Annotated in this window: 47 protein-coding genes (1 of these 47 running past the window's edge); 33 read left to right on the top strand and 14 right to left on the bottom strand. The window is 41.9% G+C overall.

The genetic code is table 11. From position 1 onward, the window contains the following. On the top strand, nucleotides 1-19 hold the 3' end of the coding sequence (locus tag AB4135_RS21240) for a mechanosensitive ion channel family protein (protein WP_371995420.1). The gene continues 1,592 nt to the left of window position 1, outside the view; 19 of the gene's 1,611 nt are visible here — the last part of the coding sequence; its start codon lies beyond the left edge, outside the window; its stop codon occupies nucleotides 17-19. Between the two features lie 55 nt (nucleotides 20-74). On the opposite strand, the gene AB4135_RS21235 is transcribed toward AB4135_RS21240, so the two are convergent. Both AB4135_RS21235 and AB4135_RS21230 read right to left on the bottom strand, forming a co-directional pair. Further along, nucleotides 75-743, bottom strand: a complete 669-nt coding sequence (locus AB4135_RS21235) for a ChrR family anti-sigma-E factor (protein WP_371995419.1) — start codon at nucleotides 741-743, stop codon at nucleotides 75-77. Then, nucleotides 736-1,380 (bottom strand): sigma-70 family RNA polymerase sigma factor, encoded by a 645-nt coding sequence (locus AB4135_RS21230; protein WP_371995418.1) that lies wholly within the window; start codon nucleotides 1,378-1,380, stop codon nucleotides 736-738. Before AB4135_RS21230 ends, AB4135_RS21235 begins: the two co-directional genes overlap by 8 nt. Before the next feature lie 583 nt (nucleotides 1,381-1,963). Here AB4135_RS21230 and AB4135_RS21225 point away from each other — a divergent pair. Further along, nucleotides 1,964-2,929 (top strand): chemotaxis protein CheV, encoded by a 966-nt coding sequence (locus tag AB4135_RS21225; protein WP_371995417.1) that lies wholly within the window; start codon nucleotides 1,964-1,966, stop codon nucleotides 2,927-2,929. On the opposite strand, the gene AB4135_RS21220 is transcribed toward AB4135_RS21225, so the two are convergent. Both AB4135_RS21220 and AB4135_RS21215 read right to left on the bottom strand, forming a co-directional pair. Then, on the bottom strand, nucleotides 2,926-3,570 hold the full coding sequence (locus AB4135_RS21220; protein WP_371995416.1) for a hypothetical protein: 645 nt from the start codon (nucleotides 3,568-3,570) through the stop codon (nucleotides 2,926-2,928). The two genes, AB4135_RS21225 and AB4135_RS21220, sit on opposite strands and share 4 nt — an antisense overlap. A gap of 95 nt (nucleotides 3,571-3,665) precedes the next feature. After that, complete coding sequence (locus AB4135_RS21215) at nucleotides 3,666-4,025, bottom strand: DUF2750 domain-containing protein (RefSeq protein WP_020912933.1); 360 nt, start codon at nucleotides 4,023-4,025, stop codon at nucleotides 3,666-3,668. Between the two features lie 382 nt (nucleotides 4,026-4,407). Here AB4135_RS21215 and AB4135_RS21210 point away from each other — a divergent pair, with 382 nt between their 5' ends. The 4 genes from AB4135_RS21210 to AB4135_RS21195 all read left to right on the top strand — a co-directional run bounded on the left by AB4135_RS21210 (nucleotide 4,408) and on the right by AB4135_RS21195 (nucleotide 7,426). Continuing rightward, the gene (locus AB4135_RS21210; protein WP_371995415.1) at nucleotides 4,408-5,598 is read left to right on the top strand and encodes a lytic murein transglycosylase; all 1,191 of its coding nucleotides are present in this window, start codon (nucleotides 4,408-4,410) and stop codon (nucleotides 5,596-5,598) included. A gap of 121 nt (nucleotides 5,599-5,719) precedes the next feature. Next, nucleotides 5,720-6,583 carry a WYL domain-containing protein gene (locus AB4135_RS21205; protein ID WP_371995414.1) on the top strand — a complete coding sequence of 288 codons (864 nt, stop codon included), beginning with the start codon at nucleotides 5,720-5,722 and terminating at the stop codon, nucleotides 6,581-6,583. Nucleotides 6,584-6,654: 71 nt separating this feature from the next. Then, nucleotides 6,655-7,137 (top strand): peptidylprolyl isomerase, encoded by a 483-nt coding sequence (locus AB4135_RS21200; RefSeq protein ID WP_371995413.1) that lies wholly within the window; start codon nucleotides 6,655-6,657, stop codon nucleotides 7,135-7,137. A gap of 70 nt (nucleotides 7,138-7,207) precedes the next feature. Next, nucleotides 7,208-7,426 carry a DUF3389 family protein gene (locus AB4135_RS21195; protein WP_371995412.1) on the top strand — a complete coding sequence of 73 codons (219 nt, stop codon included), beginning with the start codon at nucleotides 7,208-7,210 and terminating at the stop codon, nucleotides 7,424-7,426. Nucleotide 7,427: 1 nt separating this feature from the next. Here AB4135_RS21195 and AB4135_RS21190 read toward each other — a convergent pair whose 3' ends face one another. Further along, a complete protein-coding gene (locus AB4135_RS21190) occupies nucleotides 7,428-8,441 on the bottom strand; it encodes a glutathione S-transferase family protein (protein WP_371995411.1) in 1,014 nt (337 codons plus the stop codon). Between the two features lie 436 nt (nucleotides 8,442-8,877). Here AB4135_RS21190 and AB4135_RS21185 point away from each other — a divergent pair, with 436 nt between their 5' ends. The 3 genes from AB4135_RS21185 (at nucleotide 8,878) to AB4135_RS21175 (ending at nucleotide 12,380) form a co-directional block, all read left to right on the top strand. Then, nucleotides 8,878-9,549: an alpha/beta hydrolase gene (locus tag AB4135_RS21185; RefSeq protein WP_371995410.1), complete on the top strand. Its 672-nt coding sequence runs from the start codon at nucleotides 8,878-8,880 to the stop codon at nucleotides 9,547-9,549. A 381-nt stretch (nucleotides 9,550-9,930) separates the two neighbouring features. Continuing rightward, entirely contained in the window at nucleotides 9,931-11,640 is a 1,710-nt protein-coding gene (gene ushA, locus AB4135_RS21180) for a bifunctional UDP-sugar hydrolase/5'-nucleotidase UshA (RefSeq protein ID WP_371995409.1), read from the top strand. 299 nt (nucleotides 11,641-11,939) lie between these two features. Next, nucleotides 11,940-12,380, top strand: a complete 441-nt coding sequence (locus AB4135_RS21175) for an Hsp20 family protein (protein ID WP_371995408.1) — start codon at nucleotides 11,940-11,942, stop codon at nucleotides 12,378-12,380. 83 nt (nucleotides 12,381-12,463) lie between these two features. Here the strand turns inward: AB4135_RS21175 and ilvN are convergent, their stop codons facing one another. The 3 genes from ilvN to AB4135_RS21160 form a co-directional block, all read right to left on the bottom strand. Then, nucleotides 12,464-12,958 (bottom strand): acetolactate synthase small subunit, encoded by a 495-nt coding sequence (gene ilvN / locus AB4135_RS21170; RefSeq protein WP_371995407.1) that lies wholly within the window; start codon nucleotides 12,956-12,958, stop codon nucleotides 12,464-12,466. Next, entirely contained in the window at nucleotides 12,958-14,679 is a 1,722-nt protein-coding gene (locus tag AB4135_RS21165; RefSeq protein WP_371995406.1) for an acetolactate synthase 3 large subunit, read from the bottom strand. Before AB4135_RS21165 ends, ilvN begins: the two co-directional genes overlap by 1 nt. Before the next feature lie 360 nt (nucleotides 14,680-15,039). Beyond that, on the bottom strand, nucleotides 15,040-16,251 hold the full coding sequence (locus tag AB4135_RS21160) for a multidrug effflux MFS transporter (RefSeq protein WP_371995405.1): 1,212 nt from the start codon (nucleotides 16,249-16,251) through the stop codon (nucleotides 15,040-15,042). Between the two features lie 652 nt (nucleotides 16,252-16,903). On the opposite strand from AB4135_RS21160, the gene AB4135_RS21155 reads away from it, so the two are divergent. Then, a complete protein-coding gene (locus AB4135_RS21155) occupies nucleotides 16,904-18,778 on the top strand; it encodes a choice-of-anchor I family protein (RefSeq protein ID WP_371995404.1) in 1,875 nt (624 codons plus the stop codon). Between the two features lie 159 nt (nucleotides 18,779-18,937). On the opposite strand, the gene AB4135_RS21150 is transcribed toward AB4135_RS21155, so the two are convergent. After that, on the bottom strand, nucleotides 18,938-19,279 hold the full coding sequence (locus tag AB4135_RS21150; protein ID WP_371995403.1) for a hypothetical protein: 342 nt from the start codon (nucleotides 19,277-19,279) through the stop codon (nucleotides 18,938-18,940). Between the two features lie 293 nt (nucleotides 19,280-19,572). Here AB4135_RS21150 and AB4135_RS21145 point away from each other — a divergent pair, with 293 nt between their 5' ends. Further along, the gene (locus AB4135_RS21145; RefSeq protein WP_371995402.1) at nucleotides 19,573-20,325 is read left to right on the top strand and encodes a Nif3-like dinuclear metal center hexameric protein; all 753 of its coding nucleotides are present in this window, start codon (nucleotides 19,573-19,575) and stop codon (nucleotides 20,323-20,325) included. A gap of 88 nt (nucleotides 20,326-20,413) precedes the next feature. Here the strand turns inward: AB4135_RS21145 and metG are convergent, their stop codons facing one another. Next, the gene (metG, locus tag AB4135_RS21140; protein ID WP_371995401.1) at nucleotides 20,414-22,456 is read right to left on the bottom strand and encodes a methionine--tRNA ligase; all 2,043 of its coding nucleotides are present in this window, start codon (nucleotides 22,454-22,456) and stop codon (nucleotides 20,414-20,416) included. Between the two features lie 160 nt (nucleotides 22,457-22,616). On the opposite strand from metG, the gene apbC reads away from it, so the two are divergent. The 8 genes from apbC (at nucleotide 22,617) to AB4135_RS21100 (ending at nucleotide 29,060) form a co-directional block, all read left to right on the top strand. Beyond that, nucleotides 22,617-23,732, top strand: coding sequence for an iron-sulfur cluster carrier protein ApbC (gene apbC, locus AB4135_RS21135; RefSeq protein WP_371995400.1), 1,116 nt, complete (start codon nucleotides 22,617-22,619; stop codon nucleotides 23,730-23,732). Nucleotides 23,733-23,741: 9 nt separating this feature from the next. After that, nucleotides 23,742-24,380 carry a uridine kinase gene (gene udk, locus AB4135_RS21130; RefSeq protein WP_371995399.1) on the top strand — a complete coding sequence of 213 codons (639 nt, stop codon included), beginning with the start codon at nucleotides 23,742-23,744 and terminating at the stop codon, nucleotides 24,378-24,380. 131 nt (nucleotides 24,381-24,511) lie between these two features. After that, nucleotides 24,512-25,330, top strand: coding sequence for an aminodeoxychorismate lyase (gene pabC, locus AB4135_RS21125; RefSeq protein ID WP_371995398.1), 819 nt, complete (start codon nucleotides 24,512-24,514; stop codon nucleotides 25,328-25,330). Beyond that, nucleotides 25,327-26,337 carry an endolytic transglycosylase MltG gene (gene mltG, locus AB4135_RS21120; RefSeq protein WP_371995397.1) on the top strand — a complete coding sequence of 337 codons (1,011 nt, stop codon included), beginning with the start codon at nucleotides 25,327-25,329 and terminating at the stop codon, nucleotides 26,335-26,337. Before pabC ends, mltG begins: the two co-directional genes overlap by 4 nt. Further along, entirely contained in the window at nucleotides 26,334-26,978 is a 645-nt protein-coding gene (tmk, locus tag AB4135_RS21115) for a dTMP kinase (RefSeq protein ID WP_371995396.1), read from the top strand. Before mltG ends, tmk begins: the two co-directional genes overlap by 4 nt. Before the next feature lies 1 nt (nucleotide 26,979). Next, nucleotides 26,980-27,897: a DNA polymerase III subunit delta' gene (holB, locus tag AB4135_RS21110; protein ID WP_371995395.1), complete on the top strand. Its 918-nt coding sequence runs from the start codon at nucleotides 26,980-26,982 to the stop codon at nucleotides 27,895-27,897. 6 nt (nucleotides 27,898-27,903) lie between these two features. Continuing rightward, nucleotides 27,904-28,230, top strand: coding sequence for a PilZ domain-containing protein (locus AB4135_RS21105; protein WP_371995394.1), 327 nt, complete (start codon nucleotides 27,904-27,906; stop codon nucleotides 28,228-28,230). A gap of 41 nt (nucleotides 28,231-28,271) precedes the next feature. Then, a complete protein-coding gene (locus AB4135_RS21100; RefSeq protein ID WP_371995393.1) occupies nucleotides 28,272-29,060 on the top strand; it encodes a TatD family hydrolase in 789 nt (262 codons plus the stop codon). A 681-nt stretch (nucleotides 29,061-29,741) separates the two neighbouring features. Here the strand turns inward: AB4135_RS21100 and rsmF are convergent. Next, nucleotides 29,742-31,166 (bottom strand): 16S rRNA (cytosine(1407)-C(5))-methyltransferase RsmF, encoded by a 1,425-nt coding sequence (gene rsmF / locus AB4135_RS21095; RefSeq protein WP_371995392.1) that lies wholly within the window; start codon nucleotides 31,164-31,166, stop codon nucleotides 29,742-29,744. Between the two features lie 112 nt (nucleotides 31,167-31,278). On the opposite strand from rsmF, the gene AB4135_RS21090 reads away from it, so the two are divergent. After that, nucleotides 31,279-32,505 carry a nucleoside recognition domain-containing protein gene (locus tag AB4135_RS21090; protein ID WP_371995391.1) on the top strand — a complete coding sequence of 409 codons (1,227 nt, stop codon included), beginning with the start codon at nucleotides 31,279-31,281 and terminating at the stop codon, nucleotides 32,503-32,505. A gap of 209 nt (nucleotides 32,506-32,714) precedes the next feature. On the opposite strand, the gene AB4135_RS21085 is transcribed toward AB4135_RS21090, so the two are convergent. The 3 genes from AB4135_RS21085 to AB4135_RS21075 are packed head-to-tail and all read right to left on the bottom strand — an operon-like array spanning nucleotide 32,715 to nucleotide 36,580. Next, nucleotides 32,715-35,342, bottom strand: a complete 2,628-nt coding sequence (locus tag AB4135_RS21085) for an MlaD family protein (RefSeq protein ID WP_371995390.1) — start codon at nucleotides 35,340-35,342, stop codon at nucleotides 32,715-32,717. Next, nucleotides 35,320-35,964 (bottom strand): paraquat-inducible protein A, encoded by a 645-nt coding sequence (locus tag AB4135_RS21080; protein WP_371995389.1) that lies wholly within the window; start codon nucleotides 35,962-35,964, stop codon nucleotides 35,320-35,322. The genes AB4135_RS21085 and AB4135_RS21080 overlap by 23 nt, the downstream gene beginning before the upstream one ends. Further along, complete coding sequence (locus AB4135_RS21075) at nucleotides 35,954-36,580, bottom strand: paraquat-inducible protein A (RefSeq protein WP_371995388.1); 627 nt, start codon at nucleotides 36,578-36,580, stop codon at nucleotides 35,954-35,956. Before AB4135_RS21075 ends, AB4135_RS21080 begins: the two co-directional genes overlap by 11 nt. 196 nt (nucleotides 36,581-36,776) lie before the next feature. Here AB4135_RS21075 and AB4135_RS21070 point away from each other — a divergent pair, with 196 nt between their 5' ends. The 13 genes from AB4135_RS21070 (at nucleotide 36,777) to AB4135_RS21010 (ending at nucleotide 57,596) form a co-directional block, all read left to right on the top strand. Next, the gene (locus tag AB4135_RS21070; protein WP_371995387.1) at nucleotides 36,777-37,058 is read left to right on the top strand and encodes a YebG family protein; all 282 of its coding nucleotides are present in this window, start codon (nucleotides 36,777-36,779) and stop codon (nucleotides 37,056-37,058) included. A gap of 94 nt (nucleotides 37,059-37,152) precedes the next feature. Continuing rightward, nucleotides 37,153-37,611 carry a GAF domain-containing protein gene (locus tag AB4135_RS21065; RefSeq protein WP_371995386.1) on the top strand — a complete coding sequence of 153 codons (459 nt, stop codon included), beginning with the start codon at nucleotides 37,153-37,155 and terminating at the stop codon, nucleotides 37,609-37,611. A 286-nt stretch (nucleotides 37,612-37,897) separates the two neighbouring features. Continuing rightward, on the top strand, nucleotides 37,898-38,536 hold the full coding sequence (gene proQ, locus AB4135_RS21060; protein WP_371995385.1) for an RNA chaperone ProQ: 639 nt from the start codon (nucleotides 37,898-37,900) through the stop codon (nucleotides 38,534-38,536). A 33-nt stretch (nucleotides 38,537-38,569) separates the two neighbouring features. Beyond that, nucleotides 38,570-40,615: a carboxy terminal-processing peptidase gene (prc, locus tag AB4135_RS21055; RefSeq protein WP_371995384.1), complete on the top strand. Its 2,046-nt coding sequence runs from the start codon at nucleotides 38,570-38,572 to the stop codon at nucleotides 40,613-40,615. A 75-nt stretch (nucleotides 40,616-40,690) separates the two neighbouring features. Beyond that, the gene (gene pepN / locus AB4135_RS21050; protein WP_371995383.1) at nucleotides 40,691-43,252 is read left to right on the top strand and encodes an aminopeptidase N; all 2,562 of its coding nucleotides are present in this window, start codon (nucleotides 40,691-40,693) and stop codon (nucleotides 43,250-43,252) included. Between the two features lie 86 nt (nucleotides 43,253-43,338). After that, nucleotides 43,339-43,569 carry a DUF2835 domain-containing protein gene (locus AB4135_RS21045; RefSeq protein WP_371995382.1) on the top strand — a complete coding sequence of 77 codons (231 nt, stop codon included), beginning with the start codon at nucleotides 43,339-43,341 and terminating at the stop codon, nucleotides 43,567-43,569. A gap of 318 nt (nucleotides 43,570-43,887) precedes the next feature. Further along, on the top strand, nucleotides 43,888-45,936 hold the full coding sequence (locus AB4135_RS21040; RefSeq protein WP_371995381.1) for a DUF1302 domain-containing protein: 2,049 nt from the start codon (nucleotides 43,888-43,890) through the stop codon (nucleotides 45,934-45,936). Between the two features lie 18 nt (nucleotides 45,937-45,954). Continuing rightward, entirely contained in the window at nucleotides 45,955-47,319 is a 1,365-nt protein-coding gene (locus AB4135_RS21035) for a DUF1329 domain-containing protein (RefSeq protein WP_248974619.1), read from the top strand. A 50-nt stretch (nucleotides 47,320-47,369) separates the two neighbouring features. Further along, on the top strand, nucleotides 47,370-48,386 hold the full coding sequence (locus AB4135_RS21030; protein ID WP_371995380.1) for a WD40/YVTN/BNR-like repeat-containing protein: 1,017 nt from the start codon (nucleotides 47,370-47,372) through the stop codon (nucleotides 48,384-48,386). Nucleotides 48,387-48,399: 13 nt separating this feature from the next. After that, nucleotides 48,400-50,703 carry an RND family transporter gene (locus AB4135_RS21025; RefSeq protein ID WP_371995379.1) on the top strand — a complete coding sequence of 768 codons (2,304 nt, stop codon included), beginning with the start codon at nucleotides 48,400-48,402 and terminating at the stop codon, nucleotides 50,701-50,703. Nucleotides 50,704-50,964: 261 nt separating this feature from the next. Further along, nucleotides 50,965-55,809, top strand: coding sequence for an NAD-glutamate dehydrogenase (locus AB4135_RS21020; protein WP_371995378.1), 4,845 nt, complete (start codon nucleotides 50,965-50,967; stop codon nucleotides 55,807-55,809). Between the two features lie 59 nt (nucleotides 55,810-55,868). Continuing rightward, nucleotides 55,869-56,888 (top strand): quinone-dependent dihydroorotate dehydrogenase, encoded by a 1,020-nt coding sequence (gene pyrD, locus AB4135_RS21015; protein ID WP_371995377.1) that lies wholly within the window; start codon nucleotides 55,869-55,871, stop codon nucleotides 56,886-56,888. Nucleotides 56,889-57,062: 174 nt separating this feature from the next. Next, nucleotides 57,063-57,596 carry a cell division protein ZapC gene (locus AB4135_RS21010; protein WP_371995376.1) on the top strand — a complete coding sequence of 178 codons (534 nt, stop codon included), beginning with the start codon at nucleotides 57,063-57,065 and terminating at the stop codon, nucleotides 57,594-57,596. Nucleotides 57,597-57,671 lie beyond the last annotated feature (75 nt).

Below are 57,671 nucleotides of genomic sequence, written 5' to 3'. Positions count from 1 at the left end.
TCCTATTGCACCAGAATAAAGCAAATGAGTAATAAAAAGGCCGCAATTAGCGGCCTTTTTTTATTTTAAGCTGACTAATAAATTAGCTCGCCAATTGGATTCAAAAGCTTGCTAATTCCTTTGGTGAAATGCAATGGTGCATCAACCACTGTATAGCAAAGACAACCCTCTTTAGTTTTTGGTGAATGCTGGTGCTCGCCATCAAGTACAATAAAATCACCAGGGCCGTAGCGGTTAAATTCATCTTCAAAATGGCCTTCAAGCAGTAGCGTTATCTCTGTACCTTGATGAGTATGTTCAGGTATTTCCCCGCCAGCATCAATATGAAGTAAGCTTGCTCTAGAGGGGCCTTTTTCTGTATCGAGTCGCATTCGACTAATCTTTCCTATGCCACTCCATGTTTGATCTGCTTGCTGTCTAAAGGCTGTAGGTAAACTGAATTCATGACCTTTAACTGAAACAATAGCGTGTTGCGGAAGTCGCTGCTTAGCGGTTGATGTCGGGGTAAGCTGCATTATAGAAGCCAGCATATCGTCTAAATCAATACTGGTTTCAAAATCTTCTGCTGAACTATCGGTTTTAGCCAAAGCAGTATCTGCTTGATACTGAGTCATCTCAGCAAGCACTTTTTGGCACTGAGGGCATATTTCGCAGTGTGCAGATACAGCCGTTGCCATAGCAAGGTTGAGGTTACCCTTAGCATGTTCTAATAACATGTCGTTATTTGGATGGTAATTAATCATGATGTTTCTCCAAAATACTTCTAAGTTTGACCAAGCCTAATCTTAACCTTGATTTTACTGTACCTAATGGCACATTTAATTTACTCGCAAGCTCCTGTTGACTTAACTCTTGTAGGTAAATGCCTCTTACTACCTGCTGTTGTAAGGGAGGAAGCTCCTCAACATGTTGCATGAGTTTGTTGGTGAGTATGTGATCTTCTGGTTCGTTTTCTTCTACAGTTTCAAAGATAGGCCAGATGTCATCACTAACCGTGTCCTCTTTGTTATGTTGGACTTTTCGCAACATATCAAAACAGCGGTTACGCATTATGGTAAACACCCAGGTTGTCACGGCTCCTTTATCGGCATCAAAAAGATGTGCTTTGGTCCAAACTGCCGTCATGGTCTCTTGCACAAGATCCATGGCTAACCCTTGGGTAGACAATCTTTGATTGCCAAATGCTAATATTTTGGGTGCAAAAAAACTAAATAATTCGCCGTAGTCTCGTTTACAACGTGTATGCGCCACGTTAACGAGCTTCTCTTTAAGTTGCTGCGCCTGCAGCTCTGAGTTTGATTCTTCCATATAAGGCTTTTTGAAAGGAACATACCCTTTAGCATAACGACTTTGGAAACTTTGTGATTGAATATTTTGCATTTTTTTCACTCTGCCTATCAATATCGCCAAAATATTGTTTTATTGACTAGTGGATACCAGTACGCAGGTTGGTTTGAAATGGATCACAACTATTCGTTCTATCTGAATATGCCTCTTTCAAAGGCATTGTGCCTGTTGAATTCTAGACGTACTAACCTAGAGATGGTTGCTCTCTTTTACGAGAGTACGATTGCGAATTGGCCTAGTATAAAGTCCTCTATGATGGGCTACTTTAAATATAAGAGCATAGACTTTGCTCTGTGATATTGATTTTACCAAAGGGAATGTACATTCTTGGCAATCAATACCTTACTTACATTGATGTAGGTGTTAAGTTTCAGCTTGGAGCAATGAACCTACTATTAAATCCCATTAAACTTCAAAGCCCTGAACACAGTATCTTCAGCCAGCACAGGAACCATGTTAAATTCACGGCACGGGGTTATGTTATTGAGATCAATGTTTTTGGCGAAACATTGTAATGTTGAATAAAATCCGTGCATTAAAGTCATTTTTGACCTAGTTATCTCATACTGTATATCGTTATAATCACTGCTCTAATCGTATTTTAGGTGGAAACAGCATGGCGCAAATGCTTGCAAGTGTAGATCAACGTACAAAACTGGTTGGTGAGAATCGACTAGAATTGCTGTTGTTCAGAATTAGTGTGACGCAGCTTTTTGCCATTAATGTTTTCAAAGTTAAGGAAGTGGTTAGAGTGCCGCCCTTAACCGCAATGCCCGGTAGTCATCCGAGTATTATTGGGGTTGCGAATCTTCGCGGATTAGCCATACCGGTGATTGATCTTCGTAAAGCCATCGGCTTTCGCCCCTCGGCAGTGTATGAGCAAAGTAACCTCATTATTACGGAATACAATCGTTCAGTTCAGGGTTTTTTGGTTGATAAAGTCGAGCACATAGTTAATTTAACCTGGAGTGATATTTTACCGCCACCTAAAACAGTTGGTCGTAATAATTATTTAACTGCGATAACCCGTATCGAGTATCAAGATAAACAAGAGCTCGTTTCCATTATCGACGTAGAAAAGGTGCTGGCAGAAATTATTCAATACGACATTAAGCTATCCGATGGAGTATTAGATGAACAATTGTTGCCATTAATGCAAGGTAGAAAGGTGCTTATCGCAGATGACTCTGCCACTGCTAGGCGTCAAGTAAGAGAAACCCTTGAACAACTTGGACTGGAAGTCATAGAGGTGTCCGATGGGTTAATGGCACTCAATCAGTTACAACAATGGTGCGACAGCGGTATAAATGTTTCGGAACATATTATTATGCTGATCACAGATGCTGAAATGCCAGAAATGGATGGTTATAAGCTGACTCATGAGATCCGTAAAGACAAGCGCATGAGTGATCTTTACATCACTTTAAACACTTCCCTAAGTGGTAGTTTTAACAATGCGATGGTTGAAAAGGTAGGTTGTGACCGGTTTATTTCGAAGTTTCAGCCGGATCTACTGGTTGAAGTTGTGCAAGATAAATTGCGCCAGTCAGAGGCTCTGCTGGCGCAGTCATTGAACTGCTAATCCTGATGTTCTAGTTTTAAATCATTGATAACCTGCCGCTTAAGCTCGGAAGTGGCAGCGATATTAATTTGTGCAACACGAATAGCAAACCCAAAGCGTTGTTTACCAACAATACTAATAATATCTTCTAAAAAGCGTTTATCGAGCACAAATTGCTTAGCGTAGAATTTGATAGCTTGGGTGACAGAGCTATAGTTAACACCGTCAAAACTAAAGTCTGTATTGTAACCAAAGTCGTCAATAGTGACCCCATTAAGGCTTAACGGCCAAGCAGGGTAGTTGACTCTATCTCTGGCAATCTCATACATCATCCAAGCACTTTTCTTAAATCCACCAAAAACTTTATCCTCAAATTCTGATTCTTCAAGTTCTTGCTGAGTCCAATTAACCCCAATGGCGAGATGTTTTTCGTAAATACGCATCAGCTCATCTTTAACTGCCATTTTACAGTCCCAGATAGACGTTAACTTGTGCTGTTTTGCAATTTTGAAACACTCTTTACAGGCTGGAACCATCAATGATGGATGAGGAGTGTAATGCTCTTTAGTGTAACTTAGCTGCATGGAGCTTGGCTCACCACAAAACCAGCATTGATGCCTGCAATCAAAGGGGATATCGATTAACGGGGCTTGTTCAAACAATTTGTTCACCTACTCAATACGACATTTTAAAAAAAAGCGCTCAATCTTGACGATTAGCGCTTACTGTTGAGCTACTCTGGATGTTGTTGTGAAGTCTACTCTTCTTCAACGTTTACCAGTGACGTTGCCAGTACAATAGGGTCTACTTCAAGACACTCTTGCTCTGCTACCCAGTCAAGACCAACCAGTACACCATCATCATTTAAATCACCAACCCAGTACTCTAAAAACTCTTCTAGAGTAATTGCGACGGCGCTGTAAGCCTGCCATTCGTCGGTACAATGGCTTTTTGCTTGTGCTTCTTCAGACCATAAAGGCATCACATCTGTGGCTTCGAACTCAGATGAGTCACAAACAACCCAACCTTCACCTGTTTCATCTTGCAGGCCCCAAACGACTTGGTGCTGCTTTACATTGTTGATAAAGCTTTCTAAAGCTGGAGTCATTTCAGTCATGATTAATCTCTTTTGGTAAATGAAAGATATCGATTATCTCTATTGGCAGTAGTCTGCAACTGTGCTTAACATTTGGCAAGTCATTTAACTGCTTTCGATTGTTTAACCGTGTATTTGATGACTAAGCAGTATGTGCTTAGCAGGTAAATTGAGCAGTCAAACGAAACTCGCTAATTTACTGCTATAACAGTCTCAATTTAGTCTATATTAGTCGACAGTGATGGCATTTTATCCGCTAATCGGTCCAAGGTTTTCTTGCATCGGTTTAATGAATTATAAATCATCTATAAAGTCGTTTTTTTAAGGTAAGATTAATCTTTTAACTTCACAGTAATATGTGTACTCATTACGTTAGCGTCATTCATTTTTTGGGAGTCTTCTATTGTTTAAATTAATCCCCCTGGCAGCAACGCTTATTTTTAGCAGCTCTTCCGTATTAGCTTCAGTCGCTTCCCCTGACTGGGCAACCTGCGTAGCAAACCTTCAACAAACAGCAAAAACACAGGGGTTATCACAAAGCACTATTGATAACACCTTGGCAAATGTAAAATTTGTGCCGAGGGTTATAGAGCTTGATAACCAACAACCAGAATTTAGTTCATCCTTTGAAAATTATTTTACCAAACGAGTGACCGATTGGCGTGTACAGCAAGGACGAAAGCTATATAAAGAGCATAAGGAGCTACTGCAACGTTTAGCCAAAGAGTACGGTGTTCCACCACAATATTTGTTGGCTTTTTGGGGACTAGAAACAAACTTTGGTTCTTACAAAGGAAAAATGTCAGTACTTAACTCGTTAGCTACTTTGGCATGTGATCCGCGTCGGAGCAAATATTTCACTACCGAATTGATGCAAGCCTTAAAGTTAAAAGAACAGTATGGTTTCGATGAAAAGCAGATGGTGGGTTCATGGGCGGGTGCTATGGGCCATACTCAGTTTATGCCGACGGCTTACGCTAAATATGCTGTAGATGGTGATGGTGATGGCAAAGCGGATCTATGGAATAGTACTGAAGATGCACTTTCATCAGCGGCGCATTTCTTACACAATTTAGGTTGGAAACGGGACGAGCGTTGGGGAAGAGAAGTTAGTCTGCCAAACGGTTTTTCATATGCTTATTTAGGCCGAGCGCAAGCTCAACCCTTAACTAAATGGGCGGAGCTGGGTTTAACACAAACCAATGGCAGTCCTTTAAGTACACCAGACATGCAAGCTTCTCTCTATTTGCCTTCAGGCCATACAGGACCCGCTTTTCTTGGATATGACAATTTCGATGTCATTATGAAGTGGAATCGCTCTACGTTTTATGCAATAGCAGTAGGGCATCTTGCAGATAGAATTAATGGTGCAGCAGGCCTTAATGTTAAGCCACCTAAAATGCCAAACTTGAGCCGTGCAAAGGTAAAGGCACTGCAAAGTCAGCTTAATGTGCTGGGTTTCGATGTTGGCAAACCTGATGGTATTTTGGGGTCAAAATCATTAAAAGGACTGCAAGCATTCCAAAAAGACAATGGTTTGGTGGCGGATGGCTATCCAAGCGAAGCGACCTTTAAAGCACTCGGTGTTGAATAAACACTTTCAATAAAGGATTTACGATTCAAAAAAAGATGCAATCAAAACGATTGCATCTTTTTTGTCGATATATTAGATTGAATTTCTTCAATAAAGTTATCGACTGGAATGGCATATTACTATGGACAACCTCTCGCACGCTCAAAGGCAGCGCCTCGCTTTTATCGATTTTAGTTTGCAGTATTTTGGTCAAGTTTCACGTCAGGATCTGATCAATAAATTCGCGACAGGCCTTGCTGCGGCCACTCGAGACTTTCAGAGCTATAAAGCATTAGCACCGACAAACATGCGCTTGGTACATCAAACCAAGTGCTACCATCGTCTAGCAGAGTTTAAAGCGCTATTTGCCCATGAACCAGAAGCTATATTGCATGGTCTTGCCAAAGGTTTTGGCGATGGCTTATCACATCCGATTAAGCCTAGTGCAGTGTGTATTGATGCGATACAGCTTATTCATCCAGACACAAACATCATTGCGGCATTAATGCGGGCGATTCAAGCCAAGCAAGCACTAGCGATAGAGTACGTGTCGGTGTCATCGGGCAATAAACCCAGAGAGATTGTCCCCCATGCGCTGGTCAATAATGGCCAGCGTTGGCATGTTCGAGCTTTTGATAGGGCTAACCAACTGTTTACAGACTTTGTGGTGACTCGTATTAAAAGTGCCGTGCTTTCAGATGCTAGTGTTAAATACCTAGAGACCTGTGAGCATGATAAATATTGGCAACAAGAAATTGAGCTTGAACTGATTCCTCATCCCTCATTGGCTCACCCTGAAGCGATAGAGCTTGATTATCAAATGGAAAATCAACGCTTAATGCTGACATGCCGAGCATCGTTAGCGGGCTACTTACTGCGCCAATGGAGTGTAGATTGCTCTGCTAAGCATAAGATCACATCTGGGGTGTGCCAACTTGCCTTGGCCAACCATCAGGTATTGAACGAAATTGAGCATTTAGCCATTGTGCCAGGAGCACAATCCTAATAAGAGATAACACTAGTGGCTTTGAATGACTTTTGTTAAGCTCACGCAACAAATTTGAGTTAAGGGTTACCATGAGTATTAAAGATGATTCTGTAGTGCAATTTAACTACACATTACGTGATGAACAGGGCGAAGTTTTAGAGAGCAACGAAGGTCTTGATCCTATTGCGTACCTCCATGGCCACGACAATATGATGCCGGGTGTTGAGAATGCATTGCTTGGTAAAGAGGTTGGTGCTAAGTTTTCTGTCACATTGCCTGCTAGCGAAACTTACGGCGAGCGTAACGAAGACGCTGAGCAGCGTGTATCTGTTAAACACCTGCAAGGTGCTAAAGTATGGAAGGCCGGTATGCGCGCTTTGATCAACACAGATCAAGGCCAACGCCAAGTCACCATTATTAAAATGGGTAAGTTTATGGCAACTGTGGATGTTAACCACCCATTAGCAGGTCGTGAATTAACATTTGATTTAGAAGTTGCAGACGTACGTGTTGCAACCTCTGAAGAGATTGCACATGGGCATGCACATGGTAAGGGCGGCCATCAGCACTAAGCTGAATTGTCGTAGAAAAGCCCAACTGCGTTGGGCTTTTTTAATATAGCGCTAAAAACGGAGACCATAGGTGATCATTGAGTTTAGTAATGGAAAAATTGTGCTCTCGCCATTTGAAGTACAAGTAAGACTAAATAATCACTGCCATCTGTATGCCATGGTAGAAGATATCAAATTTCATCAAGATGCATTAATGATGATTGCTGACGCGGGTGCGGTGCGTTGGAATCTTAAGCTCGACAATGATGAACAGTTGCAGCAGATCAAAGCCGAGCTTGGGGTAAGTTAACTCATTGCGATTTGATTTGCGCTCGACTATGGGGTTGATTGAAATCAATATCTGGGCCATTAGGGACTATCCGAGTTGGGTTTATCATCTCATGGCTAAAATAGTAATGCTGCTTAATGTGTTCAAAGTTTACCGTTTGCGACACTCCATCCATTTGATAAATATCTTTCGCGTAGCCAAAGAGGTGAGGGTAATCGGCTATCCGTTTTTTATTGGTTTTAAAATGGCCAACATAAACGGCATCGAATCGAATTAAAGTGGTAAACAAGCGAATATCAGCTTCTGTAAATTTATCTCCAGTCAGAAAACGTTGGCTCGAGAGTCGTTCTTCTAACGTGTCTAAAGCGGTAAAAAGCTGTTTAAATGCCTCATTATATGCAGCTTGAGTCGTGGCAAACCCCGCCTTATAAACGCCATTATTGACGCTGTCATAGATCCAGCTATTCAGCTCATCGATTTCTGCACGCAGTGCTTGAGGGTAAAAATCTCGGTTGTTATTGACTAGGTGATTAAAAGCGCTATTAAGCATGCGTATAATTTCAGCTGACTCATTACTAACGATTGTATTGGTTTTCGTATCCCAAAGCACGGGTACCGTGACTCTGCCGTTATAATTCGCATCAGCTTTCTGATAGATCTGATAAAGAAAGTCAGCAGCGTTTAATTCATCAACATCGGCGCCTTCAATATGGTGAGCGATTGGGTTTTGTTTGCGACCAGAAAACTCCCAGCCATTCGTTAACATGTGTGGTTCGACAATAGTCACACCTATGATCTCTTGTAGACCTTTGAGTTGCAGATAGATCAGAGTTCGGTGGGCCCAAGGGCAGGCAAGTGATACATATAAATGGTAACGATATTTTTCGGCTTTAAAGCCGCGAAATCCGCTTTTAAACGGCATACCGTCATGGGTTACCCAATCTCTAAAACTTGATTCTGACCGAGTAAATTTACCGCCAGTCTCCTCAGTTGAGTACCACTTATCGACCCATTGTCCGTTTTGAAGTAAACCCATGCTATTCGCCTGTATGCTGTTATATCAATTAGCTCAGCTTAGTTGCAGCACTGGCAGTATAAAAGCTCATTTTGTTGCTTATACCTTCCTATTTAATAACTGTACCCGTTCTACCTGAATATGCGGGATTCAGTGGGAATTTAATCGGCTTTAATCACGGCATTGATTGCCACGAATGGTCATTCCCTTAGTAAAATCAATAACACTGAGTAAAGTCCATTAAAGCCCATCGAAGAAGGCTTTGTGCCAGCCCACTTCGTTGTTGCACTCACTAAAAAGGGAATAACCATTTCTACGTTAATGCGCCTAGAATTGAACTGGCACATAGTCTCTGAAACGAGCATTTTCAAGTAGAGCGGGTATCTATAGGATGTTTGCAGGGAGACTGATATCATGCAGCAATTGAGTTTGGACTAAATGAAACAAAAGGAAAGTCATGCTAGATAAGCCGTTAGAGAGAATTATTGTTGAGCCGTCAGTTCCTGCTACATCTTGTGTTATTTGGCTACATGGATTGGGCGATTCTGGAGCGGGCTTTGCCCCCGTCGTGCCGGCGTTAGGCTTACCTGTTGATCACAGTGTTCGTTTTGTCTTTCCTCACGCACCAGAGCAAGCGGTTACGATCAATAGTGGCTATATCATGCGTTCTTGGTATGACATAAAGAGCATGGATCTGCACGACCGTGCAGATATGAAAGGAGTGCTGGAAAGCGAAAGCTTAATTAATGCGCTGGTAGATGAACAAATAGCTTTAGGCATTGAGGCAAACCGTATTGTCTTGGCTGGGTTTAGCCAAGGTGGAGTAATGAGTCTGTTTTGTGGCTTAAGGCTTAAGCAAAAGCTTGCGGGGATCATGGCATTATCTTGCTACCTGCCGACAGCAGACAAAATGCCTGTTGACCTTGCTAGTGAGAATAGTACTACACCTATTTTGCAACAACACGGTACTCAAGATGAAGTTGTGCCGCTTAATGCCGGAATAATGGCATTCGAACTATTGAAAAGCGAAGGTTATGCGACTCAGTGGCAAACCTATGATATGGGTCATAATGTGCTACCAGAGCAGCTACGCGATATCTCTAAATGGTTGCAAATGGTACTGAATTAAAATTAGTGAAAACTAATAGCTGCTTTTTTGTTCGTTCTGGCGTTACTGAAAAAGGTGACGCCTGTTCTTAATTAGAAACAATCGATTTTATATTCCTTATCACTATAACGTAATGAAACTATTTGTTTTAGTTTCTAGTCTTAGTAACAATCCATTTGTCCGCTATTCATATTAAATCCGCTAGCTACCCCCTTGTTCTGTTAATGATACAACCTTTGAAACAAAACGCTTTAAAAATAGCGGTTTAGATCATCTTATGTAATGAATGTGACACAAATAAAGCATAATCTTTGCTAAGATGATTCGCGGCGAAAATAGGGTTATTTCTGCCATATATAAAAATGTTGCAAAAACATAAAAATAATCAAGGGGTTGATTGTAATGAAAAAGACTTTAATTAAAGGACTAATCGCGACAGCTGTTGTTACAGCGTTAACAGCTTGTGGTAGCGATAATGATGACAATAAAGAAGTAGTATTGCCAGCAACATGTGCTGAAGCCGGCGAAGCTTGTACAAAGTTCACCGTATTACATACCAATGATAACCATGGCCGCTTCTGGGAAAACAAATATGGCGAATATGGTATGGCGGCACGTAAAACGCTAATCGACCAAATTCGTGCTGAAGTTGAAGCTGCTGGTGGTGAAACATTGCTACTTTCTGGCGGTGATATTAATACCGGCGTACCAGAATCAGATTTACAAGATGCTCGACCTGACTTTGTTGGTATGAACCTGATTGGTTACGATGCAATGGCTGTTGGTAACCATGAATTTGATAATCCGCTTTCTGTCGTTGATATGCAACGTGCACTTGCAGACTTTCCTATGCTTGCCGCAAACATCTATGACAAGGCTTCTGGTAAGCGCTACTTTGACGCTTATAAAGTGTTTGATGTAAATGGTGTTCGTGTTGCTGTTATTGGTTTAACAACTGAAGATACTGCGAAAATTGGTAACCCAGAGTTTATTGGCGACTTAGAATTCACCGATCCAAAAGAAGAGATCAAAAAGGTTATTCAGGAAATTAAAGACGCAGATACTGCTGACTTGATATTTGCGACAACTCATATGGGTCATTACGCTGACGGTGCCAATGGCAACAATGCACCAGGTGATGTTGCACTTGCTCGCGCTGTGACTGCAGGCGATCTTCAAGCCGTTATTGGTGGACATTCTCAGAATCCAGTTTGTATGGAAGGTGATGAATACGCAGAATTTAATCCAGGTGACGCGTGTAAGCCAGATGTTCAAAATGGTACTTACATCATGCAAGCTCATGAATGGGGTAAATATGTTGGTCGTGCAGATTTCGAATACTTTAACGACGAATTACACTTAGCAAGTTATGCACTTGTTCCTGTTAACTTAAAAGTTAAAAATGAAGCTGGTGAGCGTGTTTTAGTTGCTGATGCAATTACTCCTGATGCCACGGTACTTGAAGTGTTAAAACAGTACCAAGATAAAGGGCAAGAAGAGCTATTAGAAGTTATCGGTTCAACTGATGGTAAGTTGGAAGGCGACCGTGATGTCGTTCGTACTCAACAGACTAATCTTGGTCGTCTGATAGCAGAAGCCCAACGCTCAAAAGTTGATGCTGATTTTGCTGTTATGAACTCAGGTGGCGTACGTGACTCTATCCAAGAAGGTGAAATCACCTACAAAGATGTACTGACAGTACAACCTTTTGGCAACTCTATTACCTTGAGTACTATGACTGGAGCCGAGATCACTGAATATTTAAATACAGTGGCGACAGTAGATATTGGTGAAACTGGCTCGGGTGCTTACCCTCAGCTTGCTGGTATCAAGATGGATGTTGATTGTGAAGCTAAAACAGTTTCAATCAATGACATCAACGGTAAAGGCTACGCTGCAGATGCAACATACACTTTCACTGTTCCAAGCTTTAATGCTGCAGGTGGTGACGGTTACCCTGTTTTGACTCCGGTAATGACAGGTTATGTTGACGCTGAAGTCATGTATACCTTCATCAAAGATACTGGTGACATTAACGTTGCTGATTTTGCTCCCGTTATTGGCGATGTTCAGTTCTTGAACAGTAACAGCACAATGGCGTGTAAGCTATAAGAGATTAATTTAATAAGACAAAAGCAGCCTTTAGGCTGCTTTTTTTATGCTAGTTGCACAGTGAATGTTAAAAATCGTAGATAGTAGAAATTTTAAAATAATTGTTAAGTGTCCCTTGAAAAGCAAAATATAGGCTACATATATTAATTATGGAACGCTCGATGAGGTTCTTAGCTAGCATGATAACGATGCCTTCGGGGTCGAGAACGTTAGTGAAACTAGCCCGGTGCGACATCCATTCACGCAATGAATGAGTCGGCCAATAAAATTTAATATATTGCTTAATACAAGGATATACCATGAGAAATTACGACCTAACACCACTTTACCGTAGCGCTATTGGATTTGACCGTTTGGCACAACTTGCTGAACATGCCGCGTCAAACAAAGGCAATTCAGGTTACCCACCATACAATATCGAACTGCTCAATGAACACCGCTATCGCATTACCATGGCCGTTGCCGGATTTACCATGGATGAACTCGATATAACCAGTGAAGGCGACAAGTTACTGGTAAAAGGCACCAAAGCAGAGCAGAACGAAGAGCGTAAGTATCTATATCAAGGTATCGCAGAGCGCGGATTTGAGCGTACATTCCAGCTTGCTGATTATGTGACTGTTATTGGCGCAGATCTTGAAAATGGCTTACTTAATATTGATCTTAAGAGAGAGATCCCAGAGGCATTAAAGCCTAGAAAGATTAAGATAGGTAGCTCTAGAATATTGGATGCTAAATGATTAGTCACTTTAGCTAATTATTGAAACGCTGAATATAAAAAGGGAGTCTAATGACTCCCTTTTTAGTGGATGAGTGTTACATGCTAAGCACGCATCGACTTCTCGCCGCGAGCTAGACCTACAACGCCCGAACGTGAGATCTCAACCACCTTGGTAACATCTGTCAGTGCTGCAATACACGCATCAAGCTTCTCACTAGTACCAATCAGTTGCACTGTGTACAGGCTTTGCGTGACATCTACGATTTGGCCTCGGAAAATATCAGTAAGGCGTTTAACTTCTTCTCTGTATTCTCCTTTAGCTTTAACTTTTATCAGCGCTACTTCTCTTTCTATATGCGCTGACTCGGTAATATTTGACACTTTCAACACGTCAATTAGCTTATGTAGCTGTTTCTCAATCTGTTCCAGAACCGCTTCATCTGCATTAACCGCTATGGTCAAACGTGATAGCGTTTTATCTTCCGTTGGTGCTACTGTTAGGGTTTCAATGTTATAGCCACGCTGAGAAAATAGCCCTACCACACGAGAAAGTGCACCCGGTTGGTTTTCAAGTAATACACATATAATCCGACGCATTAGCTTTTCTCCGTTTTACTCAGCCACATTTCATTCATCGCACCACCACGAATTAGCATTGGGTATACGTGTTCAGTTTCATCAACATGAATGTCGACAAATACTAGCTTGTCCTTCATCGCAAATGCTTTCTCTAGGCCTGACTCTAGCTCAGCAGGATCGCTGATGGTCATTCCTACGTGGCCATATGCTTCTGAAATTTTGGCGAAATCCGGTACTGAATCCATATAAGATTGTGAGTGACGACCAGCATAAATCATATCCTGCCACTGTTTTACCATGCCTAAAAAGTGATTATTCAAGTTAATGATTTTGACCGGAATATCATACTGCAGCGCGGTAGATAGCTCTTGAATATTCATTTGTATCGAACCATCGCCAGTTACACAGATAACAGTTTCATCAGGTTTAGCAAGTTTTACACCCATAGCGGCAGGTAAACCAAAGCCCATGGTGCCAAGACCGCCAGAGTTTATCCAACGACGTGGCTTATTAAACGGATAATATAGCGCGGCAAACATCTGGTGCTGACCAACATCTGAAGCGACATATGCATCACCATTTGTCAGTTTATGCATCACTTCAATCACTTGTTGTGGCTTAATTTTCTCTTTAGATGTTTGGTAATCTAAACTCTTACGGCCACACCATTGTGCGATATCGCTCCACCAATGGTCATTGGCTGCAGGATCGCTAATGCCATAATCATTGGCTTCAATCTGCGCTAGCATTTCATCCAATACTTTATCGGCTGAGCCAACAATTGGGATATCGACTTTTATCGTTTTTGAAATAGAAGAGGGGTCAATATCAATATGCAAGATGGTAGCGTTAGGGCAATACTTTTCAACGTTATTGGTCGTTCTATCATCAAAACGAACCCCAATACCAAAAATAAGATCGCTATTATGCATGGTCATGTTGGCTTCATAGCAGCCGTGCATCCCTAACATACCCACACTGTTTTGATGAGTACCGGGAAATGCACCGAGTCCCATCAAGGTACTTACAACCGGGATCCCTAGCTTTTCTGATAATGCTAAAATTTGGCTATCACAGCCTGAGATTACAGCGCCTCCACCAACATAAAGAACCGGTTTTTTAGCCGCTAATAGTGCTTTCAGTCCGCGACGGACCTGACCTTTGTGTCCTGTGGTAGTCGGGTTATATGAGCGCATTGAGATATCTTCTGGATATTGATATTCATGTAAAATCTCTGGGTTCATACAATCTTTCGGTACATCGACAACGACTGGACCTGGACGGCCGCTAGCAGCGATAAAAAATGCTTTCTTGATAATAGCGGGGATGTCACGAGGATCAGTGACTAGAAAACTATGCTTAACAACGGGTCTTGAAATACCGATCATGTCACACTCTTGGAATGCGTCATTGCCAATCAGGTTACTGTGCACTTGTCCTGAAATCACAACTAATGGAATAGAATCCATATAGGCTGTTGCTATACCAGTTATGGTATTGGTAGCGCCAGGGCCTGAAGTGACAAGTACAACGCCGACATCGCCAGTCGCACGTGCGTAGCCGTCTGCCATGTGTACAGCAGCTTGTTCGTGTCTTACAAGGATATGTTCGATGTTGGATTTTTGGTGCAGAGCGTCATAAATATCTAAAACTGATCCACCTGGATAGCCAAAAATATGTTTAACGCCTTCGTCGATAAGAGAACGGACAACCATACTGGCGCCTGATAGCTTCTCCATAATATTTCCTTTCTAAGTTACCGCTACGGTATGCAGTATCTAGCTACAGCGACGGTAATCGCTCTAATAATTAAGCTTGGACGGTGATCCTTGCCTCGTTTTGCTGTGTTTCTCAAAGATAAACATTTACCACAGACTATCTGTGCAGCACTGGCTTTTAAAGCCAAGTTCATCATATAAAATACCCATATGATTTCAAGCATAGAATGCGATTAAATCGTTCTAAATGAAGAATTTTCAATATCGTTTACAGAAAAGCAGGCAGAAAAGTAAAATAACTTGAGCGTGAAACAATAAAAAGTTGTACATGGAAGGATAAAAAGACTCAGTGGCTTAATCCAAGCTGAGTCTCAATGTCATTTACACACTTGCTTCGCGCTTACTCAGAAGTTGGCATAAACCAACCAGAATAACAGCAGCAAGCATTAAGGCTGAAAATGGTACCGCAGTGCCAGTATAAAACAGCGCTAGTAGCGGTCCAGCTAAAGCACCAAAACCGAACCTGAGAGTGCCGATTACTGCTGTAGCTGTGCCGGTTTCTTGTTGGAATTTCATCAATACAATAGCGTCTGCATTGACTGACATTACCCCTAAACATGCCATAAGTGGCAACAACATGATGACGGTAAACAGATAGTTAAGATCTAGCATATTAACCAACTGCAAGCCGCTTGCTGCGAAAATGCCCATAATGGTTGAGGCTCGCAGCATTCTTTTTGAACCGTAACGTCCAACTATCTTGCTGTTGATGACATTGGCAAGCATCAATGCGCCAACATTGGTGCTAAAAAGAATGGCAAACAGTGACTTATCTAAAGCAAAAACTTCCATATAGACGAATGGCGACGCCGTTAAGTAGCAGAAGAAGGCAAATGACGTTAGTACACCACAGGCAATATTAAGCTTAACGCCGGGCTTAGTGAACACCGTGGCATAAGCACCAAAAAAAGATTTGCTACTGCGGCTCGTTGAGTCTGAGTCACTTGGCATTTTTAGTTTGAGAGATACTAATATCAATAATCCACAAGCATAGAAGGCCAGTATGAAGAAGATCAGGTGCCATTCCCCTAGCTCTAGTATTAGGCTACCAATGCTTGGAGCGATTAGCGGTGCTAACATCATAATCAAACTCACATAAGACATGCCTTTGGCTGTATTATTACCGTATACCTCTTTGATATAGCCAGGAACCACAACGGTTGCTGCTGCGCCAATGAAAGCTTGAAAGAACCTGAGTGTGAGAAAAGCTTCTATTGATTGCACAAATGCCAGGGCAAAACTGGTTAGCATAAAGCCAGTAAGCCCTATCACCACCATTCTTCGACGGCCGTATCGATCCGCAAGCGGGCCAAAACATAGCATGCCTAAAGCATAGCCAGCCAGATATAAACTTAGGGATTGCTGAACTAAAGTAATTCCGGTATCGAAACTGTTGGCGAGTGTTGCCATAGCAGGCAGATACATATCGATAGCGAGAGGCGTAATTGCGACAATCGCTGCGAGCATAGGGATAAGCAGTGCTAAGTTTGGTATAACAATGTGGCCAGTATGCTGTTCGGGCGTATTTTTCAAGTCTACCTCTTGATGTCGCAGTTGTTAAAGTAACTAAAACCGGAACATATTTATGCGTAAGTCGATTAGATTGGACTGTATTATTGAAAAGAAATTTTGGGTTTAACTGACTGAGCCTAGTACAGTTAAAACTCAACGTTGTGTACTAAACTGAATATGCGCGTATTTTATCGTTTTAATAGTCGTTAACCAATCAAAATTGTCTGTTAATCATTCTAAAACATCATTGTATTTGTAAGCATCTATTTAGAAAGCGATTGTAGCTGAACGCTATTAATACTCTCTAGGCGCTGTTGAACTTTCGAGTTTAGTTTTTACTCGAATTCAATGCTGGCTGTAGCAATGATGCTTAGCGAGCTAATCGAAAGCGTGTATCCTTGTGATTAAAGCATTGAAATGAATAGGTAGGGCCGCGCCTCTTGATTATTTGTACTGCGGTATAGGTTACTTGTTGATAATGACTAAACCGCATCACCTCTGCCTTGTTAATTAGCCAATAAACTGCGGCAAAAACAACCTTCAAAGATCGGCGGCCCCTCGTCATTAAACTGTTTTGTTTCTGTCATCTCAGCGACTTTTTAAAACCTTAGGTTAAGCACTTTTATTGTCAAGCCTTTAGCGAAAGGCGCACTCAGGATCAAAAGGGAAGTCGATGAATAAAGGGAACAAAGCACTATCTTTGTTAATTTCCGCACTGCTTATGTCAGCGTGTGCAGATGATGGCACTGATGGATTAGCAGGCGAGAATGGTCGAAATACACTGGTGGATATCACATCACTAGATATCGGTAGTGAGCAATGTGCTATGGGAGGTAAGTTATTGCAAACAGGTTTAGACCTAAATGCTAATGGCGAACTTGATAGCAGTGAGATTGATGATGAACAGTCGCAAGTTATTTGTAACGGAAAAACGACTCAATTAAGCGCACAGCTAGTCGGACGTTATCAAAGCGGTATATACGGGCTAAGTGCGGCTGAAATTGTAGACTTTCACACTGGTTCAAAACAGATTTTTGTGATTAACGCTAAAAGTGGCAGAGTGGACGTGTTAAATGCATCCGACATTTCGCTTGATGATGCTGTCACTGGTAGTGGTGCAATAGCGTTAGATAACATAGTAAAAACTACTGATATCGATATAGTTACTGACGTTAATCTTACAGGTTTAGGTGGTGTTAATAGTCTAAGTATTTATCAAGACTTGTTAGCTGTAGCGATAGAGCGGGCAGATACTCTGGGTAATAGCAAACAAGGCAATGGCGTGGTTGCTTTTTATCGAATCAATAATGCTGGCGAAGCGCTGTATCTTCATGCTGTAGAAGTTGGTGCGCTGCCAGATAATCTAACTTTCAATAACGATGGTTCGCTCTTGGTTGTTGCAAATGAGGGGGAACCTAACGGGGATTATACAGTCGATCCAGAAGGTAGCTTGTCGTTGATAACAATCACAGACAGTGTACCTGCAACCTCCTCAACTAATATAGGCTTTGCTGACTTTAATCTTGATGGAATTCGGGCTAATGAACTTGATCCTAAGATTAAAATTAATGGGCCCAATGCATCAGTTGCTCAAGATCTGGAACCTGAGTACATCGCAATAAGCGAAGATAATTTAAAAGCGTACGTATCATTACAAGAGAACAATGCCATTGCTGTGTTAGATCTTAATAGCAAGGAGATTACAGCAATTTTACCTCTTGGCCTTAAGGACTACGGTTTATATGAAAATCGAATTGATGCGAGTGATAAAGACGGCAAAATTCACTTTAGTGCCTATGCTGAGGTTTACGGTATGTATCAACCTGACACCATTAGTAGTTATCAGTGGCAGAGTAATAATTTTATCGTTACTGCAAATGAAGGTGATGCAAGAGACTATGATGGCTTTTCTGAAGAAGCGAGAGCACAAGACTTACTCTTGGATGCCGCACACCCACAGCTACTTGCAGCAAAGGATAAATCTCAACTCGGTCGATTAAAGGTAACAACGAGTTTGGGTGATATTGATAATGATGGCGATGTTGATCAAATAGTGAGTTACGGGGCCCGTTCTTTCTCTATTTGGGACGAAAACGGTAACCAAGTGTTTGATAGTGGCTCTGACTTTTCACGGATAACCGCTGCGGTGCTGGGTTCAAACTTCAACAACAATAACGACGAGAATAAAGGTGATAGCCGCAGTGATGATAAAGCGGGCGAGCCGGAAGCGCTAGCTATTGGCAAGATAGCTGAACAATATTATGCTTTTATAGGATTAGAGCGCACTGGTGGGGTAATGATTTACAATATTACGAATCCCTTTGCCGTAAGCTTTGTCGACTATATTATTAATCGTGATTTTGATACCGATTTTGAAATTAATACCGATAGTGGCGACGTCGAAGGGGATGCCAGCCTGGCTGGAGATCTAGGTCCTGAAGGGATGAAGTTCATCAGTGCTGAAAATAGCCCAACGTCCGAACCGTTGTTGGTTATCGGAAATGAAGTTAGCGGCACGACAAGTGTATACGCACTAGGTTTTAACTAGGGCTATCGCTATCGTTTGCCTTAATTCGATAATAAAAAACTCCGTTACTTCATCAGTAACGGAGTTTTAGTTTCGATATGTGTGCTTGTATGAGAGCTTTGGTTAGCACTTCTACAAACTAAGCAAAAACGAGAAGCGTTGATTGCTTAAACGAATATCTTAGAAGCCGCGAGGTAGTTGACCTTTACCGGCTAATTTTTCACGCCAAAGTTCTTTTGGTGTTTTGCCACCATTGTTTGACGCAGGCTTAGCAGCCTTTTTAGCTGGAGCTTTTTTAGCGGCAGGTTTCGCTGCTACTTTTTTCTCGGCTTTAGCTGTAACAGGGGCGCTATCGCCACCGATTTCAGCTAGCATCGCTTCTAAATCGCTGAAGCGTAATGATTTACCGCCATCGATTTTGTACCAGCTACCTTTCTGTTCAATTTTAACAGCTTGGCCTTCTTGCTTTGCAAGTGCAGCCTCAAGTGTGCTGATAACCTCTTCTTTGGTCAGTTTTGACATAGTAATAACCTGTTTGTTTTTGTGTGTTACATGAAGGTTTGGCATGATTTTATCGTTTAATGCACCAAAAAGTCCAATTTTCACCACAAATGGCTTCATTTATATGATGATTTAGACATTTCATAGCGATTAAGTGAGTCAAAGTAGGTGCTATTTGGGCGAGGTTGGTTGTGTTATTAAAGTCATTTTCGATTTTTGCAGTTGAATAAGGGTTGATTTGAACTTGTGTTGGCTTGTTTGAATAGAAAAAGCGACAATATAGACATAGAAATGATTTATTTTTGGGTAAGCAGATGACACGAACAGAATTAAGCCAGTATTTGGCACAGTATCTTCAAGTAGCAAATTTTAAGGATTACGCTCCGAATGGGTTACAAATTGAAGGTAAACAAGAGATAAAAACCATCGTAACGGGTGTTACTGCTTGCCAAGCGTTAATTGATGAAGCGATTAGACTCGATGCGGATGCTATTTTGGTTCACCATGGCTTTTTTTGGAAAAATGAACCTGAAATTATAGTTGGCATGAAGCAGAAGCGGATTAAAGCTTTACTGACTAATGATATCAATCTATTTGGTTATCACTTGCCGTTAGATGCACATCCTGAAGTGGGCAATAATGCGCAACTGGGCAAAGTGCTCGGAATTGATAATGCGAGAGTGATTGAAGGGCATGCGCAGGGATTGGTGTGGCGTGGTGAACTAAGTGTTCCTGTTCAAGCAAAAGAGTTAGCTCACGCAATATCACACACTTTATCACGTGAATGTTTACACCTTGGGGATGAATCTAGCCTAGTTGAAACGATTGCTTGGTGTACAGGAGGCGCACAAGATTATATCGATTTGGCCGCGTCGCTTGGCATTGATGCATTCATCAGTGGTGAAGCTTCTGAACGTACCTACCACTGCGCTGTAGAGCAAGGTATTCAGTATTATGGGGCAGGGCACCATGCGACTGAACTCTATGGTATCCAAGCTTTAGGTAAGCATTTAGCCACTAAGTTTGGATTAATCCATCAGTTTGTTGATATCACTAATCCTGTTTAGTGGTTGTTAATAAACACATTCCAGCACGAGACAACAGATAGAAAAAAGCCGCTCATTTTAGAGCGGCTTTTTAATGAGATAGTGACAGCTACATCACTCGCATGCCAGGTTTGGCACCTGCATGTGGCTCTAGGATCCAGATATCTTTACCGCCAGGACCTGCGGCTAATACCATACCTTCTGATTCACCGAACTTCATCTTACGTGGTGCTAAGTTTGCCACCATCACGGTATGCTTACCAATCAAATCCTCTGGTGCATAAGCAGATTTTATGCCTGCGAAAACTTGTTTAGTTTCGCCGCCTAAATCTAGCTCTAAACGCAGTAGCTTGTTGGCCTTCTCGATATGTTCAGCTTTGGCAATAAGCGCAATTCGTAGATCAACTTTGGCAAAATCATCAAAGCTTATCTCGGCGGCTAACGGCTCTTTTTCGAGTTCCGTTTGCTGAACCTCAACTTTTGGTGTTTCTGCTGCGGCAACTTGAAGGTTTTCAGTTGAAGCTTCAATAATTGCCTCTATGCTCTTCATCTCAATACGTTGCATAAGTGCTTTAAATTTAGCAATTTCATGACCAGCTAAATCGGCATTGATGTTGTCCCAAGTCAGTTCCATTTTTAGGAATGTTTCAACATCTGCAGCAAGCTTAGGCAATACCGGCTTTAGGTAAGTGACTAAGATACGGAACAAGTTAAGCGCATTACTACACACTTGATGGGCTTCTTCTTGTTTAGCCTCGTCTTTAATTAGCTGCCAAGGTGCTGCATCAGCAACATAAGCGTTAGCTACATCGGCAAGTGCCATGATTTCACGCATCGCTTTACCGTATTCACGTGTCTCGTATAGGTTAGCAATCGTCTCCTGCTTGGCGACAAAGCTGTCAGTCAAGCTGCTATCGGCGATTTTAGCCAACTTGCCATCAAAACGCTTGCTGATGAAGCCGGCAGTACGTGAAGCAAGGTTAACTAATTTACCGACAAGATCTGAGTTAACTCGTTGAGCAAAATCTTCTAAGTTAAGATCTAGGTCATCAATTCTACTGCTTAGCTTAGCCGCGTAGTAATAACGTAAGTATTCTGGATCTAAGTTATCAAGGTAAGTCCGCGCTTTAATAAACGTTCCTTTAGACTTTGACATCTTTGCGCCGTTTACAGTGACGTAACCATGGGCATAGACACTGGTAGGCTTACGAAGACCAGCACCTTCGAGCATCGCAGGCCAGAATAAGCTGTGGAAGTAAACAATGTCCTTACCGATGAAGTGATATACTTCAGCAGTTGAGTCCTTACTCCAAAAATCATCGAAGTTTAAGTCATCGCGCTTATCACATAGGTTCTTAAATGAGCCCATGTAACCAATGGGTGCATCTAACCACACATAGAAGAATTTACCTGGAGCATCCGGGATCTCGAAACCGAAGTAAGGAGCATCGCGAGATATATCCCACTGTTGCAAGCCTTGCTCAAACCATTCGCTAAGCTTGTTGGCCATCTCTTGCTGTAAAGAACCGGAGTTGATCCACTCTTTTAACATACCTTCAAAAGCGGGTAGGTCGAAAAAGAAGTGCTCGGTATCTTTCATCACTGGAGTTGCGCCAGAAACTGCAGAATATGGGTTTAACAGGTCTGTAGTACTGTAAGTTGCACCACAGTTGTCGCAGTTATCGCCGTATTGATCTTCACTCTTACATTTCGGGCAAGTGCCTTTGACGAAACGGTCAGGTAGGAACATCGATTTTTCAGGATCGAACAACTGTGAAATAGTTTTGGTTTTTATATAACCTGAATCACGCAACTTGACGTAGATTTCACTGGCGAGCTCACGGTTTTCTTCGCTGTGAGTACTATGGAAATTGTCAAATTGAATGTTGAAATCAGCAAAATCTTTTTCATGCTCTTTTTGTACTTGAGCAATCATCTCTTCTGGCGCAATGCCCATCTGCTGGGCTTTAAGCATGATCGGGGTGCCATGAGCATCATCGGCGCAGATATAGTGACATTCATGCCCACGTAATTTTTGAAAACGTGACCATATATCGGTTTGAATGTACTCCAGCATGTGGCCTAAATGAATTGGACCATTGGCATATGGGAGTGCGCTAGTGACTAAGATTTTACGTTGTGAATTTGCCATCTTTTCTCGAAATCGCTGGGAACCTAAATAGAATGGAATAGATACTAACCGATCCAATGCATAGTTTCATTAAATCCTAGCGTAACTGTGGTAAATCTAGACTAATGTTTGCTTTAAATTCTGGTACAATTGCGCAAATCATATTTAGGGGGTCTCCATTTTGTCTTCATCTCATCCAAACTATCATCTCAACGATGATCTTCTCGGTCCTGTTTTAGCCATTCTTGATGCGTTCCAAGATCCATATTTAAACAAAAGCTTTTTAAGCGCTGGCATGGTGACTAAGCTAGCAATTGAAGGTAAGCGCTTGCAACTTGGCTTGTGCTATTCATACCCATGTCAAACGCAATATCAAGACATTGTTATGGCAGTGACCAAGGAACTCGCTGTACTGGATGCCATTGATGAAGTTGAATGTGAAATTGATTTCCAACCAGAAACTGTTTCAGCAATTAGTGCGGTAGAGCCACTGCCGAATATTAGGCAAATTATTGCCGTGGCTTCAGGTAAAGGCGGCGTGGGTAAGTCAACCACTGCGGTTAACCTTGCGTTAGCACTCGCCAGCGAAGGTGCTCGAGTCGGTATATTAGATGCTGATATTTACGGGCCATCAATTCCGATGATGTTAGGCGTTGAAGACTTTAAGCCTGTTTCCCCTGATGGAAAAATAATGACAGCTGCAAATGCGCATGGTATTGCAGCGCAGTCAATTGGCTTTATGTTAGATGGTGATCAAGCTGCGGTATGGCGTGGCCCAATGGCTGCAGGCGCTTTAGTGCAACTTCTTACTGAAACCGAGTGGCCTGAACTTGATTACATGGTCATCGATATGCCACCAGGAACCGGCGATATTCAACTTACCTTGTCGCAAAAAGTGCCGGTAAGTGGTGCTGTAATTGTGACCACCCCGCAAGATATCGCGCTGGCTGATGCTAAAAAAGGTGTCAGCATGTTCGAGAAAGTTAATATTCCAGTGTTGGGTATTGTTGAAAATATGAGCTTTCATTTGTGCCCTGAGTGTGGTCATAAAGACCATCCATTTGGCGCTGATGGTGGCGCAAAAATGGCCACTCGTTACAATGTACCTCTATTGGGTCAATTGCCTCTGCAGCTTAATATTCGCGAAGATGTCGATAAAGGTACTCCTACTGTTGCCGCCGACAGTGAGTGTCAAGTTTCTAATATATATCGTGAAATTGCGCGTAAAGTAGGCGCTCAGCTTGCGTTATGCCAAGCGCAATCTAAAGTATCTATAAGTATATCGGACGACGAGTAAGGTCTTAAAATGAATTCAAAACAATGTGTTGTTATCGCAATTGCTGGTGCTTCTGCGTCAGGTAAAAGCCTTATTGCTAAAACGATATATGAGGAGTTGTGTCGTGATCTTGGCACTGACCAAATCGGTGTAATTGCAGAAGATGCCTACTATCGTGACCAAGGTCATCTGTCGATGGACCAACGAGTACTCACCAATTACGATCATCCAAAAGCATTAGACCATGAGCTGCTTTGTAAACATCTTCAAGCACTTAAAGATGGTAACCCAGTTGATATTCCTGTTTACAGTTACACTGAACATACTCGTACTGAAGAAAAAGTAAACTTGACCCCAAAGAAAGTCATAATTCTTGAGGGGATCTTATTATTGACCGATCCTGCTCTTCGCGACCAAATGGATGCGAGTGTGTTTATGGATACTCCGCTCGATATCTGTTTCATGCGCAGGCTATCTCGTGATGTGGCTGAACGTGGCAGAACGATGGAATCGGTCATGTCTCAGTATACTGAAACGGTGCGTCCAATGTTTTTACAGTTCATTGAACCGTCTAAACAATATGCGGATATTATTGTTCCGCGTGGTGGTAAGAACCGTATCGCGACCGATATTCTTAAAGCGCGTATACAGCACCTGTTAGCAAAGTAATTTAGTGATGGTCACTATGGGTTTAATAGCTGTAGAGCAGTATTTAAAAAACCGCTCTATATCTAGGATGCATAGTGCTATATCTGCAATTTTACGGGGCGCTGTGCAGGCAAAATTAGTTAGGATAGCTAATGTCGACAATTTGGGTTAATGGACAACCTGATGCCGCGATTAACCCTCTTGATAGAGGGTTAGCCTACGGTGATGGTCTATTTGCAACAATGCGAGTACACAAAAGTGAGATTCAATTCGTTGAATCTCACTTTTTGCGATTGACTCAAGGCGCGAAACGCTTAGGGTTTGACTGGCAGCCGTCACTGAGTCTTCGTACACTTCTGTTAGAATGCGCTCAAAAACATCCCCAATCGTGTCTTAAAGTTTTACTTTCCCGTGGTGTTGGTGGACGAGGCTATACGCCGCCACATACCAATCAATCGACTAATGAAATTGTATCGGTTTATCCGTTTCCCGAAGTTTACCAACGTTGGCAAAATCAAGGGATAAACTTGCAATCTTCAGCTATTTTATTAGCGCAACAACCACGTCTTGCTGGAATGAAACATTGTAATAGACTCGAGCAGGTACTGATTAAATCGGAGCCACTCACCGCGGGCTATGATGACTGGTTAGTACTTGATGCTCAGCGAAATATTATCGAATCGTCGATGGCTAATCTGTTTTTTATAACTGAGGCTGGCATCCTGACCCCAAAACTTGCTTATGCTGGTGTTGCTGGCATGATGAGAGAGCAGGTGATCTATCAACTTTTGGATATGAATTTTAAAGTTTCCGTAACTGAAATAAATCTAAGTAAACTGTCTAACGTTGACCATGTATTTATGACCAACAGTTTGCTTGGCGTTGTTGATATCAATTTAATCGATAATCATATTTTACAAAAAGCACCTTTTACATCTTTATTAAGAGAGCGACTTAATCTGACATTATGAAGAAATTTTTAATTGGTTTTTTTGCGACTGGCTTTACGCTACTGACAATTGCTGCGCTTGGCGGATACTGGGGCTACCAAACGTTAACGCAGTTTGCTCAATCACCGTTAAAGATAGGCGTAGCCCAGGAGTTAGAGATCCAACGAGGCACTTCATTTAACCAGTTTAGTCAGCTGCTTAGACAACAGAATCTTATTGAAGATGATGGCTGGAAACTAAAATGGTTAGTGCGATTAAACCCCGAACTGGCACAGATAAAATCAGGTTTATATGATGTTGCTCCTGAGGATACCGTGACAAGCTTGTTAGAGAGAGTTGTCTCAGGCAGAGAGAAATCCTTCGCACTAACGCTATTAGAAGGACAGAGCATAAAGGAGTGGCAACAGCTACTTCTCACGCAGCCTAAACTTAAGTTTGATGAAGGCATGTTTACGCAAATTTTGCTTGATAATGGTGATACTTCTGGATTGGCTGAAGGTAAGTTTTTTCCAGACACTTACCATTACCGAGCCAATAATTCAGCCCGAGCATTATTGCAAGAAAGTTATCGAAAAATGCAAGCTGAACTCGATAGTGCTTGGCATAATCGCCAAGAAGGACTGCCTTTAAAATCCTCATATGAACTACTCATCCTTGCATCGATAATTGAAAAGGAGACTGGGAAGGCTAGTGAGCGACCTTGGATCTCAGCGGTATTTATTAATAGATTAAATAAAGGCATGCGTTTACAAACAGATCCTACTGTTATTTACGGCATGGGTGAACGTTATGAAGGCAACATTACTCGCAAAGACTTAAGAGAAAAAACAGCTTTTAATACTTACCGAATTAATGGCTTACCGCCTACACCCATAGCGGCACCGAGCCTTGCTGCTATTCAAGCTGCTGCAAATCCAGCAGATGTAGATTATTTTTATTTTGTCTCTCGAAATGATGGCAGCCATGTATTTTCAAGAACACTGCAAGAGCATAATCGGGCAGTGAACAAATATCAGAGAAATCGATGACTATAGAATCAACCACGGTTAAAAATGCAAAATTCGTTGTTATAGAAGGCTTAGAGGGGGCGGGTAAATCGAGTGCCATTGCTTTAGTGCGAGATTTTATTGAAAAGCACACTGGGCAAGCCCCCGTATGTACCCGAGAGCCAGGTGGGACACCTTTAGCTGAGCAGATGCGTGACTTAGTAAAAATTGCCAATGAGTCAGATCCATTATGTGATGAAGCTGAATGTCTCATTTTTTATGCCGCCAGAGCACAATTGGTCGCTAATGTGATAAAGCCATCGCTTGCTGAAGGCAAATGGGTTTTAGGTGATAGACATAATTTATCTTCGCTCGCTTATCAAGGCGGAGGCCGCGGGCTAATGCCGTTAGTTTCATCAATTAGTGAGGCTACGCTAAAAGGTTTTAAACCTGATTTGACACTTTATCTCGATATTGACCCAAAATTGGGATTAGCGCGAGCAGCTAATCGTGGCGAACTGGATCGTATTGAACAACAAGAGATAGAGTTCTTTAATCGCACAAGGGCGACATTTTTGTCATATGCAGACAACGACGATTCAATCATGATTATTGATGCGAGCCAAAGTATGGCAGCTGTACACAAAGATATTATCGCCGTCTTACAAGATCAGGCTTGGTAGCATGCAACAGTTACCTTGGTTGCAAAGTGCGAGTGATACGTTTAATGCACAGTTAAAGCGTCAACAGGTCGCACATGCCTATCTTATCGGTTTGGATGCCGGTTATGGCGGTGAAATACTGGCACTGGATCTGGCAAAGGCATCACTATGTAGCCAGGTCGGACAAGCAGGTGCCTGCGGATTTTGCAAAGCGTGTCAGCTAGTAGAGGCGAATAGTCATCCAGACTTTTATAAAATTGAAGCTGATGGCGCGCAAATTAAAGTCGACCAGATAAGAGGATTATGTCAAAAACTGACAACGACTGCTCAGCAGGGCGGTCGGCGCGTTGCCGTGATTTTAAATTGTGAGCGACTCAATCAGGCTTCAGCGAATGCGTTACTTAAAACACTCGAAGAGCCCGGTAAAGAAACGATATTGCTGTTGCAAGCTAACTCGCCAAGCCGTTTGATGGCAACGATAAGCAGTCGCTGCCAGCGCGTTCAGGTGAAACTTCCTTCCAGAGTTGACGTTAAGCATTGGCTCAACGATCAGTTAAAAACATCCGCTGATTATAGCTGGTGCCTGCCAGTCGTTGGTGGACCGCTAGCCATAGTATCTGCTATTGAAAGTGGTCGCTATCAAAGCCTTTTAGCATTTAGAAAAGGTTGGATTGAAAGTTTGTCGTCAAAGCAGCTCTGTGCTAGTTTACAAAATGTAAACGAAAAGCAAGTTTCTGACGCAATTAAAGTTTTATACCTTGTATTGCATCGAAAGCTGGTAACAGACAATAAGCTAGACCCATTAATACGTTCAGCTATTGTCACTTTTTCAGCTAAAGTCATGCAGCAAGAAACACGCCTTTCTATAATGCCAACAATCAATGTATTGGGCTTGTTTGAAAGCATCGTGCTTGAATATATACATATAATGGAAAACTAACTCTTTATGACAAATCTTGTTGTTAATTTTGACACCTTGCACCAGCTATATAGGGCCTATATGCCTTTCATTAAGCCTGCTGGGATATTTATTGGCAGCACAGATAACTTTGTACTTGGGCAATCATTGTCCGTGGTTTACCGTTTACCGGGAACGACTGAAAAGATGCAGTTCGAAGGTTCTGTAGTGTGGATAAACCCTTTAGGAGCTCCTGGTGGGCGTCCTGTAGGTATAGGTGTTAAAATTGTATCAGAGCCTGATTTACATAAGCACCATATTGAGCAGCTTTTGTCACACGAACTGTCCTCTTCTGATTTGACCTGCACTATGTAGCTCGGTAGACTTGCTCTCCTTTTTGCTTGTTGGATTCTCCTGTGCTTATCGATTCACATTGTCATTTAGATCGTCTTAAAACCGCGCCAGATCATGATTCACTAAAAAATATCATTAGTGCTGCCAAAGCCCGTGATATCGCTTACTTCCTTTGTGTGAATGTTAGGCAACAAGGTTTTTTAGAGATGAAGCAGAAAATGGCGTCGTTCGATGAAGTGTTTCTATCGGCAGGCGTACACCCTTTAGATGTCCAAGATGGCCTTAACGTAGAAGAGATAGAGCTCTTTGCACGTGATGAAAAGGTGGTTGCTATAGGTGAAACTGGGCTTGATTATTTTTATGCTAATGAGACTAAAGCGTTACAGCAATCTTGTTTTGAACAACAAATTGATTTGGCCGTTAAGGTTAAAAAACCTCTGATTATCCATACTCGCGATGCTCGAGAAGATACCCTTAATTTTTTAAAGAGGGGCAATGCAGACTCAGTAGGAGGTGTTTTACACTGTTTCACCGAAAGCTGGGATATGGCAAAAGCTGCAATAGATATGGGCTTTTATATTTCTGTTTCAGGCATTGTCACATTTAAGAATGCTGGTGAACTGCGTAACGTGATAAGAAAGGTACCAAAAGATAGATTGTTGGTTGAAACTGATTCGCCGTATTTAGCCCCCGTTCCTCATCGTGGCAAAGAGAATCAACCAGCTTTTGTTCGTGATGTTGCCGAGTTTGTCGCGGAGCTTCGAGGTGAGAAATATCCTGATGTGGCCGAGTATACTACTGAGAACTTCTTTAAGCTATTCAAAGATGCTGCGCGCCTCGCAGGTAGATAATGCTTTGCTGATCTAATCGGATCAGCTTTGTCGGCGTGATACCAATTGCATTAAAAGTGTGACCATTCAGCGGGAATTCAAACGCGTAGGCAAGTAGTGAGATTTGAGCTAATAGTTATTCTCGGCTCTGGCATCCAGCTTCGCTCTCGATAATTTCTGCTGCATTATTCTACCTTCGACTATCCTATACATGACCGACAAGGAGGCTCGGAACGTCTTATTTTTTATGGAACAAAATAGACCATTTATCCGTATACCCAAATCTCATAGAGCAGCATACAGTGTTTTGCCAATTTTTTACCTCAGCCGCACTACGTGAGCCCCCCCGGCCTTTCCACTTCTGCCTTGCATTGGCTTAAAAGGGAATAACCACTTCTTTACCAATGCGCTTTGAATTGAAAAGACTGAGGGGCTCTGAACGAGTCAAATACTTAATGCAATTGATATGACTATGTACAAAAGAAGCAAAAGACAGGCAAAAAAAGACCCAAAACTATTCCAATTGTTCTGGGTCTAGGGGAATGGCTCTCAAGGAGCCGTGCGCTACTGGTGTTAACCATTTAAGGTTAAAATCTGTTACTTACTCAATCTCTGAACAAACTAGTGTAATAGAGTGTAGTAGAGCATTGCCATTTAGGCATAATTTTTTTTAATTACTTCTTGTCTATATGTAACTAAAAATTATTGCTGACTGTAGCGAGCCATTTTATCTTTAACTAAGTCTCTGGGAAGATTGTTTTTTAGCTTATTGCCAAGATGTTTAACCACCCCTAAAGAAACTCCTGCATAGCTGACAATGGTTTCGCCTTGAGGCTTTACCTTTTCGCTTAAACTAATATCTCTGCCCATTAAAAATACTTGTGCCTCATCATCGCTGAGCTCAATAGTGTTTGGGGACGTTAAGGCTAAAACAGCTTCATGTTTTACTTTAAACCCTTTTTTTAGCACATCGGCTAATTTCATTCCAATACGTTGAAAACGCATTTTACCGATGAGTTTATGGAAGGGCTGAGGGAAAAGCCACACTTCTGCATCTCGAACGTAGATATCATTTTCATTTGGTAAAATGATATCGAACGATGTTTTTAGGTATTCGGCTATTTCAGACACTTTTTTCGCAGAAGCTTTTTCAAATGGGAAATTCTTTTGCTTTCTAGGTTCTGGCAATGCTCGCGCAATAGCTTTAACTTTTTTTATCTTTGCAACAAAGAAGCCTTCACTGTCGTATATTTGTGGCCAGACATGTAAAAAGCCCTCTTCGGTACAAGCCTTATCTGCGCCAGCAAATAGTGAACATAGGTTAATAAACTCAACAGCGTCTGGATAGCGCTGTTTTAAATAATCACAAACGTTTTGATTCTCTTGTCGACTTAATGCGCACGTTGAATAAACCAGTTCACCGCCAGGCTTTAATGCTTGAAAAGCGGAGTCAATGAGCGCTTTTTGAGTATCAACAATTCCTTTTAAATCATTATTGTCCCAATTCTTTAAAGCGTCAGGATCTTTTCTTATCGTGCCTTCGCCGCTACAAGGAGCGTCGAGCAATATGGAGTCAAATATTTCAAACATATACTCGCCAAATACACGAGCATCAAAATGCGTTAGCGCGCAGTTTGCAACCCCCATGCGGGCGATATTCGCATGCAGTACTTTCACTCGGCTGGCAGAGTACTCATTTGCGACAAGTAAGCCTTTGTTACCCATTAAAGCAGCAATTTGTGTTGTTTTAGACCCCGGTGCTGAAGCCATATCTAATACATACTGTTGAGCATCATTTCGCTTAGGTGAAAGAAGCGCCGTTGGTGGTAGCATTGAACTGGCTTCTTGAATGTAAAAAAGTCCTTGAAGATGCTCTATGGTATTACCGAGCTGGATCTCCTGTTCCAATTTAATCCAGTAGCCATTTTCACACCAAGGAATAGGATCAAAATGCCAACCTTTAGGCACCATTAACTTAATAAAATCATTGGTTGATATTTTAAGTGTGTTTACCCGTATAGAGGGTCGCAGAGGCTTACTGCTGTAGCAGATGAAATCGTCCATTGAGAGGTGTGCGGGCAGATCATGTTCGATGCTATTGATAAAATTTTGATTAAAATGAGCCATATGCCGAAGGTAATGCGATAAAGTAGTCTGATTATATACTGAAAAATAGATATAGTGAGAGCACTTGTATTGAAGAGTGTCGCGTCGCGCCCGATCAGGAGAGGAACAGTGAGTGTTAAATAAGATATGGTTTAGTTTTTTTGCTGTTGCATTGTCTGCCATTTTTATACAGCTGCTAAGCGGAAACGTTGGCGTACTAAGCCAAAGTGTCGAAGCCATTTTTTCCAGTGCTAAATTAGCCGCAGAGATAGCGTTAGGCTTAATTGGGGTGCTGTGTTTGTGGATGGGGCTTATGCGAGTTGGCGAGAAGGCTGGGGTAGTTGCGTTTTTTTCCCGCGCTTTTGAACCGTTATTATCACGTTTGATGCCCGAGGTACCACGAGGGCATCCAGCCTATGGCAGCGTTACCATGAACCTAACCGCGAATATGTTAGGTTTAGACAATGCTGCTACTCCACTAGGCTTAAAGGCGATGCAAGATCTTCAGTCTTTAAACCCAGTTGAGCACACAGCGACCAATGCACAGATTTTGTTTTTGGTACTCAATACCTCCTCTATAACCTTAGTGCCGGTTACGGTATTTCTTTACCGTGCGCAGCAAGGGGCTGCAGCGCCCGCTGATATATTCTTACCTATCTTATTAGCCACATCGGCATCGACCTTAGCAGGTGTACTCGCTGTTGCTATTGTGCAGCGTTTATCAATTTTAAATACGGTGGTTATCGCTTACGCTGCGGGGATTTTGGCAACGTTAACCGCGTTGATATTTTACTTATCAACCCTCACAGTTACGGCAATTGGCGAGGTGAGTACTGCTATGGGTAATGGCATTTTGCTGCTACTTATTTTTAGTTTTGTACTGGTTGCAGGTTTGCGTAAGGTGGCTGTGTATGATGAGTTTATTGAGGGAGCGAAAGAGGGGTTTGCGCAATCGATTAAGCTCATCCCTTATCTGCTTGCTATGTTACTAGCGATAGGGTTACTGCGAGCTTCAGGTGCGCTTGAATATCTATTAAATACAATCGCGGGGATTGTGGCGTTTGCTGGCGGCGATACGCGTTTCGTTGACGCTATGCCAACGGCAATTATGAAGCCTTTTAGTGGCTCTGGCGCAAGAGCTATGATGCTTGAGACGATGCAGTACTACGGTGTTGACTCCTTTGCTGGCCGACTTGCCGCAATTTTGCAAGGCAGTACTGAAACGACGTTTTACGTGCTGGCGGTATATTTTGGTGCTGTTGGAATACGCAATGGACGCCATGCTCTGGCTTGCGGTTTATTCGCAGACCTTGCGGGTATTGTGGCTGCGATATTGGTTTGTTATCAGTTTTATGGTTAATACCAATCAGTATAAAGGTTTATTGCCCAACGAGAGTTAAGCAGAACATAGCACATACCACTATTAGCCCATTGGTCTGAAATTCGCACGCCAGAAAAAACTCTGAGTAGGTCAACTTATGATGCTGATTGGTAGAACACTTTTCTTGATAAGAAAAAGGCGATAACTTAAGTAAGTTATCGCCTTTTGTGTATTAGCAGGTTGCAAGTTTAGTCGGTTGCAGATTGTTTTGGTGCCCACTCTAACCAGAGTGGATCTACAGCGGAGCTAAGTGAAAAGCGATGCTGCGGCTCAATCATATTATCAGCTGTCGTGACATCTTGAGTAGCAAGGCCAATTCCACCGGCAAGAATGGTTTCAAGGGAGCCGCTTTCTATCTGAGCGCCAGAAAATAGACCCACATCGACTTTTACGCCCGAAAGATCCCAAAGTACACTCGTGTTATTAACTAAGTGCTTATATTGGCTTTCTATGTGGGCCGTCATCTCGACTCCGGTACCGTCTTTAATTAATTGATAACTGTCAACCTGACCGACCTTTATGCCACGAAAGAAGATAGCCGTGCCCTTATTAATAGAGCCCAAATTGTTATTAGTGATAATTAAAGTGAGTGCGTTATCTATATTGTAAAATGGCTTATTAACCAAGCCAATAAAGCTATCTGCTGTTTGTGTGCTCACTCCGGGAACAACCGAAATATAAGGACCTGTGAGTAGAGTCTCTGGGGCTTCAATTCCAGCCAGCGAAACCTGCGCGTCAACAATTGAAAAGCTCGCATCTTGCTGGTTGAAGTTTGCGGCGTAATCCCCATATAGGTAAGCGGAAACATTCAACTCAGTCAGATCTTTACTCAGTACGACTGACTCGACTTCACCTACTTTATGGCCTAAATAGCGGATAGGGGCTTTTTTAGCTAATTTTACGCTGGCAGGGAAGGTCATAGTTATTGGCGTTGATTGGCTTAACGCAAGAAATTTTGAGTCATATAACTGATTCTCTCGGCCTTGTACTGGTTGCTCAAGCAGTCCTAAAGTGATCCCACCTTTTAGTGCCCCTTGTAGCGGCGACATTTCAACCTCAATACCACTTAAACTAGCGTTGATTGCTAACGCGCTATTACGCCAAAAAACCGTTTTGTCGGTTAACAGCGACGCAAATGTTTTTTGGACACTGATATCAATTAGAAAGTCGTTACTCTTTCGCTGCCAATCTACCTTATTAACCTGGCCAATCTGCATTTTTTTATAGTAAATCGGTGAGCCATCAACCACATCTGCGGCATCATTACTGAAAAGTTGTCGAGTAATCTGTTGCGAGTGCTTAAAGTAGCTATCTGCTTCGTTACTGCTGGCAAATACTTTTAGTTCCGCACTGTTAGCTAACTGCTGGTTGCTAGATCCTTTAACTAAACTTAACGCACCATTGGTAAAAGTACTAAGATCGCGAGTCTTTACCGCAACACCGTCTAAGTTGGCTTCTACTGAAAGCACGGACTCGGCGATGAAATAGCTGCCCTTGGTGAGTAAAGAGCTAAAATCTGCATCAACTTCGATACTATACTCTACTCCAGTCAGTGCTTTATTTAATTTGCTAGACAGCACCGTGCCTATTTTTATCTGCTTGAAACGTAAATCAGCGCCAGCAGAAACACCTGGATTGCTATCTGAGTTTAAAGTTAATGTAAGCTTGTTACTGTTAAGTGGCTCTGGTTTAGTTGCTAATAAAGGGTATTGCTGTAGTGGGGCGCCTGAGCCTGGCATAAAGTTAATCACACTACCAGTGAGTAACCGCTCTGGATGATTGATACCGTTTAAAGAGATATCTGCACCCTCTAACCAAAATGATGAACTACCTGCTAGTAACTCAGCATATTTACTGTCGATTTTGGCTGCTAAAGAGATACCGTTATTAGTTAAGTTTTTATTGGTAACCCGACCTATATTAATCCCTCGAAATACAATGGCAGTATTGATTGCAACTGATTCTGTGCCGTTAGCTATTAAATTAAACTCTATACCACCGAAGGCTTGTTTCTCGCTATCATACAAGGCAAATTCATGTCGGTTTTCAGCAGTAGTAGAGCCATCATTTGAACTAAAGCTAATACCTCCAGCGAGAATAGCTGCAAGACTTTCACTACGAACTTCTATACCGACAAGGGAAGCGTCGATACTAATGCCTGACACATTCCAAAACTGCGAGTCGACTTTGACTAAGTTAGCATATTGCTGCTGAATAAACGCGGTCACTATAATCTTGTTGCTACTATCTAAACGGTAACCAACAACTTGCCCAACTGGGATCTGTCGATAGAATATAGGTGAACCTACATCCAACGAGCCCAATTTCTCGGAAGTAATGTTAACAATGAGTCCTTCGTTACCCGGCGTTATAACTGGTGCGCTGATCTCTGCTTCAAAAAAAGAGGCTGACTCTCCCTCACCGGGTAAAATCCCGATGTAATTACCTGAAAATAATGTGTCTAAACCTTCAACGCCAGTAATCGAAGCCTTAGGTTTAACAAGCCAAAACTTGGTGGCTTTGTTTAGAAATGGTGAGGAGCGATAATCCATTAAAACATCAACATTAACGCCCTGAAGATCGTCATCGATACTGATATCAACGACTTTACCCACGGTAAGACCTTGATATTTTACTAAGGTCTTACCTATATCCATACCCGTGGCATTTGGAAAATGTATTCTGACCTCTACGCCAGACTCGCGGATGCTCTTAACTCCTAACCAAGCTCCTAGCGCCAATGCAATAATCGGTAGTAACCAAATAGGAGAGAAGAGTTTTTTCTTTACTACTTTAGGTGTTTGTACTTGAGTCATTATTAGTTTCCAATCTGTCCCAGAGTAAGCGTGTATCAATCACTTTTGCTGCCAGTTGTGTTAGCAAGATAACTAAGGCGAATGCAGTGGCTGCAGGTGCTGGTTTTGCATCTAAAAGTTGTCCCATATTGACCACAGCAACGGTGAGTGAAATGACAAATAGATCTAACATCGACCATCTACCAATCCACTCGATAATATGAAAGCCCATCATTAGTTTTTTCTTAGATATAGGTAACTTAAAGCTAATTGCAGTCAAATATATAGTGAGTCCTACAATTTTAAGCACCGGCACCAAGATGCTCGCAGTAAATAGGATAATGGCAATAGGGATCATGTCTGTTTTTACCAGATGTGCAATCCCAGAAAAAATAGTGTCTTGTGTCACTTGGCCTTGATTTGTCAGTGTGGTAATCGGGTATAGATTAGCCGGGATAAGCAAAATTGCAGCTGTTATCAGTAAAGCCCAACTCTTTTGCAGGCTATCATAATCCCTTACTTTTAATTTAGCATCGCAGCGGCTGCAACAAGCGGAATTGGCACAAGTAACTTTGCTGCAAGTTGGGCAGCAAGTTAGCCCTACCTCCTTTCCTAATGTGGAAGCTGCTTTATTATCGTTCAAGGAAACTCCACATATGCTCTAAATCGTACTCTCTTAAAAGGAATAAATGCATTACAAACAGCATTGTAAAACAGAAAGTACCAAAACCGAAAGAAACGGTGGCAAAATCAGCAAGGTTAAACGCAGCAACTAAAAAGCTGATGACATAGATCTCGAGCATCGTTAACTGCGTCAGTAAGCCTTGTAACTTTAATGCCTGTTTTAAGACTGACCTTAATAAAGGCGATTGTAATCCGTATTTAATGATTAAGATCTGTACCAATATAGAAGTTAATAAGATACCAGGTGCGATAACCGCTGCAGTCATAACCGCTATAGCAACAACCCAATATCCTTGCTGATAGACAGCTGCAGCGCCTTCAAACACAGTTGTTGTGCGCATACTGCCCAAAAACTCAAGTTCAAGCACCGGAAAAAGGTTAGCGGGGAAAAAAAAGATAATTGCAGTGATGCATAACGCCAACATGCCATTAACTGAGCAATAAGGTGTGTCGTATAACTGAGTATGGCACCGCGGACATATAGCCCTTACGCCTGTTGGTAGGGCGCGCTTTCTTATGACCAAATCACATGACGGACATAAAGTAACACTATTGTCTAGCGTATCCGGTGGCATAGGAAATAAAGCCTCAAAAAAATCTTAATGGAATAAAACAAAGAAACAGCCCTAAACGTGAACTCTATTAATCGTATGCATTTGATTATTACAGAGTCCTTATCGCTATAAGCGTATCAGACTTTGAAGAAAACTTGCATAAGAACTTCAATATGTGAGACTCTTTACTGTATATAAAAACAGTGCGAGATTGATTATGGCCGTTGTAACCAAATTTGTCGTAGTTAGAGAAGGGGTTGAAAAGATGACTTTCACATCGAAAAAGGAGGCTGATGCCTACGATAAGATGCTTGATATCGCTGACAACTTGATTCCTTTTTTGACGAATCCTGAATTAGGGTTAGAAGATAATGACATTGAAAAGATTGGTTTTTTCTTAGCGCAGAATAAAGATGAACTACAATCCTTGCTAAAAGGTGGTAGTACTGCGAGTAAAGCTCCAACAAAGAAAGTATCGAAAAAGACTAATTTAGACTAAAAAAAACAGAACATCAGTCTTCTAAATTTGCTCCATCTTGATAAGATGCTGCAAATTTATTTAGATTTATCGATGATTTCGTTAGGGGATGTATATGACCGCGTCATTTTATGACACGTTGAACCGTCAAGTTATTGCTTTATTTAGCGGTGAAGATGATCAAATCGCCGCCTTAGCCAATTTTTCAGCACTATTGAATGATAATTTACCTGATCTTAATTGGGTTGGCTTTTACCTACTAAAGAACGAACAACTTGTACTCGGTCCTTTTCAAGGAAAAGTTGCTTGTACTCGGATACCGATTGGAAAAGGTGTTTGCGGTACAGCTGTTGAAAAAAACCAAACACAACGTATAGCGGATGTTCATCAATTTGTGGGTCATATAGCATGTGATTCAGCCAGTGTTTCTGAACTTGTGGTTCCTCTAAGACACAATGGCGATGTTATCGGAGTTCTGGATATTGATAGCCCATCGTTATCAAGATTTGATGAAATCGATCAACAAGGCGTAGAAACTTTGGTTAAAAGTCTCGAAAATTGCCTATTTGGTTAATCTACGACCAATTTTTGCTAATTGATGGTCGCAATCATCTCATGCATCCCTATAATAAGCGGTTTGAGCAATGAAATCTTAAATCGTGATTATTCGGTAAAGCGAATCAATAGCGTTTATGATAGGTTGTTGCTAAGGTAGGTTTGATTTTGCCGCTAAAAAACATAGGTTAATCATTATTAATTTGTTCTTTAGGTCATAATCAGACAAATATAAACGACACTTAAATCGATGAGAGATAGAAACTCTTTTGGTGGTGTCCCTTTTTTAAACTGTGGAAGTAAAGATGGAATCAACAGAAAAGTTGACCGATACCAACGCTATTCTTGCGTACTTATATGAAACATTTCCTTTATGCTTTATTGCTGAAGGTGAAACGAAGCCATTAAAAATCGGATTGTTTCAAGATTTAGCGGAAAGGTTAGCTGATGATTCTAAAGTCAGTAAGACTCAACTAAGAATCGCTTTAAGAAGATACACAAGCAGCTGGCGTTACCTTAAGTGCGTTAAAGCTGGTGCGCACCGTATCGATTTAGATGGTAATTCTTGTGGTGAGCTAGAACAAGAGCACGTTGACCATGCTCAAGCTACACTTAAAGAAAGTCAGGAAAAAGCGAAAGCGAAAAGAATAGCTAAGGCGAGTAAAACCTCAGCACCTTCAGCTAAAGCTAAGAAAGCCGTTAAAAACCCGGTTGCAAGAAGACCGAAAGCGGCACCAAGCGCAAAACCTGTCAAAGAAAAAGTAGCAGAAGTTGCTTTAACGCCTGCGGTATTGACTGAGTTGAAGAAAAATCAACGTGTAAATGTCAAACTTGGTAAGGCACCAGTTGCTGGTGTAATTTTGGATATCAAAAAAGAAGATGTTCAAGTTCAACTAGATTCTGGCTTAACAATTAAAGTTAAAGCTGAATACATAATGCTGTAATGGTTTAAAAGCATGTAAAGGAGTAACTTGTTGATGCGGAAAATGTCTCTGGCTGTATCTATCGCCAGTATTTTTGTAGGATTCTCGGCGTGGGCTGTTAGCCCTACTATTCAATTCAGCGAGTTACCTGCTTTAAAGCAGGAACCCCAGCATAAAGTGGCGAGTAAACGCGTCACGGGTTTGTTTACCCGTTCCCATTACCATCGTTTTGAAATGGACGATGCGTTTTCAAAGCAAGTGTTCGAACGTTATCTTAAGCAGTTAGATTATCGTAAGAATGTGCTTTTGCAGTCTGATGTTGACGGCTTCATGGCATATTCAACTCAATTTGACGACATGTTGAAAAGTGGTGATCTGCAACAAGCATATTCGATGTTTGAAGTGATCCAAAAACGTCGCTATGAGCGATTTGCCTATGCACTCTCTTTGCTTGACGAAGAGATGAAGTTTGATGTCGCCGGCGATGCCTATGAATTCGATCGCAAAGACGCTGCTTGGCCTAAAACGGAAGCTGAGTTAAACGAACTTTGGCGCCAACGAGTAAAGTACGATGCATTAAATCTAACTTTAACGGGTAAAAAGTGGGATGAGATTGTGACTATTTTATCGAAGCGTTACAACAATTCTATCAAACGCCTAAGTCAAACTCATAGTGAAGACGTGTTCCAAGGTGTTATGAACGCATTTGCGAGAACTGTTGAGCCTCATACCAGTTATTTATCGCCACGAAATGCAGAACGGTTCCAGATGGAGATGAACCTAAGCCTTGAGGGCATAGGTGCAGTACTTCAAGTCGATGACGATTACACTGTGATTAAAAGCCTCGTTGCGGGTGGCCCTGCAGCCACCAGTGAGAAGCTATCTCCAGAAGACAAAATCGTCGGCGTTGGCCAAGAAGGCGAGAAAGTCGTTGATGTTATTGGTTGGCGTTTAGATGATGTTGTCGAGTTAATTAAAGGGCCTAAAGGCAGTAAAGTAGTTTTAGAGATCTTGCCTAATAAAGGTGGTTCTAGCGCTAAGTCTTTTGAACTGACTATCGTTCGAGACAAAATACGTCTAGAAGACCGTGCTGCAACCTCTAAGGTTGTTGAGCCAACTGAAGGACCCTACGCAAATCGTAAAGTAGGCGTCATTCAAATTCCTGGTTTCTATATGAACCTTTCAAAGGATGTCTCTAAAGAGCTTGCAGAGCTTAAAGAAGCAAAAGTTGAAGGGATAATCATAGATTTACGTGGTAATGGTGGTGGAGCACTAACTGAAGCGACACTGCTTACAGGTTTGTTTATTGAACAAGGCCCTGTGGTACAAATTCGTGATGCGAATGGTCGAGTCTCACAAAATAGAGATAACGATGGACGAGTCACTTATGATGGTCCATTAACGGTTATGGTTGACCGCTATAGTGCTTCTGCATCAGAGATTTTTGCCGCAGCATTACAAGACTATGATCGTGCATTGATTGTCGGTGAGTCGACATTTGGTAAAGGGACTGTGCAGCAACATAAGAGCCTCGGCCGTATCTATGATATGTACGAGAAACCTATTGGCCATGTACAATACACGATCGCGAAATTCTACCGTATCAATGGTGGTAGCACCCAATTAAAAGGTGTGACACCGGATATCCCGTTCCCGAGTGCTCTTGAACCTGGAGAGTACGGCGAAGCCGAAGAAGAGAATGCTCTGCCTTGGGATAAAGTGCCTGTAGCTCAGTACGGTACGTTAACTGAAATTTATCCGCAGCTAATTCAAAACCTTGATAGTAAGCATCAGCAGCGGATTAAAACAGACGTTGAATTTGGCTATATCTTCCAAGATATCGAAGAGTTTAAGGCTAATCATGACAACAAAACGGTATCGTTAGTCGAAAGTGAACGTCTTGCTGAACGTGATGATAATGACAAGAAGCAACTCGATCGTGAAAATGAGAGACGAGTGCGTGAAGGTCTTGAGGTGGTAAAGTCATTAGATGATATCGAAGATGAAAACACAGATAAAACCGACGCATTCTTAGATGAAACAGCTTACATAACGCTCGATTTAGTTGATATTGAGAAACTGGCTAAGAATCAAAAATAGTCGTTGATACTGACATAAAAAACGCGCTTATAGCGCGTTTTTTTTAACTTAAAAATGGAATTAGCAGGCCTAAAAATGACACAACCTCAAGCTAAATACTTAAAAGACTACCAAGCGCCATTATTTCAAATTACTCATATAGACCTCGATTTTTCTCTAGCGGGTGAAAACACGATAATTAAAGCCACAAGCTCGGTGGTCAGAAAAGGGGAACATGGCGAACCTCTGCGTCTTGATGGCGAAGATATTAAGTTGAAGTCAGTTAAAATAAATGGTGTTGAGAGCCCATATAAAGAACAAAGTGGTCAGTTGATTATTGATACTGATGAGCAAAGCTTCCAGTTAGAAATAGTCTCAGTTGTCGATCCAGAGTCAAACACTAGCCTAGAAGGCTTGTACATGTCTGATGGGGCGTACTGCACCCAGTGTGAAGCTGAAGGGTTTAGGCGTATTACCTATTTCCTTGATAGACCAGACGTACTTGCGATCTATACCGTGCGTATAGAAGCAAACAAAACCGCATTCCCATTTTTGTTAAGTAACGGCAACCTTGTTGATAATGGTGATTTAGAAGGCGGTTTACATTTCGTAAAATGGCATGATCCGTTTCCAAAGCCTGCATATCTTTTTGCATTAGTCGCTGGTGACTTTGACCTATTAGAAGATGAGTATATAACCCGCAGCGATAGAGCCGTTAAGCTGCAGGTTTTTGTCGATAAAGGCAATCTTAATAAAGCTCACCATGCAATTGCATCATTAAAGAAATCAATGCAATGGGATGAAACTCGTTTTAATCTTGAATACGACCTCGATATTTATATGATTGTAGCCGTTGATTTTTTCAATATGGGGGCAATGGAAAATAAAGGACTAAATGTATTTAATACCAAGTATGTATTAGCAGATAAAGCTTCTGCTACCGATGATGACTATCACGGTATCGAGTCGGTTGTAGGTCATGAGTATTTTCATAATTGGACTGGTAATCGAGTAACTTGCCGAGATTGGTTCCAATTAAGCTTAAAAGAGGGGTTAACCGTTTTCCGAGATCAGGAGTTTAGCTCTGATGTAGGCTCTCGAGCTGTTAACCGTATACATGCAATTAAGGTAATGAAAAACCAGCAATTTGCAGAAGACTCCGGCCCAATGGCTCATCCTATCCGCCCCGAGTCAGTAATAGAAATGAATAACTTCTATACCGTGACTGTTTATAACAAAGGGGCAGAAGTGATTCGCATGATGCATACCTTGTTAGGGGAAGATAAGTTCCAAGCAGGTATGGCGCTGTATTTTAAGAGGCATGATGGTCAAGCTGTGACTTGCGATGATTTCGTCGTGGCAATGGAAGATGCCAGCAAGGTTGATTTAGCGCAGTTCCGTCGCTGGTATAGCCAGGCCGGTACTCCTCAAGTCACCGCTAGCGAATCTTTCGATGATTCAACTAATTGCTATTGCTTAACATTGTCTCAAGAAACACCTGATACCCCTGGTCAAGCGGACAAATTACCACTGCATATTCCATTTGATATTGAGCTAATAGATAGTGAGGGCAATAGTGTTGTTAATCAAGTATTGGATTTTAAACAGCAAACCCAAAAGTTTATTTTTGAGAATATCAAAACCAGACCCGTTGTTTCATTGTTACAAGACTTCTCTGCGCCAGTAAGATTGGAATTTGATTACTCGATTGAACAGCTATTGCATCTAATGCGTTTCGCTAACAGCGAAGTGGCAAAGTGGGAGGCATCTGTATCCTTATTTAGTCAGTCAATCTGGCAGTGTGTTGATAATTTGCAAAATGGCAAAGCGATGCATATCGATAGCCGACTTGTTGATGGCTTCAAAGGTGTACTGTTATCTGAGTCATTAAATGCAGCGTTAATGGCTGAAATTCTTAACTTGACGAGTGCCAGCTCACTGATAGAGCAAACAGAAAGTGTCGACCTAGATAGCCTTGCTATCGCGCGTCAGTTTGCAGTCAATGAAATTGCTCAAGGTTGTGAAGATGAGCTGTTAGCAAAAGTAAGGCAGTTGCAGAACATAGATAGTGCCGATGCTCGTGCATTAAAAAATGTCTGCTTAAGCTTATTGCTCAAGGTTGATGATAGTTACCGTCATCTCGCACTTGAGCAGTTTAACGCTGCCGATAACATGACTGATACCTTAGGCGCACTGACAGCGCTTAATGGCGACAGTTCAAGTGAGCGAACAGCATTAATGACAACATTTGAATCTCGTTGGACAGATACCCCATTAGCTATGGATAAGTGGTTTAGCTTACATGCAACATTTGCCGATATTGCTTGTATTGATAAGCTCGAAGAACTTTTACAGCATGAAGGTTTTTCGATGTCTAACCCAAACCGTGTGCGTTCATTGATTGGTGTGTTCGCAGCAGCCAATACGTTTGAGTTTCACCGTAAAGATGCCAAAGGATACGACTTTTTGACCAAAGCGATTATCAAGCTCAATAAAGTCAATCCACAGGTTGCCGCGCGGATCATCACTCCTCTCATTCAATTTAAAAAGTTTGATCAACAAAGACAGACGCTAATGCGCAAGTCACTAGAAGATATTTTAGCAATAGATGAGTTATCAAAAGACCTCTATGAGAAGGTAACTAAAGCGCTATCATAATGAGATAGCAAAAAGTAAAATCTCGGTTTAAGCAGTGCTACCGCTCTGTTTAGGCTGAGATATTAATCATTATTCGAGAAATACAAGTGCAACAATCAAATCAAGTATTCCAATTCTCCTTAAATATCAATTATGACGACTTTCTACCGTATTACCGTGGTCAGGTTACTAAAGTGGAGGTTGTTGATACGGCAGGAAGAACGTTATGGATAAGTGCCAGACACTTTAGACCGTTTTTTACTCGCTCAGGGATCTGCGCTTATTTTGAAATGGTCGTTGATGGTCAGGGAAATCTAATCCAACTCAATAAGATTTAGAGTAATTACTTAAAACGGTCGATTACTTTAAACGCAGTGCTTTAGCTATCTGTTAATTTATATAAGGTATTGTTATTAAATAATATATATTGACTAAATGCTCATCTAGTTACATTACCTAAATCTGATTTAAATACACTCCTCAAACCACCTTGCTAAATCCTTGTAAAATAGCGAAATCTTTTAAAGATTTTCACTATTTCATCCTTGCTCACTACGTATAAATGCTGTAACAATGGTGTTACCTGTAAGCTAACAGTATGTTGGTTATCAATTCCTATAACAAAAGAATCCAGCAGGTTACGGAGAGAAGCTAAAATGAAAAAGGTTAAAAACGGCTTTAACAAGTCGACGCTCGCTTTGGGGATAGTCGCGGCGCTCGGTTTTGGCATGTCAACAAGTGCCAATGCAGTCTCATTTAATTGGGGCGAAGTAGAAGGAACATTCGATTCAACCTGGACTGCTGGTGCGAGTTGGCGAGTAGAAGGGCGGGACTGGGAAAATCAAATTGGTAAGGTGAACCAACCTCAGTTTGATTGGTCAGGTTACTCTGCATTTGGCAACACCAAATACAGCTCAGCGGAAATTTGGGCTCAACCTGGTTCCTACTCAAGTAATGGCGATTTAAGTAATTTGCTCTATTCGCAAGGTGATACCACATCTGAAATATTTAAAGGTCTGCATGAACTATCTTTGAAGTATCAGAACTTTGGTGTGTTTGCCCGTGCGATGTACTTCTATGATCGCAAACTCAATGATGGTAGTTACGACTTTAATGACCCTCTAACGGGTAAAGAATTCGACCCTTGTGAAGATAGCAAGGCATCAGAGGTTCAATGTAAAGATATTCGTTTGTTAGATGCATTCGTTTACGCTGACTTTGATTTTAATGATGGCGCAAACCCACTGTCGGTTCGTGTTGGTAATCAAGTGGTTTCATGGGGTGAGAGCACTCTTATTGCCCATGGTATTAGCTCGATCAATGCCGTCGATTTAAATATCTTGAATGCACCGGGTGCAGAGCTTAAAGAAGCATTCCGTCCACAAGGGATGGTTTGGGCATCTTTTGGGATCACCGATGATCTGTCGGTAGAAGGTTTCTACCAATACGATTGGCAGCCTGTATGGGTTCCAACACCGGGCTCTATTTTTTCTACCAATGATTTCGCGGGTTACGGTGGTTACAACCAAAATGCACAGTTAGGTTTTAACGCTAACCCAGATATGAATCTAGATTTCCTGTTATCTGAATACAATACACTTGTGAGTATGGTGGGATCTGGAGCGGTTGACGGTGCAACACTTGCTCAGCTTGCGTTAGCTTATCCAACAAAGGCGACTTTGGTTGAAGATGACGCGTCAGCGAGTGATGATGGCCAGTGGGGTGTTAAGCTTGGTTATTACGCGCCGCAACTTGGTGAAACTGAGTTTGGCTTGTACTACATGAACTACCACAGTCGTCGTCCACTCATTAGTGGTACCACGGCTAACTTCACCGAAGAAGCTATTGGAAGAGATTTAGCTCGTCTTGGTGGTAAAGCACAGTCAGGCGAAGCCATGACTCGTGAAGATTTGTTGGCATTAGAAACCTTCTCTAAAGCCCAAATTGTTTATCCTGAAGACATTCAGTTGATGGGCTTTAGTTTCAATACACTCGTGGGTGATACTTCTGTAGCCGGTGAAATCGCTCATCGCTTGGATGAGCCGCTGCAAATTGATGACGTGGAGCTGCTCTTCGCGGCAATGCCTCAACAATTGGCAAATGCGGGACTTCGCCCAGATCTTGATGGTATTTCACAAGTCGAGAACTATGGTCCAGGTCAATACGCAGAAGGCTTTATCCGTTTAGACACGACTCAAGCTCAAACAACATTCACTCATTTATTTGGCCCAACACTAGGTACAGATAACCTGACTATGTTGGCTGAGATTGGTGGTGTTTGGATCCATGATATGCCGAGCTTTGACGAGCTGCGCCTTAACGGTCCTGGTACAGCACGTTCAGGTGGTAACCCTGATATGCCAGGGATTATCGAGGCGTTACATAACGGCCCTGAAACTAACCCATTCCCTACTGATTTTGCCTGGGGTTATCGTTTAGTTGCTAAAGCGGACTATAACAACGTATGGGGTGGGGTAAACGTCGCACCGCGGGTAATTTTCTCACACGATGTTGACGGCATTACACCGGATCCAATGTTCCTATTTACCGAAGGTAAAAAATCAGTCGCTTTAGGCGTTGCTTTTGATTACCAAAGTCGATGGGGCGCTGATATCTCTTTCAACACCTTCTTTGGTGGTGTAGGAACAACGAATGCGATGGCTGATCGAGACTATGTATCGTTCAACATTAAGTACTCAATCTAAATCACAAGGACAATAATAATGAAGAATCTTGCGATATTGTCTGCCGCAGTCATGATGGCTTTAGGCGCTTCAAGCGCTGTTGCTAAAGTTTCTGACGCAGATGCTGCCAAATTAGGCACAGAACTGACACCGCTAGGGGCTGTAAAAGCTGGAAATGCTGATGGTTCAATCCCTGCGTGGGATGGCGGCATTACTAAGCCTGTTGCAGGTTACAGTAAAGGTATGCATCACCCGGACCCATTTCCTGGTGACAAAATTGAATTTACGATTACTAATGCCAACAAAGACAAGTACAAAGAATTTCTTAGTGATGGTCAGGTAAAACTGTTTGAGCTTTACCCTGAAACCTTCAAGATGAATGTGTATGAAACTCGTCGTTCAGCGTCAGTCCCTCAATTTGTCTACGATGCCACAAAAGCTAACGCGACTCGTGCTGAGCTGATTGATGGTGGTAATGGATTGACTGGTGCATCTATTGGTGTACCGTTTCCAATGCCTGAGAATGGCTTAGAAGTTATCTGGAACCATATACTTCGCTTCCGTGGTGTTGATATCAAAACCTCACGTAGCCAAGCTGCACCGACAGCCGGCGGTAGTTATACCCTGGTTGAAACAGCAGAAGAGATCCGTTTCCAATACTCTCGTCCAGAGATGACGCTTGATAAATTGGCTAAAGAGAATACCTTATTCTTCTTTAAGCAAGTCGTGACCCAGCCTGCGCGTTTGGCAGGTACAGCACTGCTTGTTAAAGAGACCATGGATCAAGAGAAATTGCCTCGTCAAGCTTGGACATATAACACTGGTCAACGCCGAGTTCGCAAAGCGCCAAACGTAGCATTTGACACACCAGGTACAGTATCTGACGGTCTCAGAACAACCGATGATTTTGATATGTTTAACGGCTCGCCAGTGCGTTATAACTGGGAGTTAGTCGGTAAGCAAGAGCTTTATATTCCTTACAACGATTATAAGCTTCATTCTGATAAACTTTCATATGAGCAGATAGTGACTCCGGGTCACATCAACCCAGAGTATGTTCGTTATGAAAAGCATCGTGTTTGGGTTGTGAAAGCAACGCTTAAAGAGGGAATGCGTCATATATACAAAGCGCGTACTTTCTATATCGATGAAGACTCTTGGCAGGTATCTGTCGCAGATCTATACGACAACCGTGATGAGCTTTACCGTGTCGCGATTGCTCATGGTTTGAACTACTACGAAGTGCCAACTCAATGGAGTACGTTAGAAGTGTTCCATGATCTACAGTCTCGCCGTTATATCGCAATGGGGCTTGATAATGAAGGCCGTATGTACGATTTTGATGCAAAGTTGAGTGAAGGTAACTTCACGCCTGCTGCGTTAAGACGTGCTGGTATTCGTTAACCCACTTAGAGAGGGGCATTATGCCCCTCTTATTTTGAAAGGAAGTCTGTATGTCGTTTAGCATGCTTCGGTTTATCTCTGCCTTGAGTGTCGCCAGTATTTTTAATTCTTCTGCTGTATTGGCTCAAGAAAGTAACTTAGAACAACAAATACAACCTCTTGCTGCTCATTCGCTCGTGCTTGATATCGCGCAATCTGGGAATACTCTCGTAGCGGTTGGCGAACGCGGTCACGCATTTATTTTTGACAATCAATGGCAACAAGTCACCACACCGACAGTCGCCCAATTAACCAAAGCATTCTTCATCTCTGAAAACAAAGGCTGGGCAGTGGGCCATGATGCCACGATATTGCAGACTAAAGATGGCGGTAAAACGTGGCAATTGCAGATGCAATCTGCAGAGATTGAGAAACCCTTTTTAGATCTATTATTTTTCGATGAGAATAATGGTATTGCTATTGGCGCTTATGGTTTGTTTTACCGCACAGCCGATGGCGGTAATAACTGGATAAGCGAGTACCATCAAGAGCTACTCTTTGAAGAAGATGTCGCTTATTTAGAAGAACTCAAAGCTGAAGACGAAGCTTTGTATCTATCTGAACGTAGTACGTTGTTACCGCATTTTAATCGTGTAATCGCGCTTACTAACGGCCAACTGATTATGGTTGGTGAACTCGGACTTGTCGCCGTTTCAGCAGATAATGGTCATCATTGGCAAAAACAAAACTTTCCTTACGAAGGCTCTTTATTTAATGCGAGTGAAGTCGGTGACAATGTTTATGTAATGGGCCTGCGTGGACACCTCTTTAAATCACAAATTCAATTGGCTCAATGGCAAGAAGTTATGTTACCTGTTGATTCAACAATAAATGCGGGCGTAGCACTCGATGATTCGACATTGCGCATTGTTGGAAACGCAGGGGTCGTTATTGATGTCACTGCGCAAGGTAACGCATCTTTGGTTGAGCAAAGACAGGGCGAAAATTTAGTCGCTATTGCTAAAGACATTGACGGTGGGCTCTGGGTCGCCGGCAATAAAGGTCTCATCAAGTTAGAACAAAAATAATAGGACCTGACGTATGTTAGATAAATTTGTAAATGGCATTGAAACCTATTTGTTTAGGCATCGCGCTTTCGTAATTTTTTTATTTATTCTTACCACGTTTTTTTTAGGTTTACAGGCAAGTAACTTAAAAATGGACGCAGCGTTTGTAAAAAACATTCCTCTTAATCACAGTTACATGAAGACCTATTTAAAGCATCAAAAGCAGTTTGGTGGTGCAAACAGCATTATGGTTGCCGTTGAAGACACAAGCGGCAATATCTTCAATGCTAACTTTTTTGATTCGCTTAAGAATGTTCATGATCAGCTTTTTTTCATTCCTGGTGTAGATAGAGCGCAAGTAAAGTCACTGTTTTCCCCTTCAACTCGCTTTACTGAAGTCGTCGAAGATGGTTTTGCCGGCGGACCTGTAATCCCCGCAGACTTCACCACTACAGAGCAAGGGTTATCAATTGTTCGCGGTAATATTGAAAAAGCCGGCATTGTCGGCCGCTTGATTGCAGAAGACTATTCTGCCGCTATGGTGAGTGCGCAGTTAATGGATTTTGATCCACAAACAGGTGAAGCGCTCGACACCCTTGCGTTTGCTGAACAATTAGAGCAAGAACTACGTGCACAGTATGAAACTGAAGATATAAAAATACACATCATTGGCTTTGCTAAAATGGCGGGTGATGTAGCCGAAGGCGCGAAAGGAGTATTGCTATTTTTCTTAATTGCAATCCTCGTCACCGCGGTTATGGTCTACTTTTTCTCTAAATCAATCGTGCTCACTATTTTACCCTTGGTGTGCAGTTTAACCGCTGTTATTTGGCAATTAGGCCTATTAACCGTAGTCGGTTTTGGTTTAGACCCGATGTCTATTTTGATCCCATTTTTAGTGTTCGCGATAGGGGTCAGCCATAGCGTACAGATGATCAATGCGGTCAAGCGAAGAGTGACTGACGGGCAAAGTACAAAAGCGGCAGCGGCATTAGCATTTAGAAGCTTGTTGATCCCTGGTGGTGTGGCGCTTCTATCCGATACTATCGGTTTTATGACGCTGCTAGCGATTGATATTGGTATCATTCGCGAACTCGCTATCTCTGCATCTCTTGGTGTTGCAGTTATTATTTTAACCAATCTCGTTTTGTTACCGCTTGTCATTTCATATACGCAAGTTCAGCCGCAAAAGAGCACTGGGCCAGTTAAGGAAAATAATATTTGGGTTAAACTGTCAAAGTTTGCAACGCCTAAATATGCAGTCTGGGTTTTACTTATCACCGCGGGTTTGTATGCGGTTGGTTTGCAGCAAGCTAATCAGATGAAAATCGGTGATTTGCAAGGAGGAGCACCAGCGCTGCACCTTGATTCCCGATATAACCAAGATACTTTTTTCATTACCGACAAGTTTTCAATTACTACCGATGTGATGACCATTATTGTCGAAGCATTTCCTGAAGCCTGTACCTATCACTCAGTATTAACTCAGATTGATCAGTTCGAATGGCAAGTCAGTAATACTCAAGGGGTCGAGTCAACGGCTAGTCTTGCGTCCGTCGCTAAAAGAGTAAACGCCGGCTTTAACGAAGGTAACCCTAAATGGCAGGTCTTGCCTAGAAACACTGCAAGTCTAGTACAGGCGGTAGGGCGCGTGCCAACGACATCGGGTTTATTGAACAGCGATTGTTCTGTCATGCCTGTGTATCTGTTCCTGAAAGATCACAAAGCGGAAACCATTGAAGTTGTCATCGATAAAGTTAATCAACTGCAGCAGCAGATGAATAATGATCAGCTTACATTTAAGCTAGCATCAGGGCCTGTTGGGGTTATGGCTGCGACTAATGAAGCGGTAGCAGAGGCACAACTGCCTATGATGCTTTATGTCTATGGTGCAGTGTTTGTTTTGTGTTTAATTAGTTTCCGTTCATTGCGAGCAACCATTGCGGTTATCTTGCCGCTCTATGTGGTTTCAACATTAGCGCAAGCATTGATGACCCAACTTGATATCGGTCTTGCTGTTAGTACGTTGCCAGTTATCGCGTTGGGTGTAGGTATTGGCGTTGATTATGGTATCTATATTCTGTCGACTATGGCTGTAAGACTCAGAGATGGTATGCCAGTACAGCAAGCTTATTATGAAGCGTTAGTTGAGCGTGGTAGTGCGGTTATCTTTACCGGTCTAACACTGGCCATTGGCGTGAGTACTTGGTTCTTCTCGGCGCTTAAGTTTCAAATGGACATGGGAATATTGCTAACGTTTATGTTTTTAGTGAATATGCTCGGGGCAATAATTATCCTGCCAGCCATTACCGCGGTATTTTGGCGGCAACCCAAGTAAATAGGCGAAAAGAGAAGCATAAGCTTCTCTTTTTTTTTGCATAAAAAAACGCTATCAGCGATTGTTATTTCATCACAAGGCAATAAATGTTGGCTAGCATTCTTTTTAGGAGGCTCTACCACTAAAATAGTTCTCGAATTATGGCAGATTTAGTAATAGACTTCGCGCTATGACCTAGGTCACAGAAATAGGCTCAGGTCAGATTTTGAAGCATCCATAAAAATTAAAAGCGCTGCCATAGCCCCCTAAGGAAACAGCAACATGGCCTTGAAAGATGCAATGCCTTCAGTACTACTAGAAAATGTAGTCAACCTTATTCACTCTAAAGTTCCGAATTCACAAGCAAAACAAGTAGAACAGTTTGCTACTTGCTTATACGCGCATATGTCGAAAGACGACCTCAATGCTCGTAATGACAGCGACCTTTATGGCGCAGTTTTGAGTCAATGGAACGCCCTTAATAAAACGTCTGTCGGCCAAGGCCACATTCGTGTGTTTAACCCAAGCCAATCCAAACATGGCTGGGAATCGAATCATTCCATTATTGAAATCATTCAGCCTGATATGCCTTTCTTAGTTGATTCTGTCGGTATGGCAATTAATCGACTTGGGATCACGGCACACATGATGCTGCACACACCAATGGCAATTGAGCGCAAAGATGGCTCCGTGACGCATGTCAGTTATAGTGCAGAAGATAAAGAGGGTGTCGACAAAGTCGCCGTCTTCTTAATTGAAATTGATCGTCAAAGTAGTGATACCGATATCAAAACGCTGACTAAAGAGATTGAGTCAATCATTGCCGATGTTGCTGCCTCAGTTCAAGACTGGGAAGCGATGTCTGCAAAGCTTGGTGAAACCATTTCTGAGCTAGCGACAAGACCTTACCCAGGTACTAAAGAAGAGCTTAGTGAAGCAACTAATTTTCTTCAGTACCTGAATAACCATCACTTTACCTTATTAGGTTACAGACGTTACGATTTACGTAAAGTGGAAGGTGATTTGGAGCTTGTCGCAGACAAAACCACAAGTTTAGGCTTGATGACTAAGTCAGCAAAAGCTAAAACTGAAACCGGTTTAATGTTATCTGACTTTTCAGAAAGTGCCCGCAAAGAAGCACTAGATACTAGTTTACTAGTATTAACGAAAAGCAGTGAGAAGAGCCGCGTTCATCGTCCTGCTTATGTCGATTATATTGGCGTTAAACGCTTTGACGACAATGGTAACGTTATTGGTGAAGATCGCTTTATCGGATTGTATGCATCTAACCTTTATAACCGCAGCCCTCGTGAGATCCCGCTCTTGTCTGAGAAGGTTCAGCGTGTACTTGATAACTCAGGTCTAACGCCACGCTCTCATGATTATAAAGCATTAATGCATATTCTAGAGACACTGCCTCGGGATGAGCTGATCCAAGCCAATGTTGAAGAGCTTGCTCGAATTGCTCATGGCGTACTTGAGATGCAAGACCGCGACAAACTGAAACTGTTTGTCAGAAAAGATGGTTTTGGCCGATTCTTATCTTGTTTAGTGTATGTATCGAAAGATCGCTATAACACTAAACTACGTGAAGATACTCAAAGAATTTTGGCACAACATTTTAATAGTAGTGAAGATGTTGAGTTTACAACATATTTCTCTGAGTCAACCTTGGCTCGAACTCACTACATTATCAAAGTTGATAACAATAATATGGATGTCGATGTGGCCGCGATAGAGAATAATTTAACTGAAGCAGCACGCTCTTGGGAAGATAAACTCGGTAGTGCACTAATCAGTACTCAGGGCGAAGAAGTTGGCACTCGTCTCGTTAAGCGTTACGTCAATGCATTCCCTCGCAGTTATAAAGAGGATGTATTACCAAGTTCCTCAGTAGTTGATGTGCAACATCTCGAAGCGCTAGACGATGATCATAAACTTGGCATGCTGTTTTATCAGCCGCAGGAAACAGCGCTTAAAAATAGCAAAGTTCGCTTAAAGCTGTTCCATAAAGACGAGCCAATCCACCTCTCTGATGTATTGCCTATGCTAGAAAACTTTGGTCTTCGTGTCATTAACGAACGTCCATATGAAGTGATCACAGCCGAAGGCGACACATACTGGATCCTAGATTTCTTGATGACAACACAAGATGTTGCAACAGATGATCTTGCTGATAGCCAAGAGCGCTTCCAGACAGCGTTATCTCAAGTGTGGAAAAAAGAGCTAGAAGACGATGGTTTTAACCGCCTAGTTTTATCTACTGGTCTAACGGGGCGTGAAGTATCCGTTCTTCGAGCTTATGCTAAATACATGCGTCAAATTGACTCAACTTTTAGTCAAGCCTATATTGAAGAGACGTTTTCAAGTTACCCGCAAATCGCTGACTTACTGGTTAAAATGTACATCCGTAAATTTAACCCTAAGTTGAAAACACGTACTTTAAACAAGTTTATTGAGCAGATTGATATCCGCTTAGAAGATGTTTCAAGTTTGGATGACGACCGAATTATTCGTCGCTATTTAGACCTTATCAATGCCACGAACCGAACCAACTTCTACCAAGTTGCTGAAACTGGTGAAGCCAAGTCGTATATCTCATTTAAGTTCGAGCCAGAGCTTATTCCTGAGATGCCTAAACCTCTGCCAAAGTACGAGATTTTTGTTTACTCTCCACGTGTAGAGGGTGTGCACCTACGTGGCGGAAAAGTTGCTCGTGGTGGCTTACGTTGGTCTGACCGACGTGAAGATTTCCGTACTGAAGTGCTTGGCCTTGTTAAAGCACAGCAAGTTAAGAATACCGTTATTGTTCCTGTTGGCGCTAAAGGTGGCTTTGTTTGTAAACAATTGCCGACTGAAGGTGGCCGCGAAGCTTTCTTCGCTGAAGGTCAAGAGTGTTACCGTCTGTTTATCCGCGGTTTACTCGACATTAGCGATAACATTATTAATGGCGAAGTGGTTGCTCCCGATAATGTGGTCAGACACGACGAAGACGATGCTTATTTGGTTGTTGCCGCCGATAAAGGCACCGCGACATTCTCGGATATCGCTAACGCAATCGCTGAAGAGTACAACTTCTGGCTTGGCGATGCATTCGCATCAGGTGGTAGTAACGGTTACGACCACAAGAAGATGGGCATTACAGCACGTGGTGCATGGGAGTCAGTTAAACGCCATTTCCGTGAAATGGGTGTGAACTGCCAAACAACAGATTTTACCTGCTTAGCTGTTGGCGATATGGCTGGTGATGTGTTTGGTAACGGTATGTTGTTATCTAAACATACACGTTTAGTCGCTGCGTTTAACCATATGCATATCTTCATTGACCCTAATCCAGATGCTGCAACGAGTTATGTCGAACGTGAGCGTCTATTTGCACTGCCACGTTCAAGTTGGGAAGACTACAACGCTGAGCTTATCTCAAAAGGTGGCGGAATATTTTTGCGCTCAGCAAAATCGATTCCACTGTCTGCTGAAATGAAGAAGATGCTGGGTAGCCAAAAATCATCAATGCCGCCATTAGAGCTACTTAAAGAGTTGCTTAAAATGCAGGTTGACTTGATCTGGAACGGCGGGATCGGCACTTATGTTAAAGCAACTAGCGAATCACACACTGAAGTCGGCGATCGAGCTAACGATACTATTCGAGTGAATGGCGATGAAGTGAAAGCTAAAATTATTGGCGAGGGCGGTAACTTAGGTTGTACTCAGTTAGGCCGTATAGAATACTGCGCCAATGGCGGCCGTATGAATACCGATTTCGTCGATAACGTTGGCGGTGTTGATTGTTCTGATAACGAAGTTAACATCAAAATTTTGCTTAATGCACTTGTGGCTGACGGCGAAATGACGGTTAAGCAGCGTAACCGTTTACTCGAAGAGATGACGGATGAAGTCAGCCGTATTGTTCTTCAGGATTGTAAAGACCAAACTCGTACTATATCAGTGACTCAAGTTCGTGGTGCTGAGCAACTTAAAGAACAGATCCGCTTTATTCATTATCTTGAAAAAGAGGGTAAACTCGACAGAGCGCTTGAATTCTTGCCAAATGAAGATGAGCTTGCAGACCGTTTAGTGAATGGTAAATCATTAACTCGTCCAGAGCTTTCAGTGTTGGTCGCTTACGCTAAAATGGTATTAAAAGAGCAGTTACTGACTTCAGAAATTACAGAAGATAGCTTCTTAAGCCAACTGCTTGTTGAGTACTTCCCTAAGCAGTTGCAAGAGAAGTACACAGTGAATATGGCTGCGCATCCACTACGCGGCGAAATTATTGCCACTTCATTAGCGAATGAACTCGTTAACGACATGGGACTTAATTTTGTACAACGTATGCAAGATGAGACAGGTGCCTCAGTTGCTGAAGCCGCTATTTGTTACACTATGGCTCGCGAAGTATTTGGTTTAGCTGATTTAACTAAATCGATAACCGATCTTAACGGTATTATTCCGGCAGTTGTGCAGTGTGAGATGTTGCATCAACTACGACGTAACATTCGTCGTGCTAGTCGCTGGTTCCTACGTCATCGCAATCGTAATCTTAATATTGAACAGACTATTGAGTTCTTTACTCCAGTCTTTGATGAACTTAAAGCGAACGTTCATCAGTATATGGATAACGATGAAGTGGCAGGCATACGTGCTGAATCAGATGCACTGATCAAAGAAGGTGTACCTGAAGACGTGGCAATGGTTGTGGCTAATGTGAGCACTCTGTTCTCTGCATTAGACATTGCTCAAATCTGTGATCTCGAAGTTAAGCCAGTACCATTGGTTGCTGAAACTTACTTTAAACTGGGTGCGAGTGTAGATTTACACTGGTTCCTTGAACAGATTAGTGCCCAGCCTGTATCAAACCATTGGCAAGCACTGGCAAGAGCCGCGTTTAGAGAAGAGCTTGATTGGCAACAACGTTCACTCAGTTCTGTAGTGTTAAGAACATGTACTGAAAGCTGTGATGCTAACAAGATCATATCGGAATGGATTGAATCAAATCAAAGCTTATTGGAGCGTTGGTTCCATATGCTGGCTGATTTCAAGACTTCGCAAAGCCATGAGTTTGCAAAGTTCTCAGTTGCCCTACGTGAACTTAACCTTTTGATCCTTCACTGCGAAGGTCAAAAGTAATCTGATTAAAATCAGAAGCCCTGGCAATTGCCGGGGCTTTTTTCGGTCTAGGAGAAAACATGTTTTATAAAATCGCACAAAAGTTCATGTTTCAGATGGATCCAGAACTGGCGCATAATTTTGCTATCGGCAGTTTAAAGTCTACTGGTAATTCACCACTAAACTGCTTTTATGCACAAAAAATCAAACCAGCCCCAGTAACTATGATGGGACTCACTTTTCCAAACCCTGTTGGTTTAGCTGCTGGTATGGATAAAGACGGTGAATGTATTGATGCTTTCCATGCGATGGGTTTTGGCCATGTCGAAGTAGGTACTGTTACACCGCGTCCACAGCCTGGCAATGAACAACCAAGATTGTTTAGGCTAAAGCCTGCAAAAGCGATCATCAACCGCATGGGATTCAATAATAAAGGTGTTGATAGCCTAGTTGAAAATCTTAAAGCGGTTAAATCTGATGCTATGGTTGGCGTTAATATTGGTAAGAATAAAGATACGCCAGTAGAGCTTGGTAAAGATGATTACTTAATCTGTATGGATAAGGTTTATCAATATGCTGCATACATAGCAGTCAATATTTCATCTCCTAATACGCCGGGTTTACGATCGTTACAGTACGGAGATCTGCTTGATGATCTTTTAGGATCACTAAAGCAGAAACAAAAAGATCTTGCTGAAAAGCACGGGAAATATGTACCCATTGCATTAAAGATTGCACCAGATCTTTCAAGTGAAGAGATTGAAAAGATTGCAGATTCACTCATTCGCAATGAGTTTGATGCAGCAATTGCCACTAATACGACTTTGACTCGCGATGGTGTGAGTGGTTTGCTCAATGCAAATGAAGCCGGTGGTTTGAGTGGTAAGCCTTTGAATTCATTATCAACAGTGGTAATTAAACAACTCGCTGACTGTCTTAAAGGTCAAATACCTATTATAGGTGTCGGCGGAATTAACACTGCGGCAGATGCTCTTGATAAAATTGATGCCGGTGCTCAAATGGTGCAAATTTACTCTGGTTTTATTTATCAAGGTCCTCAATTAATAAAAGATATTATTGAAGCTTACCGTATAAAATAAAAGCTAAGCGATCGTATTTTATAATACAGATCATAAAACGATCATTAAGATCTAATATTGGATCGAGATGATCGTTTTTTATTTTATTAGATCTGAAAAAACGTTTTAAATTTATTTTGATATTGATGAAATTATCATCTATTATCCATTTGTATCTTAATAAAGGTAAACGATATGTTATTAATGCCAAAAAGGGATTGGCAATGGGGATATAACGAAACACATGGTGTATTAACTGTTTCGTTAGGAAGTGATATGGAATTTTTATCACCTTTTAAATTAAAATCCCTAATACCAGATGCCAAAATAACAACTGAGTTTAGTGTTGAACATGCTAAGTTCTATATTGCTTTGGTTGATCGTTTACAAAAGACACTTTCCCTAAACGATGCACTCATTGTGCAAATAGCGTTAAATGCTACTGCCGCACACTTTTTATTAAAGCCACAGATGCCAAAATCGTGGTTTTTCGATGTGTCTCATGAATGTGTATACAGCGATATAGGCAAAATTTTTCAGCTGAAAACCAGTGAGCATAGTGTATCAGCTATGGTCATTGAGTCAGGCCTACAAGCATCGCTTGTTATGATTTTATCTCAAGAATGTCGATTAACTGAGACTAAAAAACTAGCTCAGTTCGAAACGATTAAAGTGATGCATAACCGTTTAGCACCATTAACGGTAGAAAGGAAAGTCAATGTTGCTTAAGTTTAATTTTTGACCAATTGGTGTAAGTACGAAAATAAAAACGGGAGTAGATATTTATCTACTCCCGTTTTTATT

It is taken from the genome of Shewanella sp. 10N.286.54.B9, from assembly GCF_041468565.1.
Lineage (GTDB): Bacteria > Pseudomonadota > Gammaproteobacteria > Enterobacterales > Shewanellaceae > Shewanella.
Note: the sequence above shows the minus strand (reverse complement) of the source record. Positions and strands in the feature narration are given on the sequence as shown.

Coding starts and splice junctions, on each gene's coding strand:
- AB4135_RS21235 (WP_371995419.1), bottom strand. CDS start 743: ATGATTAATTACCATCCAAATAACGACATGTTATTAGAACATGCTAAG.
- AB4135_RS21230 (WP_371995418.1), bottom strand. CDS start 1,380: ATGCAAAATATTCAATCACAAAGTTTCCAAAGTCGTTATGCTAAAGGG.
- AB4135_RS21225 (WP_371995417.1), top strand. CDS start 1,964: ATGGCGCAAATGCTTGCAAGTGTAGATCAACGTACAAAACTGGTTGGT.
- AB4135_RS21215 (WP_020912933.1), bottom strand. CDS start 4,025: ATGACTGAAATGACTCCAGCTTTAGAAAGCTTTATCAACAATGTAAAG.
- AB4135_RS21205 (WP_371995414.1), top strand. CDS start 5,720: ATGGACAACCTCTCGCACGCTCAAAGGCAGCGCCTCGCTTTTATCGAT.
- AB4135_RS21200 (WP_371995413.1), top strand. CDS start 6,655: ATGAGTATTAAAGATGATTCTGTAGTGCAATTTAACTACACATTACGT.
- AB4135_RS21190 (WP_371995411.1), bottom strand. CDS start 8,441: ATGGGTTTACTTCAAAACGGACAATGGGTCGATAAGTGGTACTCAACT.
- AB4135_RS21185 (WP_371995410.1), top strand. CDS start 8,878: ATGCTAGATAAGCCGTTAGAGAGAATTATTGTTGAGCCGTCAGTTCCT.
- ushA (WP_371995409.1), top strand. CDS start 9,931: ATGAAAAAGACTTTAATTAAAGGACTAATCGCGACAGCTGTTGTTACA.
- AB4135_RS21175 (WP_371995408.1), top strand. CDS start 11,940: ATGAGAAATTACGACCTAACACCACTTTACCGTAGCGCTATTGGATTT.
- ilvN (WP_371995407.1), bottom strand. CDS start 12,958: ATGCGTCGGATTATATGTGTATTACTTGAAAACCAACCGGGTGCACTT.
- AB4135_RS21165 (WP_371995406.1), bottom strand. CDS start 14,679: ATGGAGAAGCTATCAGGCGCCAGTATGGTTGTCCGTTCTCTTATCGAC.
- AB4135_RS21155 (WP_371995404.1), top strand. CDS start 16,904: ATGAATAAAGGGAACAAAGCACTATCTTTGTTAATTTCCGCACTGCTT.
- AB4135_RS21150 (WP_371995403.1), bottom strand. CDS start 19,279: ATGTCAAAACTGACCAAAGAAGAGGTTATCAGCACACTTGAGGCTGCA.
- AB4135_RS21145 (WP_371995402.1), top strand. CDS start 19,573: ATGACACGAACAGAATTAAGCCAGTATTTGGCACAGTATCTTCAAGTA.
- metG (WP_371995401.1), bottom strand. CDS start 22,456: ATGGCAAATTCACAACGTAAAATCTTAGTCACTAGCGCACTCCCATAT.
- udk (WP_371995399.1), top strand. CDS start 23,742: ATGAATTCAAAACAATGTGTTGTTATCGCAATTGCTGGTGCTTCTGCG.
- pabC (WP_371995398.1), top strand. CDS start 24,512: ATGTCGACAATTTGGGTTAATGGACAACCTGATGCCGCGATTAACCCT.
- mltG (WP_371995397.1), top strand. CDS start 25,327: ATGAAGAAATTTTTAATTGGTTTTTTTGCGACTGGCTTTACGCTACTG.
- tmk (WP_371995396.1), top strand. CDS start 26,334: ATGACTATAGAATCAACCACGGTTAAAAATGCAAAATTCGTTGTTATA.
- holB (WP_371995395.1), top strand. CDS start 26,980: ATGCAACAGTTACCTTGGTTGCAAAGTGCGAGTGATACGTTTAATGCA.
- AB4135_RS21105 (WP_371995394.1), top strand. CDS start 27,904: ATGACAAATCTTGTTGTTAATTTTGACACCTTGCACCAGCTATATAGG.
- rsmF (WP_371995392.1), bottom strand. CDS start 31,166: ATGGCTCATTTTAATCAAAATTTTATCAATAGCATCGAACATGATCTG.
- AB4135_RS21085 (WP_371995390.1), bottom strand. CDS start 35,342: ATGACTCAAGTACAAACACCTAAAGTAGTAAAGAAAAAACTCTTCTCT.
- AB4135_RS21075 (WP_371995388.1), bottom strand. CDS start 36,580: ATGCCACCGGATACGCTAGACAATAGTGTTACTTTATGTCCGTCATGT.
- AB4135_RS21070 (WP_371995387.1), top strand. CDS start 36,777: ATGGCCGTTGTAACCAAATTTGTCGTAGTTAGAGAAGGGGTTGAAAAG.
- AB4135_RS21065 (WP_371995386.1), top strand. CDS start 37,153: ATGACCGCGTCATTTTATGACACGTTGAACCGTCAAGTTATTGCTTTA.
- proQ (WP_371995385.1), top strand. CDS start 37,898: ATGGAATCAACAGAAAAGTTGACCGATACCAACGCTATTCTTGCGTAC.
- prc (WP_371995384.1), top strand. CDS start 38,570: ATGCGGAAAATGTCTCTGGCTGTATCTATCGCCAGTATTTTTGTAGGA.
- pepN (WP_371995383.1), top strand. CDS start 40,691: ATGACACAACCTCAAGCTAAATACTTAAAAGACTACCAAGCGCCATTA.
- AB4135_RS21040 (WP_371995381.1), top strand. CDS start 43,888: ATGAAAAAGGTTAAAAACGGCTTTAACAAGTCGACGCTCGCTTTGGGG.
- AB4135_RS21035 (WP_248974619.1), top strand. CDS start 45,955: ATGAAGAATCTTGCGATATTGTCTGCCGCAGTCATGATGGCTTTAGGC.
- AB4135_RS21030 (WP_371995380.1), top strand. CDS start 47,370: ATGTCGTTTAGCATGCTTCGGTTTATCTCTGCCTTGAGTGTCGCCAGT.
- AB4135_RS21025 (WP_371995379.1), top strand. CDS start 48,400: ATGTTAGATAAATTTGTAAATGGCATTGAAACCTATTTGTTTAGGCAT.
- AB4135_RS21020 (WP_371995378.1), top strand. CDS start 50,965: ATGGCCTTGAAAGATGCAATGCCTTCAGTACTACTAGAAAATGTAGTC.
- pyrD (WP_371995377.1), top strand. CDS start 55,869: ATGTTTTATAAAATCGCACAAAAGTTCATGTTTCAGATGGATCCAGAA.
- AB4135_RS21010 (WP_371995376.1), top strand. CDS start 57,063: ATGTTATTAATGCCAAAAAGGGATTGGCAATGGGGATATAACGAAACA.